We start from the raw sequence: 45948 nt of genomic DNA, 5'->3' as shown, positions 1-45948 counted from the left end.
TATGGATGTTTTGATGCACGGCTTTTTTGTGCTTTTGCCATTTTTTCTTGCATTTATTTATGGCAAAGTTCTATATTTTTATTGTATTTTCAGAACGCTCAGGTTTTATCAGCAGACCCTATTTAATAATTACAAATCTTTTTGTCAGTTAAGTATTAATACTGCACCTACTCCGGCTCAGTTAGTTCAGAATGTATTGATAGGCGGAGGCGTTATGGTTTCTAATATTTCTTATTCCGGTGGGGCAGGTTCTCGTGCTCAGTTTACTAATGGAAGTACAACAAACCTGGGATTAAATAATGGAATAATTTTATGTACAGGGACTGTTACTCAAATTGCAAATCCGGCTACTTATTTTATGAGTACCAATTTAGGTTTGGCTGGCGATGCCGATTTAACAGCGATAAATACATGTACTACATTCGATCCTTGCATTCTTGAATTTGACTTTATTCCGCTTTCTGATACCATTCGATTTCGTTATGTTTTTGGTTCGGAAGAATACCCGAATTATGTTTGTTCGCAGTATCAGGATATTTTTGCTTTTTTTATTTCAGGACCTAATCCTGCCGGCGGAAATTATAACAAATACAATATGGCTCTTATTCCCGGAACTGCTTTACCGGTTTCGGTGAATAGTGTGAATAATGGTACTCCCGGAGGTAGTTATAATTCATCAGGATGTACATCTTTATCTTATTCAAATTACTATGTTGATAATGCGGCATTAGGCGGAACTACTATTGCTTTTGGAGGATTCACAACTCCTTTAACAGCATGGTGTAAAGTTGTTCCCTGTCAGACCTACCATATCAAACTTGCTGTTGCCGATGGTTATAATGGTTTATATGATTCGGGTGTTTTTCTTGAAGCCAATAGCTTTTCATCGAATGTATGCAATGTTAGTTCTTCTTATTCGAATACTACATTTGGAAATAATGCAGTAGAAGGTTGTTCTCAAGGGTATTTTTCTTTTGTGTTAACATCTCCTGCAACTTCACCATATACTGTAAACTATACTTTAACAGGAACAGCTGTTAACGGCACAGATTATACATCGGGTTTAAGTGTTACTATTCCTGTAGGTCAGGATTCTATTGCTATTCCTATCAATCCAATTTTTGATGGGACAAATGAAGGGACAGAAACCGTAATAATTAATTATACAAGTGGATGTGTTCCCCAGACTGATACTATCTATATAATGGATAATTCATTACTACAGGTAAATTTAAATAATGATACAACAATTTGTCGGGGAGCAACCATACCTCTTTCTGCAACAGTTTCCGGGGGAATTACTCCGTATTCATATACTTGGAATACAAATCCAACTATGAGTTCAATAAATGTATCACCAACAAGTACAACAACATATTCCGTTACGATTACTGATTATTGTTCACAAACAGCTTCTGCCAATGTTACTGTTACCGTAAACCATGTTTCCTTGTCCACAACTACAATAGATGAGAATTGTAATAAAGTAAATGGAAGCGCTACTGTAAGCATAACAGGTTCGTCGTGTTCAACAAATTATACATATTTATGGAACACATTACCTGTGCAAACTACATCAACAGCGTCGAATATATCAGCTGGGACATATACTGTTACGGTATCATGCGGCTCATGCACTTCATCGGCATCGGTTGTAATAAATAATATTCCCGGTCCGAATATTAGTGTTGATTCAGTTACTTTAGCTAATTGTCAGGCGTCTGATGGTGATGCAACAACGATTGTTACAGGCGGATCGTCACCGTATTCTTATATATGGAATTCAAACCCTGTACAGACCACCCCTGATTTAATAAATGTGATCGCTGGAAGTTATACAGTAACCGTTACCGATGCTAATGGTTGTACTGCAACAACTAGTGTTATAGTTGGTCAGCTTAATGGTCCGCAAATAACAGCTTCATTAGTTAATGATGCAAACTGTATTGCATCGGATGGTAATGCAACAACAACTGTAAGCGGAGGCAGCGAACCATATTCCTATTCATGGAATTCAACACCAGTTCAAACAACATCAGATTTAATAAATGTTCCTACCGGAAATTATACCGTAACGGTTACCGATTCTACAGGATGCGTTGCAACAGCAAATGTAACTATTGGTCAAATAAACAACTTGTCCGTTACTGCTACTTTAGTTAACGATGCAAACTGTACAGCGTCCAATGGTGCTGCAACAACAACTGTTAGCGGAGGAACTGCCACTTATTCCTATTCATGGAATTCAACACCAGTTCAAACAACCACTAATTTACAAAATGTTCCTACCGGAAATTATTCGGTAACAGTAACGGATATAAATGGATGTACCGCTTCAGCAAGTGTAACAATAGGTCAAATCAATGACCTGAGTGTTTCTGCTTCCTTAGTGAATAATGCAACCTGTAACGCTTCTGATGGCTCGGCAACGACAACTATTACCGGAGGAAACGCACCATATTCATATTCATGGAATTCTTCGCCTATTCAGACAACGGCTGATTTACAAAATGTTCCTACCGGAAATTATTCGGTAACGGTAACAGATATAAATGGATGTACCGCTATTTCAACGGTAACAATAGGTCAGGTTAATAATTTATCCGTTTCAGCATCGGTAAACGATGCTAGCTGTGGAACATCAGATGGTATGGCAATTACAACTGTTTCAAATGGTACAGCACCTTATTCGTATTCGTGGAACTCTTCACCTGTACAAACAACAGATAGTTTGCAAAATGTAGCATCAGGAAATTATTCAGTAATAGTATCTGATGCAAACGGATGTACTGCATCTACCAGTGTAACCATAGGAGAACTTAGCGGACCAGAAGTTATTGTAACATCGCAAAATGATTTGTGCAGACAAGGAAACGGAACAGCTACAGCATTTGCAACAGGCGGAAATGGGGCATATTCTTATTCATGGAGTACCAACCCGCAGCAAACTACTGAAACAGCAACAAATCTTGCTGCCGGTGTATATACAGTCATTGTTTTTTCAGGAATGTGTTCCGATACAGCAACAGTAACGGTAAACAGCACACTCGGACCGGAAGCAAATTTAAATATCAATCCACATATTACAACCATTATCGATAACCCTGTATCATTTTATGGAAGTGCTGTTGGTGATATAATGAATTGGGAATGGATTTTTGGTGATGGGAATTTTGATGTAGGACAGAATGTACAATATCAATATAGCGATACCGGAACATATGAAGTAATGCTTGTTGTGGTTGATGTAAACGGATGTACCGATACGGTTACCGATATTGTTCATGTAAATGATTATTATGCCATTTATATTCCTAATGCATTTACTCCTAATGGCGATGGGAAGAACGATTATTTTTTACCCCAGGGAACATATGTTGATACTACAGATTATCATATGCTGATATTTAACCGCTGGGGAAATATTGTATTTGAAACTGAAAAATGGGGAGAAGGCTGGAATGGAACAGAAAACAATAATGGTTCAACATCGGATATTATTCAAGGTGTTTATGTATACAAAATTAATGCTGTTGCAATTAAAGGAAGAAAACACGAATACATGGGAATGATTGTTTTAATAAAATAATCAAGTATTGAAACGTTATAGATATATGCTGCGTATAAATACATAAAATCATTTACGAATACATATAAATGCTGAATAAAAAAAGAAATGTACTGATCATTGAGCATGAAGCAATTATCGCTTTAGATATCAAAGAGCGCTTATCTACCCAGGGGCATAACGTAATTGGAATAGCTTCATCGCTGCAGGAAGCAATATCAAAAAGAAAAAATTATAATAACGCCGATTTAATACTTATCGACACAAGCCTTTCCGATTTTTTTGTTGAATTAAATAATGCCGAAAAAATTTATAATCTCATACGTACTCCGTTGATTTTAATGGTTTCAAATACTAAAGAGAAGATAAAAGAAAAATGTTGCAAATACAAATTTGTTCAGATAATTGAGAAACCCTTCCACAATGAAGAATTTATGGATGCTGTAGGGAATATATTGTCCTGTAACTAAATTTATTCTTCTTTTAAAATTTAATTAATTTTTCTGGTAACTTTATTTTTATTTATTTTTGAGTAATTCGTTTTCTCATTCTTAAATAATTATAAACCAAAAACAATTATTATGAAAAAGATTATTCTTATTGCAATGGCTTTAATGGCCATACATAATTTTAGTTATTCGCAAACAAGCGATAAAAAAAATAATATGTTTATTGAATTATGGGTAAGTTATACTTCGCAGGTAGTTTCGGGCAGAACAGCAATTAAACCGACTATGATAGTTGATTTAGGAGTAGATAAAACGGTGAACACTACTGAATTTACAATAGGCCCAAGCGTAAACGGAGACAAAGAAAACTTTGGAATAAAAGAAACAAACGGAACACCCAAAACATTTACCAATGAAGTAGATATGATAAGATATTTTTATAGCTATGGTTGGGAAATCATGAGTACTGAAAACATTACGGTTTCTTCAGTAAATTATGTAAGATATATTTTTACAAAAGCTTCTACAACGACAACAAAACCATAAGGAAAAATAAATGAAATTACGAAGGGCGAATGTGAGTTTCTCACATTCGCCCTTCGTAATTATTCTAATGATATTTTCAATGCATCTAATTATTTATTTTTAAAAATTTAATTTCTACCCTTCTATTTTTCGTTCTACCTTCATTCGATTCATTTGATGCAATTGGGTTAATACTTCCGAACCCTTTATATGAAACCCTTGATTTATCAATGCCTTTCAAAATCAAATAATTTGAAACAGCTTTTGCTCTATTCTCAGATAAAAGCTGGTTATATGCTTCTGCCCCTATATTATCAGTATATCCCGAAATTTCTATATGTAATTTTAAGTTTTTCTTCAAGTATAGTACAAGACTATCAAGTTCTTCATAAGATTTTGGAAGGAGAACTGCTTTCCCTGTTTCGAATAATATATTGTTTAAAATTATTTGTTTTCCAACTTCGAATTTTATTTTTTTCTCTGGTGGTAGATTACATTTACAACTATTATTATTGTTGCAGTTACAATCAAAGTTATTATTTTTAATTTCCGAAACGCAAACATCATCAATAAAATAATATGCAATTAAGTCGTCATCTTTCACTTTTTTTTTGGAATTTACTAATTCCTTTTGAGTTTGTTTATCAGAATTAAAATTGCCAATAATGATGTATATTTCCCCGCCTTTTGCCATATATTCACCCGAGATTTCCATCCAGTTTAAAGTATCATCATAAATTTTATTAAAGTCGCTTGTTATTTGTGGTTTGCAAAATGATAACTCCTCATAATCTTTAACAGAACCTGGGTCACGCAATATTTTTATTTTCTTTTTTGATAAATATGCTCCGATACTGTTTATTGCATAATTGGATTTATTAGCTAGAGAAACATAAAATGCAACATGATATTTAAAACCAGCTTTCAATGTATCGCATAGTTTTACCTGAATAAAATCACTTCTATACTCGGGATACAATTGTAGTCCTACATAGCTACTTCCTGTATGCGGATATTGGAACCCTAAGTAGTTTTGAGGCATCCCTTTCCAATTAGCTAAACCGCAAGAATTATAATGTTCTGCATAACTGCAATATTCTCTGCTATAACTACCACTATTCCAAAATTCTGGTGCATCAAGCCAATCAGCATATTGGTCAGAACATTTTGTTTTATCTTCAAAACTTGGATTAGGAACCAAATTTTGTGAATAAATATTTAGCTTGAGAAAAAATATTAAAGTAAAAGTTGAAACAAATTTCTTTTCTTTCGATTTACAAAATAAAAAATACAACATTTAAGATATCAATTAAGTTCGGTTTATTCAAACAACCCTTCATCTCTTAATAGAAGCAGTATTGCCGACTGTGGAACAAGAAAATATTTTTCCTGTTCAAATTCAATTTCAATGGCTTGTCGTTGTAAATAAAGCGCAAGGTCGCCTTCTTTGGCTTGCAGCGGGATATATCTCACTTTATCTTTTTCTTTTTTCCATGTGTCGTCATCATCAGCATTATTAGGAATAGGATAACCCGGCCCGACTTTAATGATATATCCGCTTTGAATTTCTTCCTTTTCAATTACTGTAGGCGGAAGATATAACCCGCTTTTAGTGCGGTCGGTAAGTGTTTTAGGTTTTATTAAAACGCGGTCACCTACAACAATAAGTTTATGAATATTATCTTCCGGAAGGTTCATGATAGATTATGAGTTATTAAAAAATCAACGATTAATCAAATACACCTGAATTAATAAGCCCGTTAAGAAAATTTTTCATTTCATCGGATGCTGAAGTAGGAATTTGTTGTTGAACACTGGGCATATTTATTACACCACTAAGTGAACCTACATTATAATTTAATATTGTAGATAATGTGGTTGCCAGATCTGCGCCGGCTGCAACCTGTTTAAAAATATATAATCCCGTAAGCCGGTGTGTTTCTAAGTTAATCCCTCCCTGGGCATTTACCTGTTGAGTTGTATTTTTTAATACTTCAAAACCACTTGCAACTGTTGATACAGGATAGGATTCAATAGTATCCATTACCATATTCACAGTCATTCCGTCAAATTTTGCATCTTCTGCATTTTCTTTTGTATTATCGGCAGTCATATTAATAATGAAATCAATACCGTAATTAGCAGGATTAGCATAAGTTGCCGAATCTTCTGTCATCAGCTCTTCAAAAGTTTTACCGTTCAATGCATTAGCCGGAAGAGTAATATTGAAGCCGATATTATTAAAAGTATAAGAAACATTTTTTAATGCAGCTAATTTTTCGGCATCGCTAAGTGTGTCTTTTGCACATGAAGAAAAAAACAAACAACTGCAAACAATTAAAAAAGAATAAATAGTAGTTTTCATAAATATTAATTTTTTTATCAAAGTTAAAATGAAATATGAAATAAATAAAAAAACCTCATAATTATTATTACGAGGTTTTTGCTTTTTGTTGTCCTGTCAGGGGTCGAACCTGAACTCTTCTGTTCCAGAGACAGACGTGTTGCCAGTTACACCACAGGACAATGAGGATGCAAAGTTACATAAATTCTGTAAAAGAAAAAATAAATAAAAAAAATTATTCACTCATTTTTCGATATCAACAGTTCGGTAATTTTTTTATGTAAGGACTAAAGTCCTTGATAATTGTGGGTTTCACATTAACCCCGACCTTAAGGTCGGGGTTAAAAAACTCGATGAAACTGGGCTTTAGCCCAAAATTTACTGAAAAATTACCGAACTGTTACTATATATCAGTTTGCTGATTTTCAACAAACAATTTTTCTTACCTTCGCGGCATGGAAACAGTAGTAAGCGGAATACGCTCAACAGGAAATTTGCACCTCGGCAATTATTTTGGTGCAATTAAAAATTTTTTAAAGATGCAACATGAACATCGTTGCTTCTTTTTTATTGCCGATTATCATTCATTAACAACACATCCCACACCGCAGGATTTACATAATAATGTAAAACAGGTTCTGGTTGAATACCTTGCCTGTGGCCTTGATCCTGATGCAGCTACAATTTATATTCAAAGCGATGTTCCTGAAATTTCAGAATTATATTTATTGCTGAATATGAATGCATATCTTGGCGAACTGGAACGTTGCACATCTTTTAAAGAAAAAGTCCGCAAACATCCCGATAATATTAATGCCGGATTGCTTACATACCCGGTACTTATGGCTGCCGATGTTATTATTCATAAAGGTACAAAAGTGCCTGTTGGTAAAGATCAGGAACAACATCTTGAAATGGCGCGTACTTTTACAAACCGTTTTAACCGCATGTATAAAGTTGAATATTTTGTAGAACCTTATGCTTTTAACTTTGGTGAAGAGTTGATCAAAATCCCGGGACTCGACGGAGCAACAAAAATGGGAAAATCGGAAGGTGAAGGCAACGCAATATTCTTAGCCGATGAACCCGAAGTGATTCGTAAAAAAGTGATGCGTGCGGTTACCGATGCAGGGCCTACAGAACCAAATCAGGTGAAACCACAAGCTATTGAAAATATTTTCAGTTTGATGAAAACACTTTCATCTGCCGATACTTATGATCATTTCAATAATCTTTACAACAATTGCCAGATTCGTTATGGCGATATGAAAAAACAATTAGCTGAGGATATCATTAAATTCCTTGAACCATTTCGTAGTAAAATTAAAGAGATTGATTCCGATAAAGATTATTTAAGGAAAGTTGTAAAACAGGGCGCTGAAAAAGCTCGCGAAAGTGCATCGAAAACTTTACGCGAAGTACGCGAAATTATTGGATATAAAGAGTTTTAATAATGAAAGTATAAAGGAATAAGGTATATGGTATAAAGGGAAAATAAAAAATATTTCCTTATACCTTTTATACCCTATACCCCTATACCTCAAAACTAAAATTATATTTTTATAAACTTATTTTAATAACCAGATGAAACCCGTTAAAGGATTACTGCCGTTTGCAACATGGTTGATGCGATTAGCTTTGGCAGTTTTTGTATTTGTAACTTTTATTGGAACACTAAAAGGATTTGAATACAAAACCATACAATTTTATGTAGCTTTGGTGTATATTGTTTTTGGAACACTCTTGTTTTTAGGTGGTTTTATGAATAAACCCGGAATTACAGTGTTTTCGGGGCTTATGTTATTTCTTGTTTCTGTATATCGAATAATTATGCTTTTTTCCGGTGGTGTTGATGCCAACCTTGCTATATATTTTATTATTGCTTCGGTCTCGTTATATTATTTTACAGCGGGAAATAAAAATTAAATCCTGAATGCCTGATCCTATCTATACTGATATAATTCCCGAGAATGCTATTTTGGTTGGAATAATTACTCCCAGGCAGGACGAAGAGCGTGTTAAAGAATATCTTGATGAACTTGCTTTTTTGGTTGATACTGCCGGAGCAATTCCTGTGAAGCGATTTGTACAGCGACTTGTAATGGCTGATAGAAGTACTTTTGTAGGTTCAGGGAAACTGGAAGAGATTAAAAATTATGTTAAGGAAAATAAAATAGATGTTGCTGTATTTGATGATGAACTTAGTCCATCGCAAATACGCAATATTGAAAATGTTTTGGAATGTAAGATACTAGATCGTAATAACCTGATACTTTACATTTTTGCAAAGCGTGCGAAAACTGCATATGCCAAGACCCAGGTAGAATTAGCTCAGTATGAATATTTACTTCCACGCCTTACACGAATGTGGACACATCTTTCAAAACAGCGTGGGGGTATAGGTTTGCGTGGTCCGGGGGAAAAGGAAATTGAAACGGATCGTCGTGTTATTCGTGATAGGATTTCGCTACTGAAAGATAAACTAAAAACCATTGACAAGCAAATGGCAACACAGCGTGGCAACAGGGAAGGCTTGGTACGCGTGGCTTTGGTTGGTTACACCAATGTGGGGAAATCCACGATTATGAATCTTATCAGCAAGTCGAATGTATTTGCCGAAAATAAATTATTTGCCACACTCGACACTACAGTAAGAAAAGTGGTGATAGGAAATCTTCCTTTTTTACTTTCAGATACGGTTGGATTTATACGCAAACTTCCGGTAGGCCTTGTGGAATCATTCAAATCAACGCTTGATGAAGTACGTGAAGCAGATATTTTATTGCATATTGTCGATATATCTCACCCGAATTTTGAAGAACAAATTGATGTGGTAAAGCAAACACTGAAAGAAATTAAATCTTCCGATAAGCCTACCATTATTGTTTTTAATAAAATTGATGCATATAAATTTATTGAAAAAGAGGAAGATGATCTCACTCCTTCTACAAAAAAGAATCTTACACTGGATGAACTTCAGAAAACATGGATGTCGAAAAATAATATGCCTGCCATTTTTATTTCAGCCACTCAAAAACAAAATATCGAAGATTTCAGAATGATGCTATACCGTAAAGTAAAGGAAATACATATTACACGGTATCCGTATGATTATTTTTTATACTAAGAAATATAAATTAACAAATGATATTATAATATTCCCCATTTTGTAAGAAATCCGTAATGCCACAATACGTATGCTGCTATACAAAGCAGGATAAAAAACGTTATTAAAATTGGGATAAACGGTTTTTTCTTTTTTACAAATGGATCTACCAGGTTTAAATGTGAATTTTCAGGCAATACAGCCAAATGGGTTAATGTATTTCCAAAAGGAATATTAATTGTAGCACGTGCATTTATTGCCCATCCGTTTGCATCTAAAATAGGAGCAAGATTCCTTTTACGAAGTTTAAGCCATGCAAGTATCATCGATGGCCCTGAAATACATAAAATAATACCGGTAATTGCCAAAGGCATCTTCCACCATACAAGTCCGAAAAATCCTGTTAACATCGATGCAATTACTGACCCGATTGCTCCAAGTGCAAGACTGATGGCTGCAAATATTCCTACAAATTTACCAATATCGAATGGTTGATGCGGGGGAGGAGGAGCAGGTACGCTAACAGGTACAGGTGCTTCAGGTGCAGTTTGTATAGAGGTTTTTAACCCATTGTCAACTTTAGCGGTTGTTTTTTCTATTCTTGATGTTGTTGCAGTATCAACTTCTTTTTCTTTGGCTGATGCAAACTTTTCAATTTGTTTGGAAATAAATTTTGATACTTTTTTATACGGCGACCAAAAAGCTTGTCGGATACTTATAGGATGTTCAATTATCTTTACAATTGTTGCATCCCAGTCGTCGCCCTGCCTATCGTAAAATATTGCATTTCTGCCAACTTCAATATCATCGAAATCTCCATCGGTCAATGCAGCTACAATAGTCATTACTTTATTTTTAGTTTTGGAATAGCATTCACAATAAATTAAACATATTCCGCTTAATCTTGCAATTGCATTGTGCTTGTTCATATCGCTAACCTTTATACAAAGGTCGCAGCAACGCTGGTCGATATATAAACTTCCTGCCTGGAATATTGCTTTTGAATCGGGTGAATAAAAATCGTAAAAAGTTACATAATTTTTTAACAGTTTATAAAGATCGCGATAATACCTTACCAATTTATCAACTAAAAATATATTATTTGTATTCTCTTCAAGTGCTTTATCCTCTTCAATTAATGAATATAAATATTCTTTTGAATTTCCTTTGAGCAATTCACGTATGAATGATAATCCTAATTTTTCAACTGCTACACCAATTTTTTCAGATTGCCAGTTAATGTAATCGTCAAATTTTCTGCATATATTTTCCCATTCGGTTTCTGTTAAATTTTCTTTGCCGGGAAATTCAGGGTTGATTACTAAATTCCTGAGATTTTCAATAGCTTTTTCCCATGCAGGATTAATGCCCTTTGTAAGTGGAAGCGGTTTTTTTGTTTCGATTTTTGTAAGAGTAAAGCCTGCTATTTCATCAATGCATGAAGACAGGTCTTTTTTACTTATTCCTTCGTATCGTGTATTCAGTGAATTTAAAATATCAACCGAATCAGAATCAAATTCTGCCAAACGGCATCTTAAAAAGTAGTCTTCTATTTTATGTTTGATAGTACTGAAAGCTGAAAATGCTTCGGCTGTAGAATCAGCAAAAGGTAATATTTTTTTTATATCAGCTTCTGCTTTAGTGTACCAGTTCGAATAATCTTCACAGTTTTTATAAAAATCATTTACGTGGTCTATTGAAATACCGGGTTTTCCATTCAGGTCGTTTGCAGAACCAACACATGAAATAATATCGTTAATGAGTTTTTTTATTTTTTCATCATCTGTTGAATCTTCAGTAATAATGCCATCGCCATTGAATTTAGTATTTGCAAAGATTTTAACAGTATCCGAAGTTTCTTCAACAGTGATCTCTGTATTATCGGGTATTCCTAAGTTTGAAAGAATTTGCCGGGCAGATGTAAGTAATTTTTTCCCTTCTTCTGTGCTTTCATTAATGGCCGACAAAGGCAAACTTTTATTTTCTTTTACCAGGTCATCAGGATTGTTAATAACAGAAGTTATCCATTTTACTGCGTTAAGGATTTCAGGAACCCTGATTCGTTCATCTTTATCGCTATCAATAAGCTCAAGAGTTTTGGGGTCTATTTCCATTCCATAAACGGGGCAGCTTAATGCAGTCCATAGTTTCTGATCCAGGTATTCCAGTGAAACCAAATCCATTCCGGTTTCAAGGTTTACTCTGTTTACACCGCCTACCCTTGAGAATTGCCATATATGTGAACCATTCTCAGAGTTTAGGATATTATTTAATTTGCTTACCTTTTTTAAAATTTTTGTAGACTTAGACATTTTTATTCATTTTTAATTTGTCAGTATGTTAGAATTTATATGAAAATCCTACACCAAATAATTCTTTAAATTGTGTTCTTGGACCTTGTCCAATGATTATTCCGTTACCATCATAAACCGTAATATCTACTTTATCATCGTATATCAACTGGGTTGAAAGTGTTGCTGATATATATTTATTTATTTTCATTGAAATTAGAGTTTCCCAGTTTATTACTATGTTCTGTGGATTTTCCATGTAATTGGAAAAGAAATCAGCTTTGGTGGCAAGGTTTATATTTTTCATAATATCTTTTCGGAACGAAGCTCTTACATAACCTCCAAATTCCATTTTCGTTTTTTTACCGGGAGTAGTTACAACACCTGATTCATCAAGAATAGCGGGATCTACACCAAAACTGCCAAGGTCAGCCAGGTTTTGGTTGTTTACAATAATTATTTTTCCGGTAACGGGTGCAATAAAACAATTAAAAATGCTATTCGGTTTATAATCCATTCCTATAGCTCCAAGTAAATAAGCAGGCGCCAGGAAATCAGAAATTTTTATTTTAATTGTGTCATTCGGATAATTGTAACCTTCGGTAAGTTGTGTTTTTAAATTAATTAATGCAGCGTAATACCAATATTTTGAAGCCTTCTGACCGTATTTGGAGTTGAATTCAAATTTATCATCACTTTTTTGGAAAGGTGAATTTTTATCACCCTGGCGCATCTGCCCGTAACCAATATCAAGTGTATTATCCCAACTTGATTTATTATATTTAAGATTAGCAAAAGTATTTATTAGCCCATTAAATGCAACTGAAGGTTGGCCACCGGCAGCCCAATTGGTTAATGAAACCTGGTTAAAGGTAAGAGAAAAAGTTCCGCCTTTTTTCCATCCGTCAATGGTATCTGAAGATTGAGCTTTTAATACAGTTTCCTTTTCAGTATTTTGCGCTGATAAATCTATAGCAAGCGTGAAAATAATTAATAAAAAAATAATTTGTTTCATAGTAATAAAATTTAAAATTATAATAAATCAATATATTGAACAAATTAGGGTAAAATAATTTTTAAAAAAATTAAATTAAACTACTTGATGCTGGGGAAAATTATCGAAAATTTTGTTCCCTTATCAGAGCTTTCGACCTTTAGTTTTCCCTGTATCTGTTCGGTGAGTAAGCACACCAGTTGTAATCCAAGACTTTGGGTGTTTTTACAATCAAATCCGGGAGGAAGACCTTTGCCGTTGTCTTTAATCGACAATACCAGATTTTTTTCATCATATTTTTTCAAAGAAATTTCTATTTTTCCATTGGTTTTGCCTTCAAAAGCATATTTAAATGAATTTGATACAATTTCATTTGTCATCAAACCCAGTGAAATAGTTGTATCAATACTTACAGGGAAAGGTTCTGCCGAAATTTTGTATTCTACAGGATGATCAGTTGAGTTGTAAATGGTGAATAGATATTTGATAAGATTGGTGATATAGTCTAAAAAATTAATATTCGAAAAATCTTTTGTCTGGTAAAGTTTTTCATGAATCAGTGCCATAGTTTTAACACGACTTTGGCTATCCTGTAAAATATTTACAATTTTTTTATTTTTTATGAATGATGCCTGAAGATTAAGAATACTGATAATTACCTGCATATTATTTTTTACCCTGTGATGGATTTCTTTCAAAAGAATTTCTCTTTCTTCCAATTGATGTTTGATTAGATCTTCAGCTTTTGTTCTTTCATCAATTTCTATTTTTAAATATACATTCGTTTTTTCAAGTTCTAATGTACGTAGTTTAACCTTTTCTTCAAGTTCTTCATTGATCTTCCTGATTTTTTTTTCTATTATTTTACGTTCGGTAATATTATGCAATGAGGCAACCAGGTTTATACATTTTCCATTTTGATCATACACGGGTGCTACACTATGAATTACTGTAATTGTTCCGGTAGGAAAATCATTCGTTTCTTCCCATCTGATTATAGTTTTTTGTTCTATGGCTTTTTGGTAATTGCTTACAGTTGTACTCCATGAAGGATAATTTAAAGTTTCATCTAATATTTTACCCAGTATCAAGGAAGTATCAAAACTGGTAAAATCTTTATATACTTTATTTACATTTTTTACACGGAATTTATTTTCTCCTTCAACACTCAACAAGAAAATAACATCGTCAACAGTATTGAATATGGAATCAAGTTCCATTTTTTGCTGTAATAATTTTTCTTCTGATTCTTTGCGTTCGGTTATATCTTCAACAATTCCCAAACCCCCGTGTATGCCATTGCTTCCGATGTCCATTGGAGCAAATAAACATCTTACCGGAGTAGTTTTATTTGCTGTAAAGGAGGTGTAAATACCTTCATAGGATTCTGGTTTTCCATTGAGCGCTTTACGAATAGGCGAGACTATATTTTTATCCGGTAAATTAATAATATTCAGACCTATAAGTTTTTCTTTTGAAGAGCCAATAATCTTTACAAAATTGTCGTTACAGGTTACAATAACACCTTTTTCATCGAATGAAAAAATACCCAGTGGTGAATACTCAAAAATTAAACGATAAGTTTCTTCACTTTTCTTTAAGGCTTTTTCTGCTAATTTACGTTCGGTAATATCATGCAAAAAAACAAGTTCGGCTTTTTTACCAAAATAATTAAAAACAGATGCCGTAATTTCAACAGGTACTTCTGTTCCATTTTTTAATATTGCATTTGCTTCATAACCTATAGGGGTATTATCACCACTTATCCTTTTATTGTAATATTGCAATATTCTTTTGCGGTCTTTTTGAGAAACAAAATTTATAAATGGTTGTCCGATTAATTCGTTTGCCGTATATCCTGATGCGGAAGTAAGAACATGATTCACAAATTCGATCACCCCATCTTTTATAATCATAATACTATCAATAGCTGATTCTATAAGTGTACGGTATTTTTCTTCACTTTCGCGCAATTCAGCTTCAACTTTTTTTCGTTCGGTGATATCTTTTACTGCACCATAAATTCCAGCTAAGCGTTTTTTCTTTTTGTCCCATATTGGGTGAGCATAAACCCTTACCCATATTATTTCGCCCGATTTTTTTATTGTTCGTAGTTCGGTAACCACATTCCTGTTTGCCATTAATGCAGCCATGTCAGCTTTATCTTTTTCAATATCATCAGGATGCAATGTTGTACGCCATCCGCCTATAGCTTTATATTCATCAAAAGAATATCCTGTTATATTTTCGAATGCTCCTGCTGCCCAGTTCAGAATTAAATTACCAGTTTCCTCTACAATAGTAGAAAACATATAATCGCTCGAAGCGGTTGAAATAAGACGGTAGCGTTCTTCACTTTCACTTAAAGCAGCTTCAACTTTTTTTCGTTCGGTAATATCATTAATAACAGCTATCCTGGCGTTTTTATTTTCATACAGAATATCATGCGATGTGGCTATTATGTCTATTAATGTACCATCGGCTTTACAATGTTTCCATTCGCCTGCATAGGCATGTCCCTGTATTTTTCCGGCAAGATCGACAATAGGTTTTTTTTGTTCTTCCGGATAAAAATCCGGAAGTTTCATTGATGCGATTTGTTCTTTTTTATAACCATAATGTTTAATGAAAGATTCATTAACAGAAAGCATTTGCAAAGTACCACGTTCATAAATCAACATTGGAGCAGGATTATGTTCAAAAAGTAAACGGTATCGCTTTTCCGATTCCTTAAGTTCATTTTCGGCCTTTTTCCTTTCTGTAATATCCTGTAATGATGCTATGCTGCGCTTGGTGTTGGGAATAATATCTATTGAGAGTAAAATGTATTTTTGGTTTCCGCTTTTATCAACAAACCTGAATTCATATGATTTTAATGCTTCTTCTGCGTTTATCCTCCGTAGTTTGTGTTGTTTCTCCATAAATTCCAAATCTTCCTTTACAACAGTATCTTTCCAGCTCATTTTATTTTCAATTTCTTCTTTTGAATAACCGGAAAGGTCTTCAAACTTTGAGTTAGCAAGTGAAATAATTGTATTTTCTTCAATAATAATTGTAGCGGTGCCTGTATTTTCAAAAATTGTTCGATATTGTATTTCCGATTCCTTTCTTTCCGAAATATCCCTTACTACAGCAATAACATACGGTTTATTATCAAATTCTGTATAACGTAATGATACTTCTACCCAAAAATATTCGCCACTAAACTTAGTTGCTTTCCATTCAAAAATTTTATCGCCTTCTGTTTTTGTTTTTTTAAGCATTTCCATGGCATCCTCTTTACTGAATGGAGACTCGCTTAATCCGGATGTATTTATTAGTTCATAATTTAATGCCTGTTCGTGAGTGCAATTATACATTTCGCACATACGCTTGTTTACATATACAATCTTACCTGTATTATAATCATGTATAAATAATGCGTCATGTATAGAATCCAAAACTTCTTTTATAAACCCGGGAGATTGTTGAAACATTTTAATGGAATTAAATTTTAATAATTTAATTTCTAAATTTAAAAAGCAATATAGTACCAATTGTTAATTTAAAATAACCCAAAGGCTATTTTAAATTTTACAATGGTTATGCCGATGACATAGATGTTATAGTACAATTTATTGGACTCCTATTACATATATACAATCGGTATAATCTGTAATTAGTAAAAAATACTTAGGCGATTAGTAAAGACAAAGTTAATGAAAAAAAATGTAAAATCACAAACTTATCTTTACATATTTGGATTTGGTATAAAAAAAAAGCTGCCTTATCAGGGCAGCTTTTTCAGGATGTTATATAAATTTTAATAATAAGATATTCTGTTATCTGTGATTTTTGCATTTTTTTCAAGAGCCTTATATGCATCATAATTTACACGACTTTGAAAATTTGCAGTCATTTGTAATATATTATTTTTATAATCTTTTACTTCAGGAGCTTTAATAATATTATCGACCTGCAAGACATATATGGCTGTTTTTCCTTTTAAAGGTTCCGATAAAGTATTCGGCTTAATAGTAAAAATATTACCTATAATTTCCGGTTCAGGACCATAGCCGGGTAAAGAATATGTAGAGAAAGTAACCATGTCGAGCGTATCAACAACGGCACTGTCGAGTTTGTAAGAAAGAGCTTCGAGTGTGATACCCGGAGTAATTTGTCCTTTTATTTTTGCTATCAGGGTTTCTGCTTTCTTTTCATTTTTTACATAAGGTTCAATCTGTGTTTTTATCTGTTCAAGTGTTGGAACACCTTTTTCACGGATTTCTTTTAAACAGGCAACAACATATTTTGTTTGCAGATCAAAAACTCCAGAAACATCACCTTTTTTTGTACTTTCAGCATATGCCCATTTTACTATTTCTCTTGGCGATTCAAGTCCGGCAATAGTATTGCTCATGGCTTCGATATTTTCTGCCAGTCGTTTATTAAGTTTTTTATCAATAACTCCTTTGTTGAATTTTTCGGCATTAGTGTATTCACCAGAGAATTCGCTTGCGGTAGCATAAATATTCTGATATGTTTCTTTGCTGGGTTTGATTTTACTGGTTATTAAAGCTAACTTAGCTTTATTTGAAACTTTTTTCTTACCTGTAACTTTTACGATATGATATCCAAAAGGAGTTTCAATAATTTTTGTATCACCAACCTTGCCTTCAACACATGCCTGGGTGAATGAATAAATCATATTTCCACCCATATCCATATCAGCAAACCAATCAAGGTCGCCTGCTTTAGCTGATGCAGCAGCATCATCAGAATTTTTCTTTGCAATAGAATCGAATTCTTTAGGATTCTTTTTTATTATGGTCAACAGGCTATCAGCCATTTTTTTCGCCTGGTCTTTTGTTCGTTTAATTGTTTCAGCTGCACGGGTTGCCCCTGCATAGGAAATTAATATATGGCTTGCTCTCATTGAATCGGGTCTTTCCTGGAAATCCATTACTCTTGCAAGGTAAAAAACATTATCCTCTAAATAAGGGCCCAAAACATCACCTTTCTTGGATTTAAATACAATGGAATCAAAAGCAGGAACAGTTATAAGTCCTTTTTTACGGTAAACACTATCATAAGATTCATCAGAATACTTAGAAACTAAAAGAGGTACATCTTCTGCTTTTTGAGTTTTCAGTTCTTCATAAACACCATTTATTTCGCGGGTAACTTCTGCAATGTCAGAATCGGATGGCTCTACATCATAAGTAATATATTCAATGTCTCTTGTAGCTTCTTCAAATGCATATTCATTTTTATGTTTATCATAATATTTTTGATAATCGTCATCAGTAACTGTAACAGAATTATCAGCAACAGATGAATATTTTTTAGCAATAATGCGCAGTACAGCTTTAGTGTTTTTCTGTTCATAATCTTTTTTAGCAAGAGCTGCAGGAACGTAATATCCTTTTTTAATAAGGTTCAGGTATTTTGTATAAATTCGTTCCGATTCAATTGATTCCAGAAAATTTTCCCAACGTGCTTTAGTTCCGGGTGTTTTTTGCTCTAACTGATCAAGTTGTTGCATATAACTTTTAACATAGGAAACATTAAAAACGCCAGTTTGAGGGTCTTTGAAATTTTCCTGAATATATTGATGAGGTTCTTTACCCTGTACCATATCCGATAGTTCATCGGCAGATATAGCAAGACCAAGCTCATTATATTCCTTTTTTAAAATATTATCACGCTCGAGCTTTGCCCAAATTTCATTTCTGATTTCAAATATTTTATCGGAAGAGAGGTTTTCTTCCCCGGTTTGTTGTTTAACCATTTCAATCTGGGCTTCAACCTGGGTTTCAAAATCGTTATAAGTAATTTTTTCACCACATATTTCACCAAGGTTAGGACGGCTCCCTTTATTTCCCTTTTTCCAGAAATCGCCAAGAACGAATGCTGCAAGAGCTACGCCGATAATAATTACGATCAATCCACCTCTTTTACGAATTTTGCCAATAATAGCCATAGTAATACTGTATTAAAATAAGTGCGCAAATTTAGAATTATTAATTATAAATAGAAAATATTTATTGATTTTTCTATAATTCATATTAATGAGTGTTTATAAGTGACATTTTAAAATAGAATAATTGTTTATTAATAATGTTGAAAAAAATCATAAAAATTTTATTCAATGATTTTTACATGTACTTGTTCAATGCGGGTTTTGCTCACCTGGATAATTGTAAAAATAAAATTTTTCAGGAATATTTTTTCGTTTTTTAATGGTATACTTTGATGATGATACATAATTAATCCTGCCAATGTTTCATAATCGGTAGAATCGGGCAGTCCGATACTGTATTTTTCGTTTATATAATCGATTTCCAGTCGGCCGGAAAAAATAAATTCATTTTTACTTATTTGTTTTTCAATAAGCTCATCAACATCAAATTCATCACTTATTTCCCCGAAAATTTCTTCAATTACATCTTCCATGGTTATTATTCCGGAAGTACCTCCGAATTCGTCAACAACAACTGCCATACTTTTTCGTTGCTGAATAAAAAGTGTAAGCAAACTGTTGGCTGGCATTGTTTCAGGAACAAAGCTCAAAGGTCGTAATACCGATTTTATCGAAGGTGGGTTACGGAACATGTCGTACGAATGAACGTAACCGGTAATATTATCAATATTTTCGTTGTAAACAATAATTTTTGACAAACCGGTTTCGATAAATTTATTTTTTAAACGTGAAATATTCTCCTGGTTGTCGATGGCAATAATTTCAGTTCGTGGCACCATGCATTCGCGAAGTTTTACCAATGGAAAATCCATAGCATTCTGAAATATCTGTATTTCATGTTTCAACTCTTTTTCATTTCGGGCATTAGGGAAAAATTCTCTCACATAATTGTCGAGGTCCCTGTATCCGAATACATGTTTCTGGTCAACAATTTTGATCTTGAAAAATATTTTAAGAATAAACTCCGATAAAAATATTGAAATGAATGTAACGGGATATAAGATATAGTATATGATAAATACAGGAACTGCAAAAATATTCAGAATATGATTTGCATTGATACGGAATAACATTTTAGGAATAAATTCGGCTGTTACAAGAATAATAAGGGTTGAAATAATCGTTTGTGTCAGCATGATTAAAAATTCGGAAGTTATTTGAACGGGGAATATTTTTAAAATATATTTTTGAAGAACATTTCCCATTACAATACCATAAATAACAAGCGAAACACTGTTGCCAACAAGCATCGTTGCTATGAAATCAGAAGGAGATTTTTGAAAATGAGAGATAATACGGGCAGAAAAATTTCCTTTATTTTTTTCGAGTTCTGTTTTTAATTTATTCGAGGTTACAAATGCTATTTCCATTCCCGAAAAAAATGCGGAAAAAATCATGGTAATAATTATGATTTCCCAGCTAAGCATAATAAGTTTAATCTTCGTTAATAGTAATAGATCCTTTGGGTTTCTTTATTTTCCAGTTATCAAAGCGTTCGTCGGCTTCAAGCCCGTCGCCCCATAAGATATCTTTTTTTGTAGTAATTTTTACAAACTTATCGGAATAGATGATTGCTTTTTTTTGATCCCAAATCAAATGATCTGTATTCAGCTTTTCTTTTTTTTCGTTTATAACAACTACATCATTCTTGGCTTCCATGATATTTTCCTTATCATAGCTTATAGCGTATTTGGCAGTAAGCATTGAAGTAACATTCATATCCCTGTCATAAAAATAAACTTTTACACCTTTGGGCATTTCGGAATAATTTTTTTCCCCCTCGTAGCGATCCAGTTGGGGGGCTTTCACATTTAACAATATTCGACCGGAATCGCTGTAAACGGTTTCCACATCTTTTGCGGATTCAACAGGAAGGTAATCTTTATTCCCAACGGTATTAATGGTTTTGATATCGTTTTCACATGAAGCGAAAAACCATACCGATATTATAATGAAGAATAATTTTTTTATGATGTTACTTGTCATTATTAGTCAAAGCGACGTTTTATAAACCAGTATTCGTGAACCGACAGGCTGAAAACAACTTTAGCAAAACGTTCTCTTATAAGATTGTTATCTGTAGTTCCTCTTTGTCCCAGTTCAAACCCCAGGTTTAATGTTGATTTTGAACGTTTCATTGGAATACCAATCCCAAATGATACAGCTGTTTCATTAAGCTGGGTGTTGTGTAACTGTAAATAAGTTTCATTATATCTTAATCCAAAGCGGTAACGTGCATGTTTCCATTTTTGTGTAAGGGAATTTAAATTCGGAATGTATTCCAGTCCAAATGAAGCCTGCATACTATTCAGCAACGAATCGCTTTCGCCGAAAGATTTAAATTTTTTCCAGTTCTGAAATTGGTAATCAGCGCCCATTAATAATTTATTATTTATACCGAAAGTAACACCAGCACCAATACTTTGCGGAATGGTTATCGTTCCTTTGCTTCCTTCAGAATAAATTATAGTATCAACAACATCTTCTGCTCCATCATTAGATGGTAAAAAACGGTAAATCAATAAATCCTGTTTTGCATTTAAATTTGCGTTTGCATTATAAACAAATCCTGTAACCATTTTAACATTTTTGGAAATATTTTTCTGATACTGCATGCCATAGTTTAAAAACAGGTCGTTAACACGTGTAGAATTTACGATCTTGGTACTTAAGAAATAGATAGAATCGGGGAATGAAACAGTTCCTAATTTATTTAATGAGCCAAAAATATATGAAGCATTGAATCCGATGGATAAATTTTTTATACGAAAAGCATTTCCAAAATAAAACTGGTTTAATCCACCATTACCTTCATAAGTGTAATCTGTTGTTCCTATATTATCTAAAGTATCTTCATGAAGTATATCATATCCTACATTACTGTATGGCAATAATCCTATACTGGCTCCCCACCATTTGGTAACCGGAAAACCAAAAACCAGGTAGGAAAGAGAAGTATAATTTGTTAAATGTTTTTCGGTTGATGATTCAAGTTGCATGAAATTACTGTTGAGTCCTGTTTCAAAAACAAATGATAATGTATCGAAAGCTGTGTATGAAGCCGGGTTGCTGTAATTTACAGAAGTAGGATTGCGGTATCCGAATGAGATTCCACCCATAGACGTATTACGGATATATTTATTATTCAGTAAATCGCCAAGCCCGAAACGAGTATAAGGTGAGCTGACATGTGTTTGCGCCATAGCGGCTGAAAACACCAACATCAGTAAAAAAGCAAAACAAAATTTTTTATTCTTCATTATATTCCAATAATTCGTTTAATCCAATTAAAACCAGTTCGGAAACTGCAAAGATGCTATTTTTTAATCGTTTTGCCAAAAAAGCAGCATCACCTCCGCAAAGCAAAACAATAATTTCTTTATATTTTTTTTTATAGTAATCAATGGTATATTCAATTTCAGCAACTGTTCCATTTATAACCCCTGTGATAATAGATGATTCAGTATCATAGCCATAATCATTTTTTAAATCGCGTAAATTCACTAACGGAAGTTTTTCTGTAAAAGTATGCAAAGCAGTTAATTTCATTTTTATCCCCGGCGAAATGGTACCACCATAATATTTGCCATCGGCATGTAAAAAATCGGTAGTAATACAAGTTCCTGCATCTATTACCAAAACATTTTTTTTAGGATAAAGTGAAAATGCTCCCGAAATCCCTGCTATACGGTCGTTTCCTAAAGTTCCGGGAGTTTTGTACAAATTTACGAAAGGTAATTTTGTTTTATTACTTACCAGGTGAAGTTTGCAAAATGATTTTATAGTTGCAATAAGATTTTCGGGAATGATACGAACGGATGATACAATAGCATTTTTTATTTCGCTGTATCTTAAAAAAATACTTTCAACAGAAAATTCATCAATACTCTCTGAAGTTCCGCCATAAATGATTTCTTTTTCTTCAAAAACGGCATATTTCAACAAAGTGTTCCCTATGTCAATGACAAGATTCATAATTAAAAATGAATCGCAAAGGTATGAATATTTTACGCTTAGCTGTTTTTTTATGCTTATGAAAAAATTAATTTGTGCAATTAAAAATTAATTATTTACCTTTGCAGCCCAATATACTTCGACTGTTTGAATTCTTTCAAATTAATTAGTTGAAAATCAAACAAAATTCAAACGCTCAGTATAAAAGTTGGTGGGGTAGCTCAGTTGGTAGAGCAACGGACTGAAAATCCGTGTGTCGACGGTTCAATTCCGCCCCTCACCACAAAACCCAAAAAAACGAAAAACCCGTATCTCTACTTTGAGGTACGGGTTTTTTCATAAAACAAAAACGGATCAACTAAAAAATATTTTATAAATAATCAAATTAATAAAGAAGTTCGGGAAGTATTTCTTCTTCCTGTCCGTTTTTAAACAGGACCTTATATTTTATATAATACTCATGTTTGCTTCCGCCAATAATTATATCGTTTACAATTGCCCTAGAAGAATCTTTTTTCAGAAATACTTTATCTCCCACAGAATATTTTAATGGCAAACGAACGGAATCCCTGTATTTCATAGCATCGGTGAGCGTTCGGTATTTCGATAGCAGTGCATTTATAAATGACAGGGAGTCATTGGTCTTTATAAGTTTATTATAACGTGAATTGGCATTTTGAGAAATATTTTCCAGGTCAAATATTTTTTTTGTTTTTTCCTCCACCTTTTTATTAAGCGTATATATATATATGCCCATTCCAATGATGACTATCGAGAAAAATAATATAAAAAAAATTCGACTTTTCATAAGTTATAAATTATCGGATTGTATAATTATACGAAATGAAATTCTGATTGTTACTTTAATTTAATAATTTTATGGTCCAAACCAGAAAAGTATGGATGCAATAGAAAATATTTTAACCCGCAGAAGCATAAGAAAATTTTCATCGCAAAAAGTTGAAAAAGAAAAAATTGACTTATTATTAAAAGCTGCAATGTACGCGCCTTCGGCGCGCAACACCCAATCGTGGCAATTTGTAGTTGTTACAAAAAGAGAAACTCTTGAAGCTATCAGGAAAGTGCATCCTCATGCATCCATGCTTGCCGAAGCTACTTTAGCTATTATGGTTTGTGCCGATAAAAGCTATGAACCCATTGAAGCCTTTTGCAACCAGAATTGTTCAGCTGCTACATTAAATATTTTACTTGCTGCACATGCGCAGGGATTGGGAAGCGTGTGGCTTGGCGTGTATCCGCGTGAAGAACGTGTAAAAAATATTACCGAATTATTTAAGTTGCCTGAAAATATTTTTCCTGTATCTATTGTAGCACTTGGTTATCCTAATGAAACAAAAGGCGACCCAAATAGATTTTTACCTGAAAGGGTGCATTATGAGAAATGGTAAAAAGATTGCAACAATAATAATTGAGAGTAAATAGTGTAAGATAGATATTCAGGAAACAGAGAAATTTTATTTAATATAAAAATCAACCCATGCATCTATTTGCTTAACAGATTCGGGTCGTAAAATTATTTTTTGATTTTTATCTAATAAAAACATTGTTGGCGATGCAAAAACATAATAATTTTTAACGGGTTGGGAATTCCATTTTTTGTAATCGCACATGCTGATGAAAGGAAATATACTTGTGAAATTGTTAAATGTCAATTTTACTGTATCTAAAGAAATAAATACCACTTCTACATTTTTAGCTTTCCATTTATCATAAAGAGGAATTAGCTTTCCAAGTTCTTCTGCGCACTTAGGGCACCAGCTTGCTCCGAAAATAACCACTTTATAATCTGATTTTATTTCTGATAAATTTTTAGTTGTATTTTCAATATTACCTTTTTTTACAACATCACCGGTAAATATAATATTGGGAGCACTGTTCCCAATTTTCATTGCCCGGTACATTTCAAGCTTATTAGCAAGATTATCGTTGAGTGTACAGCTATTCTGGGTTAATACTTTTACAGCTAAATATTCAGAAGCCTGAAACAGACTGTGAGTTTCCAGTAAATCAAAAAGATATTTGGTTATTTCATTGAATTTTTTTTCATCTTTTGAAAGACTTGCAATTAAACAATCGGTAGAAATATTCATTTCCTTGAAAACAGTATCTAATGGTTGTCCCATATTTTCCAATAGCCAATAATGACTTTCAATAGCATCTTTCAATAAACCACTTTTATATAATCGTTCATCAGAATAATCAATATTCCTGAAAGCTTCCAAAGTTGTTTTTATTTCTTCGGTACGATATTGGGCAATTTTAGAAACAGAACTTACCAATTTGCGCAAAGGTAAATACCAGCTTACATAACTTTTAGTATTCAAATTTTTTAGAAAATCGTTATCTTCTTGTTTGATTCGAATGATTTCATTAACGATTTTTTGTTGAGTATCTTTTTGCTTAACAAAAAAAGAATCGGATTGATATAAGTTTCGTAAATAAATCCATGCATCCAGTGCTTGCTCGCGTTTTGCATGTTCTGATGCATATTGCTCAAATAGCTGGTTCTCTTTTCCTGATAAAATGGTAATTTTTTCAGGTAATTCAAAAGTTTCTCCTTTTAGTTGAATATCTTCAGCGCTTAGCAAAACATAATATGCTTTATTATCCTTAGTTACTAGATACCCCATACCATTATTTTTTAATGAATAATTTAATTTAAAAATACCTTTATCTGAAACTACAACACTATCAATAGTTGTAGAAATAAAACCTTCAAAGCCAAACAATCGTATCTTTTGTCCTGCTAATGATGGAAAAATTCCTGTAACAGTATTTTGTGAAAATGCATTTATAGATAGAATGCAAATTGCGATTATAGATAAAATTTTTTTTAAATTCATTAGAGTTTAATTATCCTGAAATTAATTTAAAAATAAGTTGATTAAAAAATAGAAAGTTCATAAAGTATATACTTTATGAACTTTCAGCATTAATTATACGAATCATTAATTTTTAATACATCTAACAGAATTTCCTTGAGCACGATATGTGTCACTATTAGATGGGTAAATACCGCTAGAAGTATAATACAGGCATTTCGCATATGATCCACTTACAGTACTTGACCAATAACAACCAACGGATCCAACATTCCCAAGTGCACCTGTGCCACAATAGCGTATTCCTCCTTGTGTTAATTTAAGTACAGAGGCATAAGCTCCTGCTGCATTGCTGCTGCTCCAAGTTGAGCTTTCTGAGGCAAGCTCAGCATAAGTAGGCAATCTGTAACCAGAAGGACATGGGTTATTTATACCATTTACTCCTTGCCATAAATCATCATTTTTGGGGCTGCGCCAAATGCCACCACTAGGACCATCACAGGTAATAAAGTTACCATGTCCCGGACTATCAGTACTTGACAAAGTTCCTGTAGTAGATGAAGTTCTTATTTGATGTCCGTCAGTTCCTCTTCCCCATTGATATAAATCCCCATATGCATTAGCATCGGTACTGCTTGTTGCTACTTGTGAAGCGCCTAAATTGCGGTCCATCCATATTTGATTTGTAATTGGATTTAATACTTCATTTGTACCGGCAATTTTATATACTCTCCAGGTAGGAACTCCATTAACCAAGGCTAACAAATCCCCTGTGTTTCCAGGAACAACAGTTATCCATGCAGTACCATTCCAGTAAAGCATTTGTCCAACAGTAGTGCCATCAGAAACTAAGTTTTTACCTGTTTCTTTATCAACTTTTTCATTATCTAATTTAGTAACAGAATCTGCCAAAGCTATTTTAGTTGCATAAGCACTTAAATCCTGATCGCCGGTATTAGTACCGGAAAGATGACTTAGATTTGTTATATCGTTAGCTGAAATATTAGCTGCCTGACTTGCTGTGTAAACAGGATCAATTTCTGAAATTGATTCTACAGTTTTTGCATGCAGTGCATATGGAACACTTAATAATTGACTTGTAGCAGTGATGGTATAAGTTGTTAAAGGTGCTGTAACTGCAATCCTGGTTTCAATAAAATAGGTATTGCTTGCCCAGTTTATTGTATTAAAACCAGCTCCGCTACCTATTTCAATACTTACCAAACCATTGGCATTGGTGGTTGGTGTCTGGGTTTCGGTATAAACAATTGTTCCCGATACGGAACCTTGTCTAATGTTTATTTCCATACCGATAATTGTATTTGTTATTAAATTTCCCAAGCTATTACGTATTACTGCCTGGTAACTCATTTTATTAGGTGCCTGAGCAAATGCGCTTACCGATAATATTACTGTTGTAATAATTACAAATAATTTTTTCATTTTTATTTTCTTTTAATTTTTTATGATTTTAAATGTTTTAATTTCTTTATTTCCTTCGATAATTTTAAGGATATAAGTTGCCGGTACAAGACTGCTTGTTACAATGCTTGTTTGATTGGCTTCAAGTTTTTTTGTTTCTAAAAGTTTTCCGCTTGCATCGAAAAGCTGATAGCTCAAGGATTCGATAATTAAAGTGTTTGAGGCATCTATATTCAGATTTATTAAATCACTTGTGGGATTTGGATAAGCTGAAGCAATAAGGTTTATTCCTTTGGCTTCATCAATTTCAGTTATCACCGATATTTCATAAGGTTGTTGCACGCCTTGTAATGCCGTACCATTTGTTCCTGTACCGGTGGTGTAAACCATCTGTCCAACAGAAAAACTTGCCGAACCTCCACTACCCGAGGCATTGCCTCCTGAAGATGGAACTGCTGTTTGTGCTTGTAATCCTGTTAGTCCAAGACCTAACAAAATAACTACACTTAATTTTAATTTTTTGTGTCGCATTTTCATTGCTTTTTTTAATGGTTATTGCTTTTTTAATGATATATATATCGCTAAATTTTAATAATGAAGATTAATGAATTTACTTAAAAAAATACAACCAAAATCTTCAATAGTTAAAATTCGATAAGTAGAATTTTTTCGTTTTCAAAGTTACATGAAAATATTAATATTTATAAAAAGAAAATTTTTTAAAAAAAGTAAATGAAAAAATAATTTATCATTTGATTAATAGAATATAGTTATAATATTTAAGGTTGAACAAATAAAAACAAACTATAGAAAATCATTATATTAATCATTCAATCCTTTTCCATCAAGAATTTGTTGGATATATTTTTCAATTCTTGCTTCTCGGGTTTTGGATTGTTTAGGTTCGGAAAAATATAGAATGTATGCCCTTTGTCGTCCTGGTGTTAAGCCATGGAAAGCCGTTTTCAAAAAAGGGTTTTCATTTATTTTATTTTGAAATTCTTCAGGAATTTTATACTCAGTGGTTTTTTTTAAATTTATTTTTAATCCAGATTTTTCAACTTCAACGGCTTCTTTGATGTATGCTTTCAATATGTGTTCCAATTTAATTATCTCTTTAACATTGGTGAACCTAACCTGACGCCCCGCCTGTACATTATTAGTTTGCTGAATTAAAATACTTTTATCATCACGTAACAATGCTCCTTTAAAAAACAGAATAGCACAATATTCTTTAAATCCATGTATCAGTACAATGTTATTATCTTGAAAAGAATAACTAGGTTTGCCCCATTTTAAATCTTCAGTAAGTTCACAATCAAGTATGATTGTTCTTAATTTCCGAAATTCATCTTGCCACTGTTTAGCTTTATTTATGAATTCGTCAACTTTCGGATTTATATTGCTTTTTGACATTATAATTAAAATAGTTTTTTGATTTAGGATTCGTAATAAATACTTCAAAAATAAAAAACTTATTATGTTTTTTAAAACGTTTGATTGAAATATTAAATGGATTTTATACTCGTTCTTATCAGGTTTGCAAAGGCAAAACTGTTTAGAACGAGTTATACCGTACAGAAAACAAAAAATATTTTTGCAAAACTCTTTTCTGTCAGTATAAGAATTAAAGTTCTTTATCGGCTTTAATATCTTTCACTACCAGTTGCAATGAAACATTGCCGTTCCATTCGTTTTCATCAATATGATAGCAAAGACTAAAAGGTTTTCCGCTACTTACAAGCGGAAGGTGTTCTGATAATCCGAAACCTATAGCATTATATTCGGGTTTATAGATGCCCGGGTAAATAGCGCAAAAGCGCAGATGGTTCAAACCAACAATTCGCGCAAAGCCTTTGTCAACAAGTCCGTGAGTAAGAAAAACAGGAGCCATGTTGCCGGGGCCAAAAGGTGCAAATTGTTTTAATATTTTATAAAAACGTGGTGAAATATCAGTTAATTCCAGTTCGGAATCAATTTCTATTTCGGGAACTAACATTTCATCAGTTATTGTTTCGGAAACAATTCTTTCAAACTTTTCGCAGAAGGCATTTAAATTTTCGGGTTTTAGTGATAAGCCAGCTGCATATTTATGTCCGCCAAAATGTTCAAGCAAATCGCTGCATGCATCAATGGCATCATAAATATCGAAGTCCTTTACAGAACGGGCGCTTCCGGTAATAATACCGTTCGATTCGGTAAGTACGATGGTGGGGCGGTAATAGGTTTCGATCAACCGTGAAGCAACAATTCCAACAACTCCTTTATGCCATTCGGGGTGAAAAATAACGGTAGTTTTTTTATTTTTATGTGTAACGTCGGAATATAGCATATCAATGGCTGCCTGTGTGATAGTTGTATCAAGACTTCGGCGTTCAGTATTATTATCATTGATAGATTCGCCAAGCTGCATGGCTTCTGCAAGATTTTCGCTAATCAGAAGTTTAACTGCATTACGTCCGTTTTCTATACGGCCTGCTGCGTTGATACGTGGTCCTACAAGAAAAACCAGGTCGTTAATATTCAGTAACCGTGAAAAAATTTGTTCATCTTCACTTACACCTTGACGTTTGACTCCACTGAAATTGAGTACAGCCTCGAATCCCGGACGTGGTTTTGAATTTAGTTTTTTCAAACCAAAATATGCCAGTATCCTGTTTTCGCCGGTAATGGAAACGATATCGGAGGCTATGCTTACCACAACAAGATCCAGTAGTTTTTCAATTTTTTTAAATGGAATATTATTTTTTTGTGCGTAAGCCTGGGCAAGTTTGAAACCTATTCCACAACCGGAAAGTTCATTGTAAGGATAAGTACAATCGGAGCGTTTTGGGTCAAGTATAGCAACAGCAGGTGGTAGCTGATCGCCCGGGCGGTGATGATCGCAAATAATAAAATCGATTCCTTTTCCTTTAGCAAAAGTAATTTGCTCGGTAGCTTTTATTCCGCAGTCAAGACAAATAATCAGTTTAAATCCATTGTCGGCAGCAAAATTAATCCCACGGAAAGAAATACCATAGCCTTCATTATAGCGGTCGGGTATATAAAAATCGAGATTTTCGGCCGGATAAATATCTTTTAAAAAGGAATAAACCAGAGCTACAGCCGAAGTTCCGTCAACATCATAATCGCCGTAAACCAAAATTTTTTCGTTGGCTTTTATTGCTTCTTCAATACGTGCTATAGCGATATTCATGTCCTTCATCAGGAAAGGATCATGTAGGTCGGTTAATTCGGGGCGGAAGAATTTTTTTGCTTTTTCAAAAGTATCTATTCCTCGCTGGATAAGAAGGTTAGCAATATTCATACTGACATTAATTTCTTTTGCCAGAGATTGTACTGCTTTAACTTCGCTTTGTTTTTTTATTACCCAGCGTTTGGTCATTTTTTTTGTTTAGCCTGTAAAGGTAAAAATATTCGACAAATTTTTTAGAAAAGAAAATAATTTATGGAAAAACTTTAAAAATAACCTTCTTTTTTCCTGTCTTCCATTGCTGCTTCGGAGCGTCTATCGTCAGCCCGTCCACCTCTTTCGGTAATTCGTGATGCAGCTACTTCATCAATAATTTCTTCGACCGAATTAGCATTGGATAAAGTGGCACCGGTGCAGGTCATATCACCAATGGTTCTGAAGCGCACATGCATCATTTCGGGAATTTCATTTTCTTTTCGTTGCATAAAATCAGAATTGGCATAAATAACTCCGTCGCGGGTAAAACATTTCCTGTTGTGCGAAAAGTATAACGAAGGCATTACTATTTTTTCCTGTAAAATATATTGCCAAATATCCATTTCTGTCCAGTTGCTTAATGGAAAAATCCTGAAATGCTCGCCTATTCTCTTTTTCCCATTAAATAAATTCCATAGTTCGGGGCGTTGATTTTTGGGGTCCCATTGACCGAATTCATCACGATGAGAAAAAAATCGTTCTTTAGCCCTTGCTTTTTCTTCGTCGCGGCGTGCACCACCTATAGCTACATCGAATTTATATTTTGCAATAGTATCGAGCAAGGTAATTGTTTGAAGAACATTGCGACTTGCATATGGACCTTTTTCTTCAACAGCACGACCACTATCAATAGATTCCTGAACATATCCAACAATAAGCCTTGTTCCTGTTTTATTGATAAGATTATCGCGGTATTCAATCGTTTCCGGAAAATTATGTCCTGTGTCGATATGAAGCAAAGGGAATGGCAATCGTGCCGGGTGAAAAGATTTCAGCGCAATATGCACCATTACAATAGAATCTTTCCCTCCCGAAAAAAGTAAAGCAGGGTTTTCAAATTGGGCAGCGACTTCACGCATCACGAAAATTGATTCGGCTTCCAGTTCGCGCAAATGCGTTAGGTTATATGAAGGCATCATGGTTATCGGCTGTATTTTATTTTTGGAAAAATGAAATCAAAAACCTGTTGTGTTGTTTCTTCAATGCTAAGTATATCGGTTCTCAGTTCCAGATCTGGATTTTCCGGCATTTCAAATGGAGAACTTAATCCGGTAAAATCTTTTAATTTTCCGGCATTGGCTTTTTTATACAAACCTTTTGTGTCGCGTTGCTGGCAAACTTCAAACGGAGCATTAAGGAAAATTTCTTTAAAATCATTATCGCCGATAATATTGCGTGCCATTTGACGTATAGCTTTAGTAGGACTGATAAAGCAATTCAGAATGATCATTCCGCTATTAATGAAAAGTTTATTTAATTCGGCAATGCGTCTTATATTTTCTTCCCGGTCTTTTATTGAAAAACCTAAATCTTTATTGATTGAAGTTCGAACATTATCGGCATCGAGCAACTGACAAATAAAACCGTTTTTAAATAGCATTTGCTCCAACTCCACTGCTACCGTAGTTTTTCCGGCACCCGACAAACCATAAAACCAAATTGCCAGTGAATGTTGTTTAAGGCAGGCTTCTTTATTTTCACGTGGAGTAATACGATCGAAAATCGGGAAAATATTTTTTGTATCATTCATATTTGTATTGCAAATTTAAAAATAAATCATCATAAAATTTATGCTATGATTGTTAAGTTTTAATGAATAAAGGAATTATTTAATTACTTTTGAAAACTTTTTTAAAAATCAATACGATATGACAGAAATTACAGAAAGCTACGTAGCCGAAAATGTAAAAAATATTTTAAGCAAACCTCTTGAAAATTATTCTTCAAAAGAAGCCTGTAAATTTGCTTTAAGCATCATTGACCTTACAACACTGGAAGGTTCGGATACCGATAAAAAAGTTATTGATTTATGTACTAAGGCAAAAAGTTTTTGCGAAAAAGGGAAAGACATTCCCAATGTGGCCGCTGTATGCGTGTATCCGCCGTTTGTAAAAATTGCAAAACAGCAATTAAAAGAAACAAATATTAATGTAGCATCTGTTGCCGGAGCTTTCCCAAGCGGACAATCACCGATTGAAGTGAAACTTGCAGAAATAAAATATGCTATTGATGAAGGTGCTGATGAAATTGATATGGTAATTTCGCGCGGAAAATTTTTAGAAGGAAAATACGATGAAGTATCGGATGAAATTTTTAAAATAAAAAAAGTTTGTGGTAATGTTCATTTGAAAGTTATTCTTGAAACAGGTGAGTTGCTGACACCTGCAAATATTCGTAAAGCAAGCGATATGGCTATTGAAGCGGGTGGTGATTTTATTAAAACTTCAACCGGAAAAATAAATCCTGCTGCAACTCCCGAAGCTGTTTTTGTAATGCTCGAAGCAATAAAAGACCATTACAAAAAAACCGGGAAAAAAATTGGAATTAAACCTGCAGGTGGAATTTCAAATGTTAATTCAGCAATGAATTATTTAAAATTGGTAAATGCTGTTTTAGGAAAAGAATGGATGAATCCGCATTTGTTTCGTCTTGGTGCAAGCCGTTTTGCTGATGCTGTACTGGAAGAAATTTTGAAATAAAACATTTGTTGTTTGACGTTAGACGTTATGATTGTTTGACTGTAGACTGCGAATTGAGGACTGTTGACGGAATTCCCTTGTAAACTTGCCAACCTCGCCGTCAGCCTGAGCCTGTCGAATGCAAGGCGGGTCAACTTTTATTTTTTCAGCTTTCTCAACAATTCAGTAGCGTAAACAAAATCGTTTAACTCTTTATTATTGGCGTAAAGAATTTCTTCTTTATTACCTTCCCACCACAGTTCACCTTCGTAGATGAATGCGATTTTATCGCCAATTTCAACTACAGAATTCATGTCGTGAGTATTGATAACAGTAGTGATTTCAAATTCTTTGGTAATTTCGCTAATTAAATTATCAATAAGAATAGATGTTTTAGGATCAAGGCCCGAATTAGGTTCGTCGCAAAAAAGATATTGTGGATTCATTGAAATTGCACGTGCAATTGCCACACGTTTTTTCATACCTCCACTTATTTCGGAAGGGTAAAGATTATTTGAATTGATAATGTTAACACGCTTAAGACAAAAGTTTACCCTGTCGAGTTTTTCTTCCATACTTTTATTGGTGAACATATTAAGCGGAAACATTACATTTTCTTCAACTGTCATCGAATCGAACAATGCTGCTCCCTGGAAAAGCATACCTATTTCCTTGCGGATGGTTCTTCTTTCAATATCATCCATTTTACAGAAATCGCGTTTATCGTACAACACTTGTCCTTCATCAACTTCAACTAACCCGACAAGGCATTTCATAAGTACCGTTTTCCCGGAACCGCTCTGACCAATGATCAAATTGGTTTTACCTTTTTCAAATTTTGAAGAAACATTTTTCAAAACCGGACGACCGCTAAATGATTTCGATATATTTATTCCTTCTATCATTTGGAAAGTAAAAGCTGGGTTAAAACAAGGTTTGATAAAATAATGAGTATGCTACTGTATACAACTGCCTTTGTACTTGACTGACCAACTTCCAATGCTCCGCCATGAGTGTAATAACCATGATATCCGGAAACGGATGTAATGATAAGTGCAAAAAAAGCTGTTTTAATTAATGCATAAAAAATTTCAAACGGAACAAAAAACGATTGAATTCCTAAAAGATATACATGAGGAGTAACGGCGCTACCGAATAATGCAACGCCCCATCCGCCTAATAATCCGAGTAACATGCTTAATGCTATAAGAAAAGGATTAAGTATAACACATGCAACAATTTTAGGAAGAATCAGATAAGAAGATGAATTTACACCCATGATTTCAAGAGCATCTATTTGTTCTGTTACACGCATGGTTCCTATTTCGGAAGAGATTCGGGAACCTACTTTCCCTGCAAGGATAAGGCTTACAATTGTAGGGCAAAATTCAAGAACCAAAGATTGACGTGTGGTAAAGCCTATGGTATACAAGGGAATGAAAGGACTATCGATATTATATGCTGTTTGTATTACCAGTACAGCGCCCATAAAAACAGAAATGATAGCAACAATTCCTAACGAGTCGAGGCAAAGATTTTCCATTTCAATAAATATCTGTTTTTTGAAAACAGACCATTTATCAATCCTGCCAAAAACTTTCTTTTGCAGAAGAGCATATCTCCCAATATGATATAATAAACTTTGAATAATGCCCATGAAAAAATCAAAAAATGTACAACAAAATTATTATTTTTGAAGTTTACTTGATAAAGCAAAATTACATTATGTTTCGTAATAAAAAATACTGTTTATTAATCTTTGTGATTATTTTTAGTTTTTTTTCGTCGGGTTGCTTTATTTTCAGGCATAAGAAAAAATGCGACTGTCCTACATGGAGCAAGGCAAAGTACGAGAAAATATATATAACATCAACGGATGGAAGAAACAAAAATTCTTGAAAAATATATTCCCCCTGAATCTTTTCCGATATTATCCCCGCTGCTCGAAAAATATCCAGTTAAAATTAAAATTGTTAAAGGGCGTGTTTCTAAATTTGGCGATTTCAGCTCTTCTCCTACAAAAAATTACATTCCTGAAATTACAATTAACAGCAATCTTAATCCATATATTTTTCTTATCACGTTATTACATGAAATAAGTCATTATATTGTGTGGCGTGAAGGTCATTTTTATGCTAAGCCTCATGGGCGAAACTGGAAAAAACATTTTACAGGTTTAATGAATATCATGATAGGCGAAAATGTTTTTCCTTCAGACCTTGTTCCTTTTCTGAATAAACATCTGCAAAATCCTAAAGCAACAAGTTGTTCCGATGCAAAACTTTTTAAAGAACTTTCGAAATACGACAAAGATAAACCCGGTGTTTATATTGATGACTTATTAGAAAATACCTTATTTGAAACAAAAGACGGAGATTTATATAAAAAAATAAAAAAAGTGAGGACAAGAAGTTTGTGCGAGAATGTTAAATCAGGTAAGAAATATTTATTTAGTCCTGTATACAGGGTATTTCCAATAACAGAAAAACAATATGTTATGGTTTTTCCGATAATTTTTTAATTTTGCCGCACAAAATGTAATTAAATATTTTCGGTATTGATGAAAACTATTTAACCCATTAATTTTTAATGTAATGAAAAAAAATCAGTATTGTGTTATCATGGCAGGGGGGATAGGCACACGTTTCTGGCCTATGAGTCGTACATCGCATCCAAAACAATTTATTGATATCCTGGGAACAGGGCAAACTTTACTGCAGCAAACATACAATCGTTTCAGAAAAGTTATAGGAAAAGAAAATATATATATTGTTACCAATGAAAGTTATAAAAAATTGGTTTCAGAACAATTACCCGAAATTTCGGAACAACAAATAATTTGTGAGCCTTTAAGAAGAAATACAGCTCCATGTATAGCATATGCCAGCTATAAAATTTACGAAATTAATCCGGCTGCAAATATTGTTGTTGCACCTTCCGATCATATAATTTTGAAGGAAGAAAACTTTATCGAAATCATTAATTCAGCATTAAAAGCAACCGAAGCAAATGACTGGCTGCTTACATTAGGGATAAAACCCAGTCGCCCGGATACGGGTTATGGATATATTCAGTTTAATGAAAGCATTGCTTACCAAAAGGATAACCGAATAAATAAAGTTAAAACCTTTACTGAAAAACCTGTTCTTGAAATGGCAAAACAGTTTTTAAAAAGTGGCGATTTTCTATGGAACTCAGGTATTTTTATTTGGTCGGCAAAAAATATTATCGATGCATTTGAGAAATATACTCCGGAGATTTCAACACTATTTAAAGAAGGAGTAAAAAAATATAATACACCCAAAGAAAAAGCTTTTATAAAAGATACTTACACTGTTTGTAAAAATATTTCTATCGACTATGCCGTAATGGAGAAAGCCGATAATGTATATGTTTTACAATCTGATTTTGGCTGGTCCGATTTGGGAACATGGGGCTCATTGTATGAAACGCATAGTAAGAACAAAGAAGGGAATGCCATTGTTGGGAAAAATGTTATGGTATATGATTCAAAAAATTGTATTGTAAATATGCCAAAAGACAAACTGGTTGTTCTGCAAGGATTACATGATTATATTGTTGTTGAGTCGGATAACATTCTTCTTATTTGTAAAAAGACAGAAGAACAACAGATAAGGAAATTTGTAAACGATGTGAAAGTAGAAAAAGGCGAACAATTCATTTAATATTCCTTTTTAGATTTTTCTGCAAGCATACTGTATTTTCTGCATTATTAAAAGGGAAGATAAAATTTATTTTTATGAAATATTTCCCGGTACTATTTATTATCATTGTATTCTCAGTTTTTTCGTGTTCATCAAAACATCATCATGGCGCTGATAGTTTGGATACAGTATTAGTGAAAGGAAAAGTTACCGATGTTATAAAATGCAGATATGATGTAACACAAAGTTATGCTTTATACCTTCCTTCAAATTATGATAAAAATAAAAAGTGGCCTGTTGTTTATATGTTCGATCCACATGCAAAAGGTGCATATCCTTTAACGAAATATAGCGCCATTGCTGAAAAGTTCGGATATATTTTAATAGGTTCAAACAATTCGCAGAATGGAGTGCAATTCAATGTTATTAAAAATTTCTTCGATACATTATATTCCGATTCGCATCGTAAATTCAGCATCGACGATAATTTTATTTATGCTGCCGGATTCTCAGGTGGCTCAAGGGTTGCAAGCAATCTGGCTGTTTATGGAAAAATAAAATCGGTGATTGCTTGTGGTGCCGGTATGAGCGGAAATGAAGTAAATTCGGCCAACTTCGGATATTATGGAATTGCAGGAAATGAAGATTTTAATCAGAATGAAATGTTTGCGTTAAAGGAAATCCTTCCGCAAAAATCAATTCCTTATTGTTTCGATACATTCGATGGAAAACATGAATGGCCTCCTGATAGTATCATGGAACAAGCGTTTTTATGGCTTAAATTGCAGGCAGTAAAAAATAAATTGATAATTGCTGATACTACAGAAATCAACCCGGTATTCAAAAAGTGGGAAAAAGAATTTATTGAACTGAAATCAAAAAATATTTGCAAAGCTTATCAATTATGTGAAAAGATGATAAGTTTTTTCGATGGTATAAAAGATGTTTCAGCATATAAAAAATCGTTAGAAGAATTGAAAAAGAATCCATCATATATTGCGGCAATCCAAAAACAAAAAACCATTTCTGAAAAAGAAATCAAATTGCAAAGCGATTATGCCGTAGCTATTGGTGAGAAAGACACATTATGGTGGAAAAAACAGGTAACATTAATAAATCAGCAAATAAAAACAAATGCGGATAAAGATGAAAGAGTAATGTATAAAAGACTGCTGAATTACCTGAGTCTTGTGGCGTACATGAATACCAACAATGCAATGAAGATGAATGATTATGAAACGGCTTATCGTTATGTGATAATTTATTCGCTTGTCGACCCTGAAAATACCGATTGTGCTTATTTTAAAACAGTGATATTAATGAAAAAAGGAAAAATTCCTGAAGCGTTGTTATCGCTTGAGAATGCTGCCAGACTTGGGTTTTCGGATGCCGGTAAATTAGAGAGTGATACAATTATGGATCGTTTAAGAACACAGGAAAAATATTCTAAAATTATTGAAGAAATAAAAATGAATTCTACAAAAGAAAAATGAAATTTCTTGAATTAATACTAAAGCGACAAAGCGTTAGAAAATATTCTGAAAAAGCTGTTGAAAAAGAGAAAATAGAACGTTGTCTCGAAGCTGCCCGACTTGCTCCATCAGCATGTAATGCACAACCATGGAAGTATGTTGTAATCACCGGGAAAGAACTGAAAGAAAAGGTAGCAAAAGAAACTTTCAGTGTTATTGCTCCATTTAATAAATTTTCATTAAAAGCTCCGGTGATTGTTGCTATTGTTATGGAAAAACCGAACCTGCAATCGCAATTCGGAGGTCGTGTTAACGATAAGGATTTTTATTTGATAGATATTGGTATTACCGCTGAACATTTCTGTCTTCAGGCAACTGAAGAGGGTTTGGGAACATGTATTTTAGGATGGTTTAATGAAACGGCCATCATGAAACTTTTAAATATTCCATTAAAGAAAAGAATAGGATTGCTTATAACACTTGGCTATCCAGCAGATGAACCCCGACAGAAAAAAAGAAAAGATATTAATGAAATAAGTAGCTTTGATAAATATTAAAATAAATTATCTGTCATCAGGCAACTTTTAGAAATATTCATCATCTTTAATAAAAAATAATAACGTCATGAAAATTAAACTTCTACTTACTATTTCTATTTTTATTATTTCTGTATTCTCATTGCGTTCGCAGGTTGTAATAAATGAATATTCCTGTTCTAATCTTAACCAGTTTGTTGATAATAATGGCGAATACGAAGATTGGATTGAATTGTATAACACTTCTGCAACTGCTGTGAATCTTGCCGGGTATTACCTGAGCGATGATTCTATTGAAAATTTAAAATGGAAAATACCTTCAGGGATTTCCATTGCAGCAAATGGATTCCTGCGCTTCTGGGCATCGGGTCGCGACATGGTTAGCGGAACAAATTATCATACTAATTTTAAACTTACTCAAACAAAAAATAATAATGAATTTATAACTCTATCAAACTCTTCAGGTGTTATTATCGACCAGAAAGAAATTAAGCAAAGAACACAGGTAGGACATTCAATTGGTCGTTCTACAAATGGTGCTCTGACATGGAGCGTGTTCACAACTCCTACTCCTAATGCAAGCAACAATACTTCCACTCCTTTTGATGATTATGCTTCAAAGCCACAGGAAAACCTGACAGCCGGGTTTTATGCAAACCCCGTTACAGTTACGCTTTTAAATGATGAACCCAATTCTACTGTTTATTATACACTTGATGGTTCTCAACCTTCGGCATCATCAACTGTTTATTCGGGACCAATAACCATTTCAACCACAAAAGTTTTAAAAGCAATTACAATAAGTTCTGACCCTGCAATTCTTCCGAGTTTTATAATTTATGATACATATTTTATTAATGTTTCGCACACAACAGTTGTTGTATCAGTTGCAGGTGAACAGGTTGACGATCTTGCAAATGGTAACGGGAATCTTGTTCCTGTTGGCACCATTGAATATTTTAATTTAAATAAAGAACGCAAAGCAAAAACAATGGGCGATTTTAATAAACACGGTCAGGATTCGTGGGCTAACAGTCAGCGCAGCATTGATTTTGTAGCACGCGACGAGATGGGTTATAATTCAGCAGTGAAACAAAAATTAATGACTTATTCTGATCGCGACAGTTATCAGCGTTTTATTTTACGTGCTGCCGGCGATGACAATTATCCTGCCGATCATAATTCTGCAAATGCAGGAAGCGCCCATGTTCGCGATGCTTATGTACACATGGTTGCCAAACAGGGTGGGCTTGATTTGGATGTGCGAATGTCGGAAAAAGCAATTCTATATATCAATGGTCAATACTGGGGAGTGTATGATATTCGTGAGCGTCCGGATGATCATGATTTTTGTGATTACTATTACGGACAAGATAAATATCATCTTCAGTATCTTTTATATTGGGGTGGCCGTTGGGCTGAATATGGCGGTAATCAAGCAATGACCGACTGGGATACTTTTTATGATTATATCATGTCACTGAATATGGCTAATCCAACAAATTATCAATATGTAACAGAAAGACTTGATGTGAAAAGTCTTGTTGATTATGTTTTGGTAAATATGTTTAGCGTATGTAGTGATTGGCTCAACTGGAATACCGGCTGGTGGCGCGGTATGGACAGTACTGGCGGGCATTTGAAATGGGGGTATATTTTATGGGATAATGATGCTACATTTGGTCATTATATTAATTATACTGGTATTCCGAATACAAACCCTGATGCTGACCCATGTGATCCCGAATCTCTTTCTGGTGATTCAGACCCGGAAGGACATATAGCCCTGCTTTTAAAACTTAGGGAAAATCCTGATTTTAACCAGTATTATATTTCTCGCCAGATCGATTTATGGAATACAGTTTTTGGTTGTGAAAACATGTTATCAAAATTGGATAGCGTTGTTGCTATTATCGACCCTGAAATGACACAACATGCAGCTCGTTGGAGTGGAACTTATACGGAATGGAAAAACAATGTTCAATTATTACGTGATTTTATTACTCAGCGTTGTGTGGATCTTACCAGTGGATTTATTGATTGCTACAGCCTTACAGGACCATATAATTTAACAGTTGATGCCGATCCTGCTATCGGAGGAAATGTAAAAATCAACTCATTACTTATTAATCAGTACCCGTGGACTGGCAACTATTTCGGTGGAATGGAAAATAAATTACAGGTATTACCTGCCTTGGGTTATGAATTTATAAATTGGACAAGCGATTATACTGCAATGGTTCCGGGAGCAACAGCCGATAGCATTTCGGTAACGCTTACAACAGCTGATACAATAACTGCTCATTTTCTTTATACCGATGTTCCCGAATTGCCGGAAAATAATCCATCAATATCAGCGTATCCTACTGTATTCAGCAATTCAACGGTTATTGATTTTAACCTTCCTGAAGAATCTAAAGTATCGATGAAACTTTATACATTACAGGGAAGAGAAATATCAACAATAATTAATACGGATAAAGTTTTACAAAACGGTCATTACGAATACCAGATAAACTTGAGCAATACTTCGCTTCCTGCCGGAATGTATGTGGTTGATTTTGTTGCCGGAAAATACCGTAAATGTATTAAGCTGATTTATTCGCCGCAATAGAGAAAAATATTTCGTTATTCGTTAGTTGTTAGATGTTCGAATGTTCAACTGTTCAATTATTCGATTGTTATTATCCGCCTGCCGAAGTCATTAATTGCTGCATGTTGACTGATGACTATCCCTTCAAAGGCAAAAGGAATTTCCTAATTTCAATAAATTTTATTTTTCACGCGGAGTCGCAAAGACGCTGATATATCTGTTCTATTGTTCGAATGTTCAACTGTTCAACTGTTCAATTATTCGATTGTTATTATCCGCCTGTGGCGAAGTCATTAATTGCTGCATGTTGACTGCATATTGTACACTGCCTATTGAATTTCCTAATTTTCAATTTCAATAAATTTCTTTTTGATTTTTATTCCATTCAATTTTGTTGCGGAACCGATTTGTAAAATAAAACTTCCTGAAATTTTTTCGTCTTTCATGCTGCTTATTACAATGCGGTAAATACCTGAACTTAAAGTTTTATAAGGTTGTAAAGTATCGCTTATTATTCTGAATAAAGAATTGTTTTTTTTGCCCGAAGGTTGCGCAAATAATTCATCATTATCATCGTTGCTGCCAAGCATGATCCATTCTTTTTTCGTTGAATCTATTTTTGCAGTATCGTTAATGCTAAAATAATGCTCAAGCGCTATCCACGGGTCGAACCAGTTTTTATTTGCTTTGCGGTATTCGTAATAACCTTCTTCAACTATATCGCCTTTGTCGGGAAACATCACCGGAGATACAGGCGACATAAGCCTTACACCTATTTCGGCAGTTTCTTGCGGAAGATTAAAATATAAATAGTAAAAATTTTTCCCACCTGCTGTATCCGATACTTGCCAAGTGGAATCAATAAAACCAAAATAGCATTTTGTATCGGCATAAGGATAGCGCAAGTCTTGCCCATTGCGTTTTTGTTTTCCAAGCTCTGCCCCAAAAACATTAAGCCTTTGTGCCTGAGTTTGAAAAGTAAAAATCAAAAGTAAAAATGTTATTATCTTTATTTTCATAGAATCATAATAAAATTAGTTCATCTTTTATAAATATCTATCCCCGCTTTCTTTGCTTGCTGAAATTGAAATTTACGGCTTATCTTATACAAATGTCCATCCTTAAGAAACTTTGCTCCTGTTTGTTTAAAATGAAACGGAATATTTTTTTGCTTGCATTGTTGCTGTATATCAAGCACCCAGTCGTAATTACATACTCGGGCTTCATTCCCCGATTCTCCTCCAACTAAAACCAGTTCAACCCAATTCTCTAAATACTTCATCATATCTATTTTTTCAAGAAGCGGTTCGCAAATTATCATTTTGTGTTTGATAGGAAGCGCTTCAAATATTGGCAAACGATAATCGGCTCTATCCTGGTTTTCAATAGTTGTACCAATTGTTACATTATCATATCCATCGCCCCAATCATCGGGCAGGCTTATGTTAAAGCGGTCGATGCGTTTGGTGATAAATATAAAATGACAATCATTTCTTAACCGGATCATTTTCCAAACATCGTTGCGCCATTCATCAGCATCATCAAGAAAAAAATCAGAACTGAAACAAGTGTACACCTCTTCATTAGCGGGAATTGTAAAGGATTTATTTCTTTTTCTTTTTATCGGAAGATTGAAATTTTGCGTTTTCTTTACAACAGAACTATCCTTGCCATGTCGCCCATCGATTCTGTAAACATAGCAGTTTTTACAACCTGCACTTATTTTTTTACACCCGTGCCAGGGATTCCAGGTAACTGACAAAACGTAAATTTAAATTGTTCTATGTTCAAAGATATTAATTATAAATGATGTTGTGTGGTTGAAAATAAAAACGTTTTTCATTCAGAGCGAAACGATGAATTGTTATTAAATAAGAAGCCTCATTTCCTGCGCGTCCGGTCAGGTGGGTGTTCGGCATGACAGTTAATAAAAAATAAAACTTAATTTTTTCTTTTTTTATATTACTTTTTTTAGAAAAAAGTAAAAAAAAATCGGAAAATTTAAAAGCCCTGCGATGGTCGTTTGTCGCACAAATCCATATATGATATGCCACGACCATCACGGCTATCATCACACAAAAATCCGCCGCTCCAAATTTTCCTTTGCCATCGCTTAAATAAAATTTTCTGACAGCTTAGTCTTTTTGATTCGTTTACATCTTGACCATAGAATATTAAGATATACTACTTTTTTTACTTAACTTTAATTTTTAAATTTGTGAATAAACTCAAATTATGTGCGGACGTTTTTCATTTACTTTAAGCGATAAAATTATTGAAGAGCGCTTTGATGTGGATATCGAAGACGAAGAAATTATTCCACGCTTTAATTGTGCGCCTTCGCAAAAACTTGCTGTAATTACCAGTGATAATCAAAGAAAGCTCAGTTTTTATAAATGGGGACTTGTTCCTTCGTGGGCTAAAGATATTTCTATTGGTAATAAAATGATCAATGCTAAAGCAGAGACCATTTTTGAAAAACCATCTTTTCGTAATGCCATAAAAAGCAGGCGCTGCCTGGTTCCCGCCGATAGTTTTTATGAATGGAAACAGGATAAAGAAAAAACCCCTTACCGCATTTTATTGAAAAACGAAGTGCCTTTTGCCATGGCAGGAATATGGGAAACCTGGAAAGATACTGAAGGAAAACCACTTCACACTTTTTCAATTATTACTACCGAAGCAAATGAAATGATGAAAGAAATTCATGAACGCATGCCGTTAATTCTTCAGCGTAATGATGAAAAAAAATGGTTGAACTCAAAAAATGAAACAGAAATAAAATCGTTACTAATTCCTTTCCCTTCCGAGCTTATGACAGCTTATCCAATTTCAAAGTTGGTTAATTCTGCTGCAAATAATTCGGCAGAAATTCAGAAACCTGTTTAAAATTAAAAATTATTTTTCTAGTTGATTAAAAGAGAAAATTTGAATAAAAAAATATTTCTGCGAATATCTGCTTTAAATTTTGCAAATATCTGCGAGAAATATTTTTTAGATGTAGTAATTAAATCTTCATGCTGTATAGCATTCGCGGTTCTTCGGGTGTGTTGTGGTTGGTGTAAAGGAAATATAATTTCCCATTGCTTATTTTAATATTGTCAACAAACGGTAAATTAGGGATTTGAATGGAGTTAATAAGTTGTCCAGTTTCCAAACAAATTTCTTTTAGTGTGGATATGCCGTCTTTCCTGAATAATGCGTAAACTTTTTCAGAACGTTCATCAAAAAATATTTCACGGTTCCAGCTTTTATCATGATGAAAATCAATAGGAATTTCTTTTACAATTTTATTTGAATCATCAAAATAGCCCAGCCATGAATCTTCAAAATTAAAAAGATAAAGTGTATCGTGAATATTAACCAGTGGAGCAAAAACAGGTTTGTAAAAAGCAAGGTCTTCGAAACGTGCCTGTACATCGGGATCATCGGCAGAGCATACCATTCTTGCCCTATCATATAGCATGCGAGTATTTTTTTCATTCTCGATGGTAATTACATCCGTATAAATTTTTGAATCTCTGTCGTATTCAATATAATCAAGCTTTTGATTGTTCATTGAATATTTTTTCATGTACATTTTTTCTTTTCGTGCTTCAGTCAGAATGCTGAAAATATTTTTAAATTCATCAGTAGGATATGGATACAGAAAATCAATATTCATTGAATCGATAGCTAACTGAAACGCATCATTTTTCGAAATGAAATATTTGTTTTCGTAACAATCTTTATACAAATGTTCGGGTTTGCTAACAGGAACTGAAAAAACGGTATCGCCTTCTAAAGTTAGCATATAAAGCCTTGCCTGTGAAAGCACTTTATTTTTATAAGCTAGTGCCAGAATTTTATCCTGAACAAATTCATAATCGGTAATAAATAAAGGTTCGTCTTTTGTTATAGGTATTGGTTTAGCAGTGGTAACAGATAATTCGGGAAGTTCATTAATTTTTTCTTTTAGAAAAATTTCAACTTTTGAATTTAATGTTGAAACGAAAATTTGTTTTTCGAAATAACCAAGATGTGATATAGTAAGTTTACAAGGAATGGTGTCGGTATTAATTTTAAAAAAACCATTATTGTCGGAAACCGAAACTTCGGAATTATTTTCGCATGTAATGCTAACAGATGATAGAGGGGTTTGTGTTATGCTGTCTTTAATAAAACCTTTTATTGTATAAAAATTTTGTTGTGCCTGAACTTCAGGAATTGTAAGTGTTACAAAAAACAATATGTAAATATATTTTTTCACAACTACATTTCATTTTTTTATACTCGTTCTTATCAGGTTTGCAAAGGCAAAACTGTTTAGAACGAGTT

At 33.6% G+C, this 45948-nt stretch carries 38 protein-coding genes and 2 tRNA genes; 15 read left to right on the top strand and 25 right to left on the bottom strand.

Annotated features, from left to right (window positions below):
• The 3 genes from PKK00_09670 to PKK00_09660 all read left to right on the top strand — a co-directional run.
• The coding region (locus tag PKK00_09670) for a choice-of-anchor L domain-containing protein (GenBank protein ID HNW98661.1) at nucleotides 1-3589 on the top strand (3589 nt) is incomplete at its 5' end.
• 68 nt (nucleotides 3590-3657) lie between these two features.
• Complete coding sequence (locus PKK00_09665; GenBank protein HNW98660.1) at nucleotides 3658-4038, top strand: response regulator; 381 nt, start codon at nucleotides 3658-3660, stop codon at nucleotides 4036-4038.
• Between the two features lie 111 nt (nucleotides 4039-4149).
• Nucleotides 4150-4563, top strand: coding sequence for a hypothetical protein (locus PKK00_09660; protein ID HNW98659.1), 414 nt, complete (start codon nucleotides 4150-4152; stop codon nucleotides 4561-4563).
• Nucleotides 4564-4648: 85 nt separating this feature from the next.
• Here the strand turns inward: PKK00_09660 and PKK00_09655 are convergent, their stop codons facing one another.
• The 4 genes from PKK00_09655 to PKK00_09640 all read right to left on the bottom strand — a co-directional run bounded on the left by PKK00_09655 (nucleotide 4649) and on the right by PKK00_09640 (nucleotide 7068).
• On the bottom strand, nucleotides 4649-5743 hold the full coding sequence (locus PKK00_09655; protein ID HNW98658.1) for an OmpA family protein: 1095 nt from the start codon (nucleotides 5741-5743) through the stop codon (nucleotides 4649-4651).
• 119 nt (nucleotides 5744-5862) lie between these two features.
• Entirely contained in the window at nucleotides 5863-6240 is a 378-nt protein-coding gene (locus PKK00_09650) for a co-chaperone GroES family protein (GenBank protein HNW98657.1), read from the bottom strand.
• 31 nt (nucleotides 6241-6271) lie between these two features.
• A complete protein-coding gene (locus tag PKK00_09645) occupies nucleotides 6272-6907 on the bottom strand; it encodes a hypothetical protein (protein ID HNW98656.1) in 636 nt (211 codons plus the stop codon).
• Between the two features lie 88 nt (nucleotides 6908-6995).
• A tRNA-Gln gene (locus tag PKK00_09640) sits at nucleotides 6996-7068 on the bottom strand.
• Between the two features lie 273 nt (nucleotides 7069-7341).
• On the opposite strand from PKK00_09640, the gene trpS reads away from it, so the two are divergent.
• From trpS to hflX, 3 genes are all read left to right on the top strand, one after another.
• Complete coding sequence (trpS, locus tag PKK00_09635; GenBank protein ID HNW98655.1) at nucleotides 7342-8337, top strand: tryptophan--tRNA ligase; 996 nt, start codon at nucleotides 7342-7344, stop codon at nucleotides 8335-8337.
• A 133-nt stretch (nucleotides 8338-8470) separates the two neighbouring features.
• A complete protein-coding gene (locus PKK00_09630; protein HNW98654.1) occupies nucleotides 8471-8812 on the top strand; it encodes a hypothetical protein in 342 nt (113 codons plus the stop codon).
• 7 nt (nucleotides 8813-8819) lie between these two features.
• Nucleotides 8820-10013 (top strand): GTPase HflX, encoded by a 1194-nt coding sequence (hflX, locus tag PKK00_09625; protein ID HNW98653.1) that lies wholly within the window; start codon nucleotides 8820-8822, stop codon nucleotides 10011-10013.
• A gap of 23 nt (nucleotides 10014-10036) precedes the next feature.
• Here the strand turns inward: hflX and PKK00_09620 are convergent, their stop codons facing one another.
• The 8 genes from PKK00_09620 to PKK00_09585 form a co-directional block, all read right to left on the bottom strand.
• A complete protein-coding gene (locus PKK00_09620; protein HNW98652.1) occupies nucleotides 10037-12304 on the bottom strand; it encodes a hypothetical protein in 2268 nt (755 codons plus the stop codon).
• Nucleotides 12305-12332: 28 nt separating this feature from the next.
• The gene (locus tag PKK00_09615; protein HNW98651.1) at nucleotides 12333-13298 is read right to left on the bottom strand and encodes a DUF3078 domain-containing protein; all 966 of its coding nucleotides are present in this window, start codon (nucleotides 13296-13298) and stop codon (nucleotides 12333-12335) included.
• Nucleotides 13299-13378: 80 nt separating this feature from the next.
• On the bottom strand, nucleotides 13379-16753 hold the full coding sequence (locus PKK00_09610; protein ID HNW98650.1) for a PAS domain S-box protein: 3375 nt from the start codon (nucleotides 16751-16753) through the stop codon (nucleotides 13379-13381).
• A gap of 326 nt (nucleotides 16754-17079) precedes the next feature.
• Nucleotides 17080-19239 (bottom strand): SurA N-terminal domain-containing protein, encoded by a 2160-nt coding sequence (locus tag PKK00_09605; GenBank protein ID HNW98649.1) that lies wholly within the window; start codon nucleotides 19237-19239, stop codon nucleotides 17080-17082.
• A gap of 161 nt (nucleotides 19240-19400) precedes the next feature.
• A complete protein-coding gene (locus PKK00_09600) occupies nucleotides 19401-20666 on the bottom strand; it encodes a hemolysin family protein (GenBank protein HNW98648.1) in 1266 nt (421 codons plus the stop codon).
• Nucleotides 20667-20673: 7 nt separating this feature from the next.
• On the bottom strand, nucleotides 20674-21225 hold the full coding sequence (gene lptC / locus PKK00_09595) for an LPS export ABC transporter periplasmic protein LptC (protein ID HNW98647.1): 552 nt from the start codon (nucleotides 21223-21225) through the stop codon (nucleotides 20674-20676).
• A gap of 2 nt (nucleotides 21226-21227) precedes the next feature.
• A complete protein-coding gene (locus tag PKK00_09590) occupies nucleotides 21228-22499 on the bottom strand; it encodes a hypothetical protein (GenBank protein ID HNW98646.1) in 1272 nt (423 codons plus the stop codon).
• Nucleotides 22489-23214, bottom strand: a complete 726-nt coding sequence (locus tag PKK00_09585; GenBank protein HNW98645.1) for a type III pantothenate kinase — start codon at nucleotides 23212-23214, stop codon at nucleotides 22489-22491. Before PKK00_09585 ends, PKK00_09590 begins: the two co-directional genes overlap by 11 nt.
• 189 nt (nucleotides 23215-23403) lie before the next feature.
• Between PKK00_09585 and PKK00_09580 the strand changes: the two genes are divergently transcribed.
• A tRNA-Phe gene (locus PKK00_09580) sits at nucleotides 23404-23476 on the top strand.
• A 102-nt stretch (nucleotides 23477-23578) separates the two neighbouring features.
• Here the strand turns inward: PKK00_09580 and PKK00_09575 are convergent.
• Nucleotides 23579-24001: a hypothetical protein gene (locus PKK00_09575; protein HNW98644.1), complete on the bottom strand. Its 423-nt coding sequence runs from the start codon at nucleotides 23999-24001 to the stop codon at nucleotides 23579-23581.
• 91 nt (nucleotides 24002-24092) lie between these two features.
• Between PKK00_09575 and PKK00_09570 the strand changes: the two genes are divergently transcribed.
• Nucleotides 24093-24602, top strand: coding sequence for a nitroreductase family protein (locus tag PKK00_09570; protein ID HNW98643.1), 510 nt, complete (start codon nucleotides 24093-24095; stop codon nucleotides 24600-24602).
• 66 nt (nucleotides 24603-24668) lie between these two features.
• Here PKK00_09570 and PKK00_09565 read toward each other — a convergent pair whose 3' ends face one another.
• The 7 genes from PKK00_09565 to cysC all read right to left on the bottom strand — a co-directional run bounded on the left by PKK00_09565 (nucleotide 24669) and on the right by cysC (nucleotide 32437).
• On the bottom strand, nucleotides 24669-26057 hold the full coding sequence (locus PKK00_09565; GenBank protein HNW98642.1) for a thioredoxin-like domain-containing protein: 1389 nt from the start codon (nucleotides 26055-26057) through the stop codon (nucleotides 24669-24671).
• Between the two features lie 105 nt (nucleotides 26058-26162).
• Nucleotides 26163-27479 (bottom strand): FISUMP domain-containing protein, encoded by a 1317-nt coding sequence (locus tag PKK00_09560; GenBank protein ID HNW98641.1) that lies wholly within the window; start codon nucleotides 27477-27479, stop codon nucleotides 26163-26165.
• 12 nt (nucleotides 27480-27491) lie between these two features.
• On the bottom strand, nucleotides 27492-27989 hold the full coding sequence (locus PKK00_09555) for a T9SS type A sorting domain-containing protein (GenBank protein HNW98640.1): 498 nt from the start codon (nucleotides 27987-27989) through the stop codon (nucleotides 27492-27494).
• Between the two features lie 291 nt (nucleotides 27990-28280).
• On the bottom strand, nucleotides 28281-28922 hold the full coding sequence (locus tag PKK00_09550) for a YdeI family protein (protein ID HNW98639.1): 642 nt from the start codon (nucleotides 28920-28922) through the stop codon (nucleotides 28281-28283).
• A 163-nt stretch (nucleotides 28923-29085) separates the two neighbouring features.
• Nucleotides 29086-30843: a single-stranded-DNA-specific exonuclease RecJ gene (recJ, locus tag PKK00_09545; GenBank protein HNW98638.1), complete on the bottom strand. Its 1758-nt coding sequence runs from the start codon at nucleotides 30841-30843 to the stop codon at nucleotides 29086-29088.
• A gap of 74 nt (nucleotides 30844-30917) precedes the next feature.
• A complete protein-coding gene (cysD, locus tag PKK00_09540; protein ID HNW98637.1) occupies nucleotides 30918-31826 on the bottom strand; it encodes a sulfate adenylyltransferase subunit CysD in 909 nt (302 codons plus the stop codon).
• Between the two features lie 2 nt (nucleotides 31827-31828).
• On the bottom strand, nucleotides 31829-32437 hold the full coding sequence (cysC, locus tag PKK00_09535; protein HNW98636.1) for an adenylyl-sulfate kinase: 609 nt from the start codon (nucleotides 32435-32437) through the stop codon (nucleotides 31829-31831).
• 118 nt (nucleotides 32438-32555) lie between these two features.
• Here cysC and deoC point away from each other — a divergent pair, with 118 nt between their 5' ends.
• Nucleotides 32556-33386 (top strand): deoxyribose-phosphate aldolase, encoded by an 831-nt coding sequence (deoC, locus tag PKK00_09530; protein HNW98635.1) that lies wholly within the window; start codon nucleotides 32556-32558, stop codon nucleotides 33384-33386.
• 137 nt (nucleotides 33387-33523) lie between these two features.
• On the opposite strand, the gene PKK00_09525 is transcribed toward deoC, so the two are convergent.
• A complete protein-coding gene (locus PKK00_09525; protein HNW98634.1) occupies nucleotides 33524-34270 on the bottom strand; it encodes an ATP-binding cassette domain-containing protein in 747 nt (248 codons plus the stop codon).
• A complete protein-coding gene (locus PKK00_09520; GenBank protein ID HNW98633.1) occupies nucleotides 34267-35022 on the bottom strand; it encodes an ABC transporter permease in 756 nt (251 codons plus the stop codon). The genes PKK00_09525 and PKK00_09520 overlap by 4 nt, the downstream gene beginning before the upstream one ends.
• A gap of 219 nt (nucleotides 35023-35241) precedes the next feature.
• Between PKK00_09520 and PKK00_09515 the strand changes: the two genes are divergently transcribed.
• The 5 genes from PKK00_09515 to PKK00_09495 all read left to right on the top strand — a co-directional run bounded on the left by PKK00_09515 (nucleotide 35242) and on the right by PKK00_09495 (nucleotide 41652).
• The gene (locus tag PKK00_09515) at nucleotides 35242-35886 is read left to right on the top strand and encodes a hypothetical protein (GenBank protein HNW98632.1); all 645 of its coding nucleotides are present in this window, start codon (nucleotides 35242-35244) and stop codon (nucleotides 35884-35886) included.
• A gap of 73 nt (nucleotides 35887-35959) precedes the next feature.
• Nucleotides 35960-37051, top strand: coding sequence for a mannose-1-phosphate guanylyltransferase (locus tag PKK00_09510; protein ID HNW98631.1), 1092 nt, complete (start codon nucleotides 35960-35962; stop codon nucleotides 37049-37051).
• Nucleotides 37052-37125: 74 nt separating this feature from the next.
• Complete coding sequence (locus tag PKK00_09505; GenBank protein HNW98630.1) at nucleotides 37126-38523, top strand: hypothetical protein; 1398 nt, start codon at nucleotides 37126-37128, stop codon at nucleotides 38521-38523.
• Nucleotides 38520-39059: a nitroreductase family protein gene (locus tag PKK00_09500; GenBank protein ID HNW98629.1), complete on the top strand. Its 540-nt coding sequence runs from the start codon at nucleotides 38520-38522 to the stop codon at nucleotides 39057-39059. The genes PKK00_09505 and PKK00_09500 overlap by 4 nt, the downstream gene beginning before the upstream one ends.
• A gap of 67 nt (nucleotides 39060-39126) precedes the next feature.
• Entirely contained in the window at nucleotides 39127-41652 is a 2526-nt protein-coding gene (locus PKK00_09495) for a CotH kinase family protein (GenBank protein ID HNW98628.1), read from the top strand.
• A 320-nt stretch (nucleotides 41653-41972) separates the two neighbouring features.
• Here PKK00_09495 and PKK00_09490 read toward each other — a convergent pair whose 3' ends face one another.
• Both PKK00_09490 and PKK00_09485 read right to left on the bottom strand, forming a co-directional pair.
• Nucleotides 41973-42650 carry a LipL32 family surface lipoprotein gene (locus PKK00_09490; protein ID HNW98627.1) on the bottom strand — a complete coding sequence of 226 codons (678 nt, stop codon included), beginning with the start codon at nucleotides 42648-42650 and terminating at the stop codon, nucleotides 41973-41975.
• Nucleotides 42651-42670: 20 nt separating this feature from the next.
• A complete protein-coding gene (locus tag PKK00_09485) occupies nucleotides 42671-43393 on the bottom strand; it encodes a DUF5131 family protein (GenBank protein HNW98626.1) in 723 nt (240 codons plus the stop codon).
• Between the two features lie 473 nt (nucleotides 43394-43866).
• On the opposite strand from PKK00_09485, the gene PKK00_09480 reads away from it, so the two are divergent.
• A complete protein-coding gene (locus tag PKK00_09480; GenBank protein HNW98625.1) occupies nucleotides 43867-44520 on the top strand; it encodes an SOS response-associated peptidase in 654 nt (217 codons plus the stop codon).
• A gap of 118 nt (nucleotides 44521-44638) precedes the next feature.
• Here the strand turns inward: PKK00_09480 and PKK00_09475 are convergent, their stop codons facing one another.
• Nucleotides 44639-45880 carry a carboxypeptidase-like regulatory domain-containing protein gene (locus tag PKK00_09475; protein ID HNW98624.1) on the bottom strand — a complete coding sequence of 414 codons (1242 nt, stop codon included), beginning with the start codon at nucleotides 45878-45880 and terminating at the stop codon, nucleotides 44639-44641.
• Nucleotides 45881-45948: the final 68 nt, after the last annotated feature.

The sequence above is a fragment of the Bacteroidales bacterium genome (assembly GCA_035353855.1).
Taxonomy (GTDB): Bacteria; Bacteroidota; Bacteroidia; order Bacteroidales; family CG2-30-32-10; genus DAOQAK01.
This window is presented reverse-complemented; position numbering and strand designations above follow the sequence as displayed.

Excerpts from the sequence above, each read along its gene's own strand:
- PKK00_09665 (HNW98660.1), top strand. The coding sequence starts at position 3,658 with ATGCTGAATAAAAAAAGAAATGTACTGATCATTGAGCATGAAGCAATT.
- PKK00_09660 (HNW98659.1), top strand. The coding sequence starts at position 4,150 with ATGAAAAAGATTATTCTTATTGCAATGGCTTTAATGGCCATACATAAT.
- PKK00_09650 (HNW98657.1), bottom strand. The coding sequence starts at position 6,240 with ATGAACCTTCCGGAAGATAATATTCATAAACTTATTGTTGTAGGTGAC.
- PKK00_09645 (HNW98656.1), bottom strand. The coding sequence starts at position 6,907 with ATGAAAACTACTATTTATTCTTTTTTAATTGTTTGCAGTTGTTTGTTT.
- trpS (HNW98655.1), top strand. The coding sequence starts at position 7,342 with ATGGAAACAGTAGTAAGCGGAATACGCTCAACAGGAAATTTGCACCTC.
- PKK00_09630 (HNW98654.1), top strand. The coding sequence starts at position 8,471 with ATGAAACCCGTTAAAGGATTACTGCCGTTTGCAACATGGTTGATGCGA.
- hflX (HNW98653.1), top strand. The coding sequence starts at position 8,820 with ATGCCTGATCCTATCTATACTGATATAATTCCCGAGAATGCTATTTTG.
- PKK00_09620 (HNW98652.1), bottom strand. The coding sequence starts at position 12,304 with ATGTCTAAGTCTACAAAAATTTTAAAAAAGGTAAGCAAATTAAATAAT.
- PKK00_09615 (HNW98651.1), bottom strand. The coding sequence starts at position 13,298 with ATGAAACAAATTATTTTTTTATTAATTATTTTCACGCTTGCTATAGAT.
- PKK00_09610 (HNW98650.1), bottom strand. The coding sequence starts at position 16,753 with ATGTTTCAACAATCTCCCGGGTTTATAAAAGAAGTTTTGGATTCTATA.
- PKK00_09605 (HNW98649.1), bottom strand. The coding sequence starts at position 19,239 with ATGGCTATTATTGGCAAAATTCGTAAAAGAGGTGGATTGATCGTAATT.
- PKK00_09600 (HNW98648.1), bottom strand. The coding sequence starts at position 20,666 with ATGCTTAGCTGGGAAATCATAATTATTACCATGATTTTTTCCGCATTT.
- lptC (HNW98647.1), bottom strand. The coding sequence starts at position 21,225 with ATGACAAGTAACATCATAAAAAAATTATTCTTCATTATAATATCGGTA.
- PKK00_09590 (HNW98646.1), bottom strand. The coding sequence starts at position 22,499 with ATGAAGAATAAAAAATTTTGTTTTGCTTTTTTACTGATGTTGGTGTTT.
- PKK00_09585 (HNW98645.1), bottom strand. The coding sequence starts at position 23,214 with ATGAATCTTGTCATTGACATAGGGAACACTTTGTTGAAATATGCCGTT.
- PKK00_09575 (HNW98644.1), bottom strand. The coding sequence starts at position 24,001 with ATGAAAAGTCGAATTTTTTTTATATTATTTTTCTCGATAGTCATCATT.
- PKK00_09570 (HNW98643.1), top strand. The coding sequence starts at position 24,093 with ATGGATGCAATAGAAAATATTTTAACCCGCAGAAGCATAAGAAAATTT.
- PKK00_09565 (HNW98642.1), bottom strand. The coding sequence starts at position 26,057 with ATGAATTTAAAAAAAATTTTATCTATAATCGCAATTTGCATTCTATCT.
- PKK00_09560 (HNW98641.1), bottom strand. The coding sequence starts at position 27,479 with ATGAAAAAATTATTTGTAATTATTACAACAGTAATATTATCGGTAAGC.
- PKK00_09555 (HNW98640.1), bottom strand. The coding sequence starts at position 27,989 with ATGCGACACAAAAAATTAAAATTAAGTGTAGTTATTTTGTTAGGTCTT.
- recJ (HNW98638.1), bottom strand. The coding sequence starts at position 30,843 with ATGACCAAACGCTGGGTAATAAAAAAACAAAGCGAAGTTAAAGCAGTA.
- cysD (HNW98637.1), bottom strand. The coding sequence starts at position 31,826 with ATGATGCCTTCATATAACCTAACGCATTTGCGCGAACTGGAAGCCGAA.
- cysC (HNW98636.1), bottom strand. The coding sequence starts at position 32,437 with ATGAATGATACAAAAAATATTTTCCCGATTTTCGATCGTATTACTCCA.
- deoC (HNW98635.1), top strand. The coding sequence starts at position 32,556 with ATGACAGAAATTACAGAAAGCTACGTAGCCGAAAATGTAAAAAATATT.
- PKK00_09525 (HNW98634.1), bottom strand. The coding sequence starts at position 34,270 with ATGATAGAAGGAATAAATATATCGAAATCATTTAGCGGTCGTCCGGTT.
- PKK00_09520 (HNW98633.1), bottom strand. The coding sequence starts at position 35,022 with ATGGGCATTATTCAAAGTTTATTATATCATATTGGGAGATATGCTCTT.
- PKK00_09515 (HNW98632.1), top strand. The coding sequence starts at position 35,242 with ATGGAAGAAACAAAAATTCTTGAAAAATATATTCCCCCTGAATCTTTT.
- PKK00_09510 (HNW98631.1), top strand. The coding sequence starts at position 35,960 with ATGAAAAAAAATCAGTATTGTGTTATCATGGCAGGGGGGATAGGCACA.
- PKK00_09505 (HNW98630.1), top strand. The coding sequence starts at position 37,126 with ATGAAATATTTCCCGGTACTATTTATTATCATTGTATTCTCAGTTTTT.
- PKK00_09500 (HNW98629.1), top strand. The coding sequence starts at position 38,520 with ATGAAATTTCTTGAATTAATACTAAAGCGACAAAGCGTTAGAAAATAT.
- PKK00_09495 (HNW98628.1), top strand. The coding sequence starts at position 39,127 with ATGAAAATTAAACTTCTACTTACTATTTCTATTTTTATTATTTCTGTA.
- PKK00_09490 (HNW98627.1), bottom strand. The coding sequence starts at position 42,650 with ATGAAAATAAAGATAATAACATTTTTACTTTTGATTTTTACTTTTCAA.
- PKK00_09480 (HNW98625.1), top strand. The coding sequence starts at position 43,867 with ATGTGCGGACGTTTTTCATTTACTTTAAGCGATAAAATTATTGAAGAG.